Below are 57,671 nucleotides of genomic sequence, written 5' to 3' on the forward strand. Positions count from 1 at the left end.
TATGCGGAATATGATCCTTCAAACTTCAAAAAAACTCAATGCAGAAGGGCTTCGGGTACTGCTTGTGGCCATTCGTGAGTTTGATGATCGCGCACTGAATTATGCCGTAGAGGATGAAAAAAACATGATCCTTACTGGTTTTATTGGCTTCCTTGATCCCGCTAAACCTTCGGCGAAAATAGCTATTGAAGCTTTGCAGAAATTAGGGGTGAACATCAAAGTGCTGACCGGGGATAATGAGATCGTCACTAAAAAAATCTGCCGTGATGTAGGTATCCCTTTCGATAAAATCTTGTTAGGTGCGGAAGTGGAGAAAATGACCGATGCAGAATTACAGGAACAAGTAGGAGAGGTTTCTATCCTGGCTAAATTAAGCCCGGTTCAAAAATCGCGCGTGGTTAAAATGCTGCAAGCAAAAGGTCATACGGTAGGTTTTATGGGAGATGGGATCAATGATGCCGTGGCCCTTAGAGATGCCGATGTAGGGATCAGTGTAGATACTGCTGTTGATATAGCTAAAGAAAGTGCTGATATCATTTTGCTCGAAAAAGACCTGATGGTTTTGAGGAAAGGGGTAATTTATGGCCGCAGAACCTTTGGTAATATTATTAAATATATCAAAATGACTGCCAGCAGTAATTTCGGTAATATGTTCAGCATGTTAGGTGCAAGTGCCTTTCTGCCATTCTTGCCAATGCTTCCTGTACAAATTCTGGTTCAGAACCTATTATATGATGTTTCGCAAATCTCTATTCCATGGGACAAAATGGATGAAGACTTTATCGAAAAGCCTAAAAAATGGGATGCTTCAGGAATCAAAAGATTTATGCTTTATATAGGCCCCATCAGCTCGGTATTTGACTACGCCATGTTCGCAGTGATGTTTTTCGTTTTCAAAGCGAATACCCCTGAACATCAGAGTCTATTTCAAAGTGGCTGGTTTATCGAAGGATTATTGTCTCAAACACTGATTGTACACATGATCCGGACCCGTAAAATCCCGTTTATTCAAAGTTGGGCAACCACCCCGGTAGTCGCCTTGACCTCGCTGATTATGGTTATCGGGATTTTTATACCGTTTTCACCTTTTGCGGGGGCCTTAAAGATGGAGCAATTGCCTCTGAGTTATTTCCCGTGGTTGATTGGAATTCTGGCTTGTTACTGTGTGCTCACACAATTTATTAAAGGATGGTATATCAAAAGATTTAACCAATGGCTATAATCCGGGCTGGCAAACAATGGATACTGGCCATCGTATTAATTATACTGGTGGTGGTATTCGCAGAATGGTTAGAATATCATTTTCATACCCTATCTAATTTCTCAAACAAAGACAAAGCACAATATGAACTTAAAAAATAATCGTCAGTCGTATTTGACTGGCATTGCCATGGTCATTATCGGAATGACTGCATCCTGCAAACAGCAAGTAACCAAAGAACCTGCCGCTGATTTTATCCTGAAAGGTGATGTCATTACCGTGCCTGAAAATTCTGTACTGAAAAGTAAACTGAAATTTATAACAGTAGATACTGAACCTTACCGGATGCAAATGATGACCGCCGGAACGGTTAAAGCCATTCCTACACAGTTTGCAGAAATTGCACCGCCTTTTCAGGGCCGGGTAACTAAAAGTTATATCAGATTGGGGATGAAAACAACCGCTGAAACACCCTTGTTTGAAATCAGTTCTCCGGATTTTATTGCCGCTCAAAAGGTATTTTTTCAAGAGAAATCACAAATGCAACAAGCAGAAAGAACTTTGAAACGCCAAAAAGATCTGATGGCCAATGGTGTAGGGACACAGAAAGACCTGGAAGAGGCGCAGACGGGTTATGATGTAGAAAAAAAAGAATATGAAAATGCAGTTATAGGTATCAGAATATTCAAAGCAAATCCAGAAAAATTATCCTTAGGACAAGCGCTTGTGGTACATGCGCCAATTACCGGAGAGGTGATTGAGAATAAGGTGGTTTTAGGCCAGTTTATCAAAGATGACGCCGCCAGTGTGGCTACCGTAGCCAATCTGAATAAAGTATGGGTTGCCGGGCAGGTTAAGGAAAAAGACATCCGTTATATCCATGAAAAGGACGAATGTGAGATAGAAGTAGCTGCATTACCTGGTAAAAAACTTCATGGAAAAGTTTACCATGTCAATGAAATTGTTGACGAAGAAACGCGGAGTGTACAAGTTCTGATCGAATGTGACAATAGTGACCATACCCTTAAACCGGGAATGTATGTTTCTGTGAATTTTATTGATGCACCCACATCAGCTGTGCTCATTCCATTGAAAGCTATCCTGCAAATGAATGATGCAAATTTTGTTTTCGTAGCCACCGCAGATGGAAAATATGTCAAAAGAAAAGTAGAGACTGGCGGGACAGAAGGGGACCGTGTGGTGATAAAAAGTGGTCTGGCCAAAGGCGAAAAGATCGTATCAGAAGGTGTTTTCTATCTGTTAGAAGCCAAGTAATTACGCTATAAGCCAATTATATGAAAAAAATAATTTTTACTGCAATTGAAAAACGCTGGCTCTTTGCGGCACTCTTTATACTCCTGGCTGCATTCGGGTTTTATTCCTGGAAACAGCTTTCTATCGAAGCTTATCCGGACATTGCCGATGTAACCTCGCAGGTGGTTACCCAGGTGCCGGGTTTGGCTGCCGAAGAAGTAGAACAACAGATTTCTATCCCTATAGAACGCGCATTGAATGGTTTACCAGGCATGCACGTGATGCGTAGCCGCAGTTTATTCGGCTTGTCGCTAATCACAATGGTCTTTGATGATGGCGTTGACGATTATTGGGCAAGACAAAGAATTCAGGAACGGTTAACCGATGTGAAGCTTCCTTTTGGCGCGGTTCCGGGGCTTGATCCGCTGACTTCGCCGACTGGAGAAATCTACCGGTATATAATTGAAAGCAAAAATCACGACTTAAGAGAACTCACTGATTTACAGAACTGGAAGATTATTCCAAGAATTAAACAAGTGCAGGGCGTGGCTGATGTGACCAATTTTGGAGGGATTACTACTCAATATCAAGTAGAAATTGACCCTGCTAAATTAGCACAATATCATGTTGCGCTTGCGGATGTACAAACGGCAATCAGCAACAATAACACCAATGCAGGCGGGAGTATTTTAAACCGTGGAGAACAAGGATATGTAGTGAGAGGAATTGGTCTGGTCAAAGATTTGGCCGCTTTAGGTGAGGTAGTTGTTAAATCTGTAAATGGCGTTCCTGTATTTGTAAAAGATCTGGGTGAACTGAAATATGGCACATTGGAACGTAAAGGAGTATTAGGTTATACCGATCGTAACGTAAACTATTCGGACGGCATTGAAGGAATTGTAGTCATGCTGAAAGGACAAAATCCTTCAGTGGTGCTGGAAGGCATTCATAAAGCAGTGGCAGATCTGAACAAAGGTGTTTTGCCCGAAGGTGTAACTATTCGTGCTTATCTGGACCGGACTAATTTAGTCAATACCACGCTGGATACGGTTTCTCATACGCTTTTAGAGGGAATGGCATTAGTTATTGTCGTATTAATTGTTTTCCTGGGAAGCTGGAGAGGTGCATTAATCGTAGCCATTACAATCCCAATCGCGCTGCTTGTTGCATTTATCCTCATGCATTTTACGAAGATTCCTGCCAATCTGCTTTCTCTGGGTGCAATTGATTTTGGGATTATTGTAGACGGAGCTATTGTGATGCTGGAAACGATTCTGAAAAAAAGAGAAGCTAATCCGGACGAGGAACTGGAAGAAATTTCCATTGGAAAAAGAGCTTTAAGCGTTGCTAAACCTATTCTGTTTTCTACCATAATCATTATCACTGCTTATCTGCCTTTGTTTTCTTTCGAAAGAGTAGAGAAAAAGCTATTTACACCTATGGCTTTCACAGTCGGTTATGCCTTATTAGGAGCATTAGCTGTTGCGTTATTATTGATTCCTGGATTAGCTTATGCTGTTTACAAAAAGCCGGGCAAAATTTATCACAATACTTGGTTAGAGAAATTAACGGCATGGTATGAAGGGCGTCTGAGTAAGATCATGGACAAACCAAAAAAGGTTTTTATGCCGTTAGTTTTGGTATTGATCAGCGCGATTATCTTATCAGTGACAGTTGGAAAAGACTTTTTACCGCCATTAGATGAAGGCTCTATCTGGCTGCAGGTTTCTCTGCCTCCAGGAGTGACTTTAGAAAAATCAAAAGAGATGAGCGATTCGCTGAGAGCAGTGACCATGAAACATCCTGAAATTACTTATGTGAATGTTCAGGCAGGTCGTAATGACGATGGAACTGATTATTTTACACCTTCCCATTTTGAAGTTTCTGTAGGCTTAAAGCCTTATAAAGAGTGGGCCAGCGGTAGAAATAAAGCTGCGCTGATCGAAGATTTGTCTAAGGAATATGCCGCTATGCCAGGTTATACAGTAGCTTTTACCCAGCCGATGATCGATGGGGTAATGGACAAAATTGCCGGTGCACATAGTGAACTGGTTGTTAAAGTTTACGGTAACGACTTTAAAGAGACCAGAAGAATTACTGAAAACGTCGTATCCACTTTAAGAAAAGTGAAAGGTGCAGTCGATATTGCTATAGATCAGGAGCCTCCATTGCCACAATTACAAATCAGGGTAAACCGGGATGCTGTCGCTAAATATGGGCTGAACATGAGTGATGTAGCTGAACTGGTTGAGGTCGCAATTGGGGGTAAAGCTGTTTCGCAGGTTTTTGCAGGAGATAAAGTTTATGATGTGATTTGCCGATATAAAGAGGAAAGCAGAAATACGCCTGAGAAAATCGCGAACCTGATGTTGACTTCTTCTACTGGTGCAAAGATCCCGTTGTCGCAAATTGCTGAGGTGAAAACTGATTTGGGAGAAAGTTCAATTTCCAGAGAAATGAACCGCAGGCAGCTGACTGTCAGGTTAAACTTAAGAGGAACGGACTTAAGCTCTTTCCTGAAGGATGCACAGGCAAAGATTGCCCAGCAGGTGAAATATGACCCTGAAAAGTACAAAATAGAGTGGGGAGGTCAGTTTGAAAATCAAAACCGGGCCTACGCTAAACTAGCCATTGTTGTGCCTTTAGCTTTAGCGATCATGTTCTTATTACTTTATGGAGCATTTGGAAAATTCAGACAAGCTGGCCTGATTCTGGGTATTGTTCCGCTCGCTTTATTTGGTGGGATGTTAGCGTTGAATGTGAGAGGAATGACCTTAAATGTGTCTTCCGCAGTAGGATTTATTGCCTTGTTTGGTGTCGCTATTCAGAATGGTGTGATCTTGATTTCCCATATCAATGAGCTCCGTAAAAAAGGCTATGAGTTACTCAAAGCAGTTACAGATGGTGCAAAACATCGTTTCAGACCCGTCCTGATGACTGCAACCGTAGCGGCATTAGGTCTTTTACCAGCTTCTTTAGCCACAGGTATAGGTTCTGACGTTCAACGACCATTAGCTACAGTCATTGTGTATGGCCTGTTTGCAGCAACAGCAATTACGCTATTTGTTTTACCAGCACTTTATTATTTGCTGGAGAGTAAATGGGGCAAGGATGATTTTCACCCATCGGAAGCGGTTAATCAGTAAATAGATTGGAAACAGTCAATCAATAAATCCATTGGAAACAGCTATTCAATACTAAATAGATGAAACTTACGAAATACATTTTGTCCTTATGCCTGTCAACAGGCATAACTATGAATGGACAAGCACAGGTAGATACCCTGTCTTTAAAATCAAAAATATCTGTGCTTCAGTTCTTGAACCGTGTAGGGAAAGAAAATCTGGGTTATGCTGCAGAAAAGTACAACGTGAATATTGCCGAGGCAGGGATTGAAACCGCAAAGATCTTTCCTGATCCGCAATTTTCAGCAGGTGCATTTGATAATCAGCAAGCTAGATTGAAACTGGGGCAGGGAGTAACACTGGGGTTGGGAACGACAATTGAATTGGGAGGTAAAAGAAAGGCCCGGATTAGCCTTGCTCAAGGTGTTACCGAATTGAATAAGGCATTATTGCTTGATTATTTAAGGAACCTGAGAGCGGATGCGGCACTCGCTTATTATACTGCAATTCAACAGTACGAGTTATTGCAGGTGCAACATTATTCTTATCAAATGATGAAACAACTTGCAGATGCAGACGCAATCCGTTGCAAACTGGGCGCAATTACAGAAACAGATGCAAGACAATCTAAACTAGAAGCCAGTAATTTACAAAATAGTGTTTATCAGATTGAAGCAGACTGGAAAAATTCGCTGATTAAGCTAAGCGCTTATCTCGGTAAAAAGAGTTCAGATATTTTGGTGATGCCAGATGGAGATTTTGAGAACCTGGCACGTGATATAAATTATCAATCCTTAATCAGTAATGCGCAAATCATCAGGGCAGACGCGGTAGCAGCATTAAATAATAAAATTGTCGCTGAAAGAAGTCTGGCACTGGTAAAAGCAAACAGAAAAGTTGATTTAGGCGTTAATGCAGGACTACAATTCAATGGTGTTTCTACCAATATAGATGCTCCAACGCCTTATCACCGCACTTTCAATGCTGGGTTCAGCGTGCCGCTGAAATTCTCAAACCATTACAAAGGGGACTTGAAGGCTGCTCAGTTCACCATTAAACAAGTAGGCGTTCAATATGAACAAGTTCAGCAGCAGATTCAGCTAGAGGTGACACAGGCTTATTTTAATTATACTGCTGCACAGAAACAGGTTCAGCAATATAAAACTGGGCTGCTAACTGAAGGAAAGAAGATTTTAACAGCTAAAATGTATAGTTATAAACGTGGGGAAACCTCACTATTGGAAGTATTGAACGCTCAAAGAACATACAATGAAGTACAGCAAGGGTTCTATGAATCACAATCTAATTATGCAGCTGCACTAATTGAATTGGAGCGTGCTGCGGGGATCTGGGATATCAAATAAGCCAGTCAGAAGAAACTAAGTTGGTTAGGTAGCAATATGCCGCCGGTTTGATCCGTTATTTTGAGGATTGGGCTGGTGGTTTGCTATTTTTTCAGCGCAAACTGAAAACTGGCTGTTTTTAGGTTTTTCACCTTAACTTCGGATCTTCTAGCAACAACTTATGGGAAGCATCAATAATTTAAAACCAGGAAAGCAATATTGCGTAACCAGAGAATTTGACGATTACGATGCTATAAAGCATCCGGTTGGCGAAATATGGACTTTTGAGAAGACAAATTTCCTGCCTTATGAGGATGGTTTAACCCTCCATGTGCTGCAAAATGGTAAAAGTAAGGTTTACAGATTTCAACGGATAGCAGAAGAGCAAGAAGGAATTCTGTCAGAATTTGAAAGTTATGTGTTGGAAATCAATGATTAACTAAGTAGCTTCAGTAGATCAAATCTATCTTTCATGAATTTACCTTTCAAAGAAGCCAGGAAAAAGATACTTGGCGGAGATTTCTCTGGCTTATTTAAGCCAAGTCATCAAACTGGCTATATTCACCCTTCAGAGGTTGCACAGCTCTTTATTTCTATTCCAGCAGAGAAAGCTATTGATGCTTACAATTCCTTTAATGCAGCGCAGCAACTTAACGTCTTACCTTATTTAGATGTACAGCTTCAAAAGAAGATTATTAAGAGTATATCGAAAGATAGTGCGTCTTATATTCTTAATCACCTGAAATCAGATGACCGGACTATCTTTTATTCTGCTTCTAAAGGAATGGAACTTTCTCGTTTCCTGGAATATTTAAATACAGAAAATAGAAATGAAGTCGCAAACTTATTAGGTTATTCTGCAAAAAGCGTTGCCCGGATTATCAATACAGATGTGGCTACTGTAAGTCCGGAAATGACTATTGCAGAAGCAACGGAACATTTACGGCTGCATCATAAAGACACCGAAGCAGCTAATGTTATTTATGTAGTTGATGATCAGGACCGGTTAATTGATGACGTTCCTGTTCGCAGGCTGGTTTTAAATGAGCGTTCTAAAAAGATCATGGATATCGTAGATGGTTTTTGTATCACCTTGAAGATTAATGAAACCAAAGAGGATGCAGTTCAGAAGTTTAAAGAATATGACCGGGTGGTATTACCTGTTATTAATGATGATCATATTTTGCTGGGTGTAGTGACTATAGATGATGTGATGGATGTGGCCGAACAAAAGGCAACTGCAGAGATCCAGAAATTTGGAGGTATTGAAGAACTTGATTTTCCTTATGTAAAAACACCCTTCTTTTCTTTGCTTAAAAAGAGGGCAGGATGGTTGATTGTCCTGTTCTTAGGGGAAATGTTAACTGCTACAGCTATGGGGTATTTTGATGGAGAAATATCAAAAGCAGTAGTATTAGCTTTATTTGTTCCTTTAATTATTTCTAGCGGAGGAAACAGCGGGTCTCAGGCGGCTACTCTGATTATCAGGGCAATGGCTCTAAAAGAGTTGAATTTAAAAGACTGGTGGTATGTAATGCGCCGGGAAATTTTATCAGGATTGGTGCTGGGTGTCATATTGGGGGCAATAGGTTTCATCCGGATCGCCATATGGCAGAATTTGCATTGGTATGACTATGGGATCCACTGGTTTTTGCTGGCTGTGACGATCTTTTTCTCTTTAATTGGGATCGTGATGTGGGGTACATTGAGTGGTTCCATGGTTCCTATGGTGCTGAAAAAATGTAAGATTGATCCGGCAACATCTTCGGCGCCGTTTGTCGCTACATTAGTGGACGTTACAGGACTGGTAATTTATTTTAGTATTGCAGCAATCTTTTTGAAGGGAACTTTGTTATAGTAATGTAATTTACACTACCAAATCCAAAGAAAAATGAAAACAAAGAAACTATTTATGAGTGCGGCTGTAGTCGCAACCCTGTTTTTTGCAGCTTGTTCACCAAAGGATGGAGACATTCAAACAGCTGTTAAAGCTAAAGAAGCTGCTGAAGTTAGTGTCGCCGTTACAAAGGGTGAAGTTACTTTAACTGGTGAGGTTGCTGATGAAGCTGAAAAAGCTAAAGCAGAAACAATCGCTAAAGCTGAAAAAGGTGTAAAATCGGTAGTGAACAATCTGACGATTAAACCGGCAATGTCTTCAGCACCTGTTGTAATTGCAGATGATTCTACGCTGATCAAAAATGTAACAGATGCAACTAAAGATTTTCCTACAGTTCAGACCTCAGTTAAGGATGGTGTGGTTACTTTAAAAGGTGAAATCAGCAAGTCTTCACTTGTAAAATTAATGCAACAGTTGTCTGTGTTAAAACCTAAGAAAATTGATAACCAATTAACTGTAAAATAAGCTGAACCATGGCATTACAAGATAAATATAAAGCATTAACTGATGCTGCGACTGCAGCTGGAATCTCTGATCTGGCGGTACGTGAGCAGGATGGAGTATTGTATATAGATGGAACTGCTCCTGATGGCGCGACTAAAGATCATCTTTGGGATGTTTATAATCAAATTGATCCTGATTTTAAAGGTGGAGATTTAGTTTTAAACGTAAACGTTGCAGTTGATGCGGCAGTAACTCAGGCTAAAGTGATTACAGAAAGCAGTAACCTGAATATCCGTAAAGGTCCAGGTACCGATCAGCCAATAGTTGGTAAGGCAGCACACGGAGAAGTCATTACACTAGTTAATAGAAGTAATGATTTATGGTGGCTGGTACGTACCAACGATGGGGAAGAAGGTTATTGCTATGCAAAATACCTTGAACCTCAGGCTTAATTCTTAAATAACGAGTATTTAAAAAGCCGTCTCATTCGCTTGAGGCGGCTTTTTAGTTGATAAACTTTAATTGATTACTGATTAAAATAATTGTAATTTCTAATTAATCCGTCATAACCGCTATCAAGTCCTTCGATTTCGCTACTGGTCAGCTTGCCTCTTTCTCCGGCATCACGCAACGTCTTCTTAGTATGGAGTAAAAGATTATGAAAGCTTTCATAAAAGTTTTTGTAATTACCTTCTTTATTCGCCTTTTTTGCATTTGCAATATTCAGTGCTGCATTTTTTGTCTGTGCGGTTTCCAAGGCTGTAAAGCCTGCTTGCGCCTTCGCGCTGATCTTGTTATAGCTATTCGCATTAGCTGATAACAAATCAACAAAATTGCGGATATTCTTCATATCTGTTTTCATCGCAATAATGTATTCTTTAAGCGGGCTATCCTTCAATACAACGATTTCTGCAGCATCAGCAATCTCATTTACCTTTTTCATGAGTACGATTTTTCCTGTATAGAGATTTTGAACAGTACCTCTTATGGTATCAATTAAAGCATAACCTTTAGCTCCCTTATCATCTTTGTAATCCTGAGCTGTCAGGTAATCTTTCAATTGCCTATAATCAGTATTCATTTTTTCAAACTTCGAGTTGTATTGCGCAACCTGCGTTTTAAAATAAGCCTGGTTCTCTTTTCCCAATTCGGGAACCGGGTTTTCTATGGTCACACCATTCATATTATTAACGGTAAACTTTACTAAATGAGGATGAATGATTCCAAGAAATCCAAATTTATCATCAGGATTCTTTAAGGCTTTTTCGATTTTTTCCGTGTTTCCCAGAATATCTTTCAAATAAGAATTATGGCTGTTGGCCATATCTACAACAAGGTTAGTATACTCAATAACACGGCTTGCAGTATCTGCAGCTCCCTTATCGGTAATTTCAGATGCAGTACTTGGAGTGGTTTTGTCCTTTTTCTTCTTGTCCTTACAAGAAACCGCTGTAAAGAGCAGCGTTATACAACAGCAGGTGTAAATGATATTTTTTTTCATGGGTAAATGATTGATTAATGGCAAGGTAAAGATATTTTTCTATAACAATAAATCGAAGCGACTATGAGGGTATACGATTCATTTTCAATCTTTCATTGGTATGATAATTATGATAGTTAAATAGAATTTTTGTTATTTTAATAATGAGAATATAAGCCTGACATTTGTAGAGTTAAACAAATGATAATAAATAAAATGGAACGTAAAAAATTCATACAAAGAGCAACTCTTGGCGCAGCAGCGGTACTTACAGGAAGTGCGATTTCTTTAAACGCTAAAACTAAAATAATGGAAAATACATCTTCAAAAAATAAAGGATTCAGCCGGGCTAACCATGTAGGGATCGTCGTAGCCAATCTTGATAAATCTATCGCTTTTTATGAAGCCTTGACAGGTCTTAAAGTGACGAATGTTGACCAGATAGGTGGAGACCGGATGGCACAGGTGCTAGGTTTAAAAAAGACATTGATCCGTTATGCTAACCTTCATCTTGAAAACATCAATATGGATTTATTAGAATATGAGCAGCCTGAACCTGTTAAAGCGCATTATGAGAACAATCAAATCAGTGCAATGCATTTATGTTTTGAGGTTGATAATATTCAGGATGCGGTGAAACGCTTGAAAGATGCTGGAATCAAATTATCCGGAGAGCCTATCATTTTTGAAGCAGCTGACGGATTAAAATCTGGCTTTGGTACGGCCGTAGCTTATTTTGATGATCCGGACGGAACACATCTTGAAATTATTGAACCACAAGGTCCTTTCAAAAGAGAGCGTCAATAAAACAGCCTCTTATAGCATCGGCCCGATGAACTAACCAATCCCCAGACTGATGATATAAGAAGTTAGTTTTTGCAGTTGTAAGTAAAGCTTTCAGAATAATTATACTCGGGGTTGGTATGGGATAAATGTACTTTTTGAACATTTCCCTTGGCATCCATTTTATAAGTATAGGTAATACTCTCTTTTGACTCGGATATGGCTTTAGCAACCATATTTTTTGATTGTTTTCCAAAATACTTTATAATCACCGGAGATGCATTACCTGAGGAAAGGTAATTATAGTAGATGTAAAGATTATCATTGGCAATGATATTAGTGTATTCGACAGTTTTGCTTGCTCCTGGAAACGGAACGCCATTTTCATCATTATAAACGATAGTAGTTAAGTTCCCGTCCGTATAAATCAATTGGGCAGAAGCTGGTGGTTTATTTTTTTCTGAATAATCAATCCTTATTACATATCCTTCTGAATTATAGGTGAATCTGGAAAGAGATGGGTTATAAAAATTACTGGATTCAATAATCCTCCCCTGACTGTTTAATTTATAAATTCTGGTATATGTCTTTCCCTCAATAGTATTTAATACTTCAGTAATCTGGCTACCGCTATAAGTGAATGTGGTGATGTCTTCGGGAACAGTAGAAAATTGAGATTCTATTCTGACTACTCTTCCTTGATCATCGGACTCATATTTACTCTTTGTAGTAGGAAAAGAATTGAAATCGGATTCAAAAATACGTTGCGTCAATAAGCATTTTTCTGCTTCTGGAACGGGAACTGGTTCTGGTTTGCTTTTTTTACATGAACCTAAAGAAATCAGGCAGATTATGGAGAGTATTAGTGTACGTTTAATCATCAATCGTTGATAAGATTAATGTAAAAGTACACTTAAATATTTAACCATAAATGAATTGTTAAGTGTGTTATACTAAACTAACTCCTGGTTTGTGTAAGATTTTTAAATTGTCAATTGTAATAATTTTGAGGCATTCCATTTTTAGAAATGTGACGGAATAATCTTTAAATACACCTTTTTTCATCAGGGTAGAATCAAAATTTCTCTAAAAGTCCATTCGTGAACCAGATTAAAGGAAATAGATAATATACAGTATGTTTTTATCTGAATTTCGTTTGATTTTTTGCGTAAAAGTGTATACAGAACGCGCTTTGTTTTTAGGAAAAAAATTGGAATATTTAAGAGATATAACCAGTATAAACAGGGTGTGAGTCATGAAGAGATATCTAGATTTGTTTCAGAATGCTCCGGTTGCTATGGCAATATTGGATGCAAAAACCTTAAGACTCGATTCGGCAAACCCGGCTATGCTACAACTGCTGAGGAAGGAGAAATCTGTATTAGGTAGAAAACTTCTGGAGTTCCTTCCCGAAATTGCCGAACAACCCTATCCGGAGTTAATCTATGAAGTAATCCGTACAGGAAGACCGCATAGTGAAATCGGTGCTAAATTCTATTCCATACATAATGGAAAGGCAGAAACAGTTTTTGTGGATTACAGTTACACACCTATTTTAGGCAAAGATAGTAAGGTTGTATCAGTGTTGGTGGTCGGGACAGATGTGAGTGAAAGGGAAATGAGCAAGGAATATAGATTAGTGGCTGATCGCAATTTGCGGGCACTGGTAATGTCTGCGCCAGTGGCAATGGCAGTATTCAATGGTTTTGATTTTCAGATTCAATCTATCAATGACAAAATGCTTGATTTATGGAATAACAATCATCAAACGTGTATCCGTGAATTAGAGCATGTTTACCATAACGGTGTATCTTTTATTTCAGAAAGTAATCAGATTTGTTATAGTTATACCCCCTTGAGAGATGATAAAGGTAATACCACCGGAGTGGTTATGGTTGGAAGCAAAAAGGAATAATCATAGTTTCAGTAATTCAAGATAGGGATCACCAGTCAGTTTTAATAACCGGGCAAAGGCAGGCTCAGTTTTATAACCTTGTTTTTTGAGTCTGATAATTTCTTCTCTGAACGATTCGCCGTGTTCAGTCAATAATTTATCTTCAATAAGCATATGTCTGTAACCTGCCTGTTCGCGGGTAGGTAATTCTTGTCCAAAGATTTCAATTTCCCATTCACCAGCAATCAGTTGTGCCAGCACCACTTCTTTATTATTGATCACTTTTTCTTCCATCTTGAAACCTTTAAAACGTGCAAAAGACTCCAGCAGTAAATTCTTAAAATTTGTTTTGTCGTGATAACAACAAATAATATCAAGATCACTACTGCTGATATCTATAGCAATGGGGACAGTTCCTACCAGAATAGGATCATAAGGCTGAAGAATTTCCAGGATTAAATTTTCCTTAAGCGCCGCAAAGGCATTCTTTTGACGCAAGTTGCCAGCTGCAAGGTAAGAGATAGAATCAAATTTCATAAGCTGGCTCAAAACTATTGTTAATTCTGAAGATCTTAAAAAGTTGCGGCCATAATCGTTCGCTTAAAAGGATAAAATACAGGCGACTCTTTAAATTCCTTTCTTAATCTTTCTTTATAAGTGGCAATAAAGCTCTGTTTAATATCTTCTGGCAGTTTTTCTACATAAGGAATCATTGCTGTTCCTGAAACCCAGTCAAACAAGGCATCTGCATCTTTTAATATATGAGGATATATCTTTTCATAAACAGTGATCTCTGTACCTCCATGCTTGAAAAATAATTTTCCATATTCTTGAATATCCAGTACTGGGGAAACACGGGTGAAGCCATTTAATGCTCCGGCAAATGGGGAAGTTGTCGCAATATCAATTAAGCTGGTATGCGTGAAATGCTTATGGTTTGACGGAATTTGTATCACGAGTTGCCCGCCAGGTTTAACGCATGAAATGATTTTCGGGTAAAGGTTTTTATGATCACCTAACCATTGGATAGCCGCATTTGAAAAGATCAGATCATATTTTTCATCTCTGGCTAGTTGCTCTTCTATAGAACTTTTTTTAAAGTTTACTTGTTCATTTTGAAATTCTGCGGCATCATTAAGCATTTCCTGCGAAGAGTCTATTCCAATGACTGATGATCCGGGTAAAGCGTCGGCGAGTTTCCGGGTCAGTTCGCCGGTTCCGCATCCCAGGTCTATTACTTTTAAAGCTGGTTTAACTTTTACCAATTGTATCAGATCGTAAAAAGGACCAAAGCGCTCTTGTTTGAATTTGTTATAAACATCGGGATTCCATGCCATAATGAATTGATTAAAAACTTTACAATGATAACGTAACTCATTACTGTTTTCGTGTTGATCTGAGATTATTAAATGGTTATTCATATTGAAAAAAGCCAATTTTGGCTACAGAATTTTAACAGGTCCTAAAATTTGACATTATCTGTAGGAAGATAAAAAGCGGTGAATTGATCTTTTAATTACCTTGGGAAACCTTCAGGGAATTGAATCAAACACAAACGAAATATAAGATATCATGAAATTTTTTATAAATGAACCCGATCAGATTGTAAATGAAGCTATCAATGGATTATTAACAAATCCTAAGTTAGCCAGGTTAGATTCCTTTCCTGAGATACGTGTAGTCATTCGTAAAGACTGGGATAAGTCAAAAGTAGCGGTTATTTCTGGCGGCGGCTCTGGTCATGAGCCAGCACATGCAGGGTTTGTTGGAAAAGGAATGCTGACGGCTGCTGTTTGTGGAGATATTTTTGCTTCACCTACTGTAGATGCGGTATTGTCAGCTATTTTAGCAGCTACAGGGCCTAAAGGTTGTTTATTGGTTATCAAAAATTATACGGGCGATCGTCTTAATTTTGGTTTAGCTGCAGAACAAGCACGTGCTTTAGGCTATGAGGTAAAAACGGTGACTGTTGATGATGATATCGCACTCGGACAAGACGTGAAAAAACGTGGTTTGGCAGGGACTCTATTTGTACATAAGATTGCCGGACAGTTGGCTGAGGAAGGAAAGTCATTAGAGGAGATTGTTAAAATCTCTCAACAGGTGATTGACCGTACGGCTTCTATTGGCCTTTCACTTACGGAATGCCAGCATTTGGGACAGGAAACGACCTCCCGTTTAAATGATCAGGAAGTAGAATTAGGTTTAGGAATTCATGGCGAGCCAGGGATTGAGGTGGTGCCTTACGCACCTGCAGATCAATTAATGGCGCTGGCTATTGAAAAATTGGAAGCTAGCCTGCCTGATCCAAATGGAAGATATGCGATGATATTTAATAACATGGGCAGTGTAAGCCCTATTGAGATGAGTTTGCTGGTCAATTCTTTTAGCCAGACAACTTTAGCAGCTAAAGTTGATTATATAGTAGGGCCTGCTGCTTTGATGTCCTCGATTAATATGAGTGGTTTTTCAGTCTCAGTACTGCAACTGAATGAAGAAATTGAAAAGGCTTTATTAGCAGATTCAGAACCTTCGGCGTGGCGTATCCAGCCTTTTCAGCAACCGGCAGAGATCAGTAGCCCTGAACTTCCGGAAACTATTCCTTATGCTGCTTCTGCAAATGTGAAAGTTAAACAACTGATAGAAGAGACTGGTGCTTTGCTAGTGGGTATAGAGAAAGAAATCAACGGTTTGGATGCTAAAGTTGGGGATGGGGATGCTGGATCTACTTTCGCTTTAGCTGGCAAACGCCTATTGCTGGTTGTAGACAAACTTCCGCTGAATGATACAGGGAAATTATTGCTGACGATCGGCAGGATATTATCCAGAGAAGCTGGTGGATCGAGTGGGGTTCTGTTGTCAATTTTATTTACAGCAGCGGGAAATACGTATTCAAAAGATCCTGATTTGGGAAAAGCACTCTTAGAAGGATTGCAAAAAGTAAAGGATTATGGCGGGGCAAAGGTAGGAGACAGGACTATGATTGATGCTTTAGAGCCTGCATTTGAGGCTCTGGCTAAAAATGAATCTGTTTCAAATGCCGCTGAGCAAGCGCGTAAAGGGACTGAATATACTAAGACAATCACCAATACTAAATTCGGTAGGTCTTCGTATCTTTCTGAGGCGGTGCTGAAAAATATTCCAGACCCTGGTGCAGAAGTAGTTGCCAGGGTTTTTGAAAAAATCGCTTCGCTGAAATAGGGTAGCCGTATAGTTTACTAAAGAAATAGCCGTATAGTTTTCTAAAGAATCTGATCCTGAAGTTAGGATCAGATTCTGAATACCTTAACTTTGCGATTATCTTTTATAACCGCTCAACAATGTATCAGGCACTAAGGGAACATATAGAAAAGATCATACCACTTAGTGAGGATGAGTTTGCTTTTGTATGTGCGCATTTTAGCATTAAAAAGTTCAAAAAACATCAATTCCTGGTTCAGGAGGTAGAAGAAGTAAAGTATTGTTACTTTGTCGTTTCCGGACTTCTAAAGTTGGTACATACTGATGATACAGGGAAGCAGCGTGTTGTTTCTTTTGCGATGGAAGATTGGTGGGAAAGTGATTACTACGCGTATTTCACTCAGACCAAAGCGACGATGTCTTTAGAGTGCCTTGAAGATACGGAAACCTTATGTCTTTTGCTCGAAGACTATAAAAAGCTATGTGATGGTTCCCCGAAGATGCAGCGTTTCTTCCTTGAAAAGGCTAATTTTGGTTTTATTGGCTCTCAGCGGCGCATTATATCCTGGTTAACATCTAATGCGAAAGAGCGTTATGAACAGTTACTTAAACAATATCCATCGCTTATTCAGCGCGTACCCAAAAGCCTTCTGGCTGGTTATCTGGGAGTCTCGCGCGAAACCTTAAGCAGGCTATCCCCTTAATGTGACATTTCTTAATTCATTTAATATCTCTCAATTCCTTAGTGTGACATTTCTCACTTTTTAATCGTGAGCTTTGTCAAGCGTCAATTCCAGCTCTTATGAACAACTTTGCAGTAGAAATTTTAAACTGTAATCATGAAGAAAAGCAGCAAGCTTTTAGCATTTCTATTCATAACCAGTGTGCCGTTATGGGCACAGGCTCAAAAGACTAATCAAATGGAAAAAAGAAGTATTAATCCCTGGAAATGGCAGGATGAACGTAGCTATGTACAAGCTGTTGAAGTAAAAAACGTAGAGAGTACACTTTATGTTTCAGGACAAACCGCTATCAGCGCGGATGGAATATCGAGTAACGAAGACATGAAGTCTCAATTAATTCTGGCCTTACAGAATTTGGAAAAAGTTATTGGCGAAGCGGAGTATGAATGTAAGGGGATAGCCCGGTTAAATATCTATACGACTTCCACGGCAGAACTTTGGCCACACTTTGCTATTTTTCAAGATTGGATAGCGAAACATCATATTAAACCTGCGCTTACTTTACTAGAAGTGAAAAGCCTTTTTGAAACCTTAAAGGTTGAACTGGAAGCTACGGTTGTAAAATAAGCACTCACGGTTATAAAAAAAAGCCTGTTATTTGAAGTGACCCCAAAGAGTCAGATACTTATTGGGATCACTTCATTATCTTTAAAATGATACGGATTTTTTAGCAAATGACAATGGTGTATAGGTCTGACTAGTTGTTATTATAGGAATAATTGATCATCCATTGAACGCCAAATTTATCAGTGAACATTCCAAAGAAATCACCCCAGAAAGCCTTTGCCAGTGGCATGGTAATTACACCGCCTGCCGAAAGACCATTGAATAATTTTGTAGCTTCTTCTTCACTTTCCGCTTTAATAGCAACATAAGCGTGGTCTCCTTTGTTGATCGGACCATAGGATTTTGGTCTGTCGCTACCCATTAAAATGCTTTCGCCAATTGGTAAGGAAATATGCATGATTTTATTAATATCGCTTTGATCAGGCTGATATTCTTCTGGCATAGCATCAAATCTGGACACCACTTCAAATTCGCCACCAAATACTGATTTGTAGAAATTAAAAGCTTCTTCGGTATTACCGTCAAAGTTTAAATAAGGATTAACTGCTGCCATGGTTTATGATTTTAGATTATAAATTTTGTTTGTTTTGACTTGTTGTATAACAAATGTAAAAGCATTTTTATGTTTTCATAGGGTATGAATTAGCCAATCTTAGTGGTTGTTTGCGACTAAGAAATCAGGTAACTTGTAAATGGATTAGTAATAACTACTGAAATGGAAATGACTGGTTTTTTGGAAAAGTATCGACCCTTAAATACGGAAATCGCTAATGAAGAGTTAGTTAACCGGTATGCGCATGTGCTTCCTTCGAGTATGATTGACTTGTGGAGGACTAAAGGATTGGGTAAATACAATGATGGATTGATAGAAGTGGTTAATCCTGATGACTTTCAGGATGACCTGGAAAGGATTCTGGGAAGGAAAGCGCCAAATTATGTTCCTATAGCGATCACTGGTTTTGGGGAGTTGTTTTATTTTAGAAAATTGACAGCTGTGGATGAGGATGTATGTGTATTCGATCCGCATTATAATCAAATTGAAACCTGTGTATGGAGTCTGACTGATTTTTTTAACGGATATTTATGTGATGATAATATTATTAAAGAAGTACTGAGAGCAGAGCTGTTTAAAGCTTCGCTAAAAAAGACAGGGCCTCTGGATAAAAATGAGATTTTCTTTTTTGTTCCTGCACTGGCGTTGGGCGGTACCGAAAGTATTGAATTTGTACAAAAAGGGAATTGCCAGGTTCATTTAAGGGTACTGTTTCAGTTGTAATGGTTCAAAGAACTGTTCCGTTGTTTGATTTTTGCTATGATCTGTTTGATTTGAGCAAACAGCAGCATCCCATGCTGTGGTACTTTTATGGAATAATTCCTTAAAAAACAAAAACAGTATGGATTTAACAAATTACAGAACCCTTGGTAAATCGGGGTTAAGAGTAAGTCCGCTTACTCTTGGATCAATGACTTTTGGCGAAGAATGGGGCTGGGGATCAACTCCGGCAACTTCTGAAGCTATGATGTCGAGATATATAGCAGCTGGAGGTAATAGCATTGATACCGCTAATGTGTACACCAAAGGGCACTCGGAAAAAATTATTGGTGATTACCTACACCATGCGGATATTCGCAGGGACCAGTTAGTACTTGCCACTAAGTTTTACTGCAACCTGTATCCAGGTGATCCTAATGCTGGTGGTGCAAGCAGAAAAACAATTATAAGTTCTCTTGAGAATTCACTAAGAAGGTTGCAAACCGACTATGTGGATTTATATTGGATGCATGCTTTTGATCCATTTACCCCAATTGAAGAAACGATGTCTGCTTTAAATGATTTGGTTACTGCAGGAAAGGTACGCTATATCGCTGTTTCAGATACACCTGCTTGGAAAGTTGCACAGTCCCAGATGATTGCTCAGTTTCGGGGATGGTCTGCTTTTGCAGGATTGCAAATTGAATATTCTCTGCTGGAAAGAACCGTGGAGGGTGAATTGATTCCAATGGCTCAGGACCTTGGGTTAGGAGTGATGCCCTGGTCACCTTTGAGGGGTGGGATTTTAAGCGGAAAATACACCAGGGCGAATCAGGGAGAGACCCAAAGCGGAAGAAATAGTTTAGAAGGAGGTACAAGCTTCGATGAAAATACTTACCGGCTTATCGAGCGTTTAACGGAGCTTGCTAAGGAAAAAGAAACTACTCCGGCCAGTGTTGCTTTAGCTTGGGTGGTAGGCAGACCTGGAGTAACTTCTACTATAATTGGTGCACGTACCATAGCGCAACTAGATCAGAATCTACAGTCTTTAGTTGTCAGCTTATCAAATGATGACATCACATCACTGGATCAGCTTTCAAAGCCAGTGCTAAATTTTCCAATGGATATTATTAATAACAGGGCGGCACATTTAGCCCAGGCTGGTACCACTGTAAATGGAGTATCATCTTTACAACTTCCTTTATCACCACAAAGTATTCAGGAAGTATATTAAATTTTATGAATTCTTAACTGCGGCTATCAAAAGAAAAATAGGACGACGTGTTTCGTCTTTCATCTCTGGATATTCTTCCAGGACTTCTTTTGATGGCTGCGGTTCTGAGATTTTTTTAATTTGAAAACCAGCATCAATTAATGCATTGATATGTGTTTCCAGTGTCCTATGGTATTTTATCACATCATTGTCCAGGAATCTGGCAATCCGCTGTCCTTCGTCCTGATAGCCGTCAACAGGCCAGTGCAGACGTTTTCCTGCATCATCATGATACCAGTCTTGCGCAGCTAATGCTGTGAAAATGGGGTGTTCGATAGAAAATACAAACGAGCCTTCCGGTTTTAGTGCATGATAAACTTTTTTACAGATTGCGGCGAAGTTCTTTATATAATGAAAAGCTAGAGAACTGATCACGACATCAAATTGTTCAGGTGCAAAATCAATATCCTCTATAGCAAGCTGAAGATATTCAATTGCGGGGTCATGAGTGCTTTCGCGAGCCCGTTTCAACATATTTTCAGAAAGATCTACACCTATAACTGATTGTGCCTGCTGCTGGCTTGCATACCGGCAGTGCCAGCCAAAACCGCAGCCCAGGTCTAAAACATTTGTATCTTTTAATTTGGGAAGTAATCCCCGGAAAACCTGCCATTCCCCAGCTGCATTTAACCCGCCTGTTGAACGGGGCATCTGACTATAATTGGCAAAAAAGTCAGGGTCATCGTATTTGTTCTGCTTCATCAGGGAACAAATTTAAGATTTTATTTTAGGCTAAAGCAAAATACCCCGTTTTAGCGGGGCTCTTACATAAGCAAATGGGTAGAAAATGATATTTCTTTAGCTAATTTATCCGTTATCTGCAGGAGATTTCAGTCCATCTTTTCGAAGGGATAACTGCAGCACAATTGAACTTGGATAAAGCTCAGCCCAAGCTGGATGTTCTGTAAATATCATGGACTCCAAGCCTACAAGTTTTGCCAGGAAAACGATATGTTCTGCACTGTACATGGTATCATAAGAAGTAAATTCTATCGTATCGGTACGTTGTGAGGATTGAATTAATAGTTGTACCGGAACTTCTGCACGGTAAGTGTAACGATCCCATCTTATTTTTCCGCTTGGCCATGCATATTTAATCAGTTCACCTTTCGAATTTTCTATCTCTGTGTAGTGGATTTTTGGGTTTGAAAGGTACTCAGTCATTAAAAAGATGTCATGCATTTCGATAAATATTTTACCGTTTTCACTTAATTTGTCTTTGCAGTGATTGAGCAGAAGAAATACATCTTCCATATTCAGGTTACTAAGACCATTATACAAACAGGTAATACAATCGAATTTTGTTTCTTTAACGCTTAACAATGCATCTGGAAGGTCTGCAACAATATACTTTTCAGGGTTTTCAAATCCTTCGGCCAATGCTAGTCGTTTCATCTCAATACTTGAATCTATAGCCCAAACATCAATACCATGTTTTCTTTGTGCTTCTATACTATGCAGTGCTTGTCCGGCGAATAGTTCCAGTAATGACTTGCATGGATGGGCTGGATCGTAAGTCTCCAGAATGACCTCCAACTGGCTTTTGAAATCTCTGTCATTGGTTACATCTGCATAATAACTTGCAAACTCCTTATATAGTTTATTCTTCATACTGATATAGTTTATTGTTTCTATTTAATTACTCTGCAAACCTTCGAATGCATAAGCAATTTAACTTGGATTAACAGATTATTTTAGGGTCAGATGACCCTAAATGCCTTTAAGAATCCGGCATGTGCAGTAATCAGTTAAATTGCTTCCCATTTCCTGCCTAAACGGTAACCCCATTTCTTCTCATAGTAAATGTCCTGTTTCCACATCAGCTCATTAAACCGCTCTGGTTCCTGTTTACTTAAAGTAGTATGATCCAGGTGATCTACCAGGGAAGAAGTAACCAGAACATGGACTAAATTTAATGCTGAAAGTAAATGTGTATAATCATGGGAGGCATGTCTGAAGATAAAGTTCTCATCTAAATGACCGATTATATTCAGCATACTGCGTTTGAAAAAAAGGCACCAGCCCGAAACTTCTACACGTTCTCTGTAGCCCTGCAGTAAACCAATATTTGGCTCCATACCTATTTTTGTATGATGAATAGTACACATTGGAGAAGCACTGGAAACATTCCAATAAGTATTAAAAGGTTTCAATATTTCCGTTGCCCATTGCGGATGGAAAAGTAAATCATTATTACATAAACAGATATATGGAGCTGATGTCATTGAAATACCAATATTCATATATCGGTTATAACCAAATGGCTCATCTGGATAAACTGTTTGTCCGTATTCGTATTGAAAAGGTTTTAAATCTTTTTGGGACTCAACAACGATGATGTTAAATTTAATCAATTCAGGATCTTCAGATGCCATTAAAGAAGTTAAGCAGTTTGCAGTCACTTGCTTTAATTCATCTGTTTGTGCAAAGCTTAGAATAACAATATCTATTTCCGTCATTTTTGATTCCATATTTTATAAATTAAGTTAACTCAACCACCGGCGAAGCTATTTTCTAAAATATGAGAATCCTTAGGAATAATTTAGGGTCAATAGTCCCAATTTATACTCATTTTAATGGACAATTTCCAGTTGAACCGGCCCTTTTAGTCCTGAGGATTGCAATGCTACGGTAACATCGTAACAGTCATAATAAGTTGAGGTTATTCTTTTACTTTCAGGCAGTTGATGATCACCAATCAGCCTGTTTATCCAATTATTGACTACTTTGATTTCCAACTCATTTTTGCCTGACCTTAATGCTTTAGTGATATCGATTTTGTAAGGGGCGCTCCATACCCCGCCAACGGCTATTCCGTTAACCTTGACTTTTGCTATAGCGATCACATCTCCCAGATCCAATAATACGCGCTCTTCATTTCTAACTTTTGATAATTCAAAACTATGGTGATAGTAAGCGGGACCGGAATAATATTTTATAAGCTCATCTTTATTTTGAACCCAGTCTTCTAATTGTTTAAAGATTACTGGTTTGGAAGGCCCATGCAAGTTAACATCGAAGTTAACTGACCATTGACCAACGAGCGGTACTTTTCTGACTATTTCAGGATAATTCAGGCGTTTATTTTTTTGAATACTGTCTTTCTTTCTGAAGACTATAAAAGCGCTCTCGTAAGCTGCTAACGTTAAAGGAACAGTTGTGGATCTGTCAGTTTGAGTATAATCCGGAAGATCACGTATGTGACCTGTCGTTGCCTCCCATAATTCAGGACTTTTTCCGGAAATCCGAAATTCAGGACTTAGCTGTACAACTTTGTTTTTTTGATTGGAAATAAAATAGACTGAGCCATCTTTTAGTACTCTGTGAATGAAAAGGACAGAATCGGTTAGAGCTGTTTTAAAATCGGGGACGATATTTATTAATTTAAAAGCATCTTCAAGACTCATTCCGTCAATTACCATTCCTTTCCCAAAACGGTTGACTTTTATAGTAGATGCATTGATGTTTCCCCAAAGTTCAGCAGTTAACTGCTGAATCTCCAGATCTGCTTTTCCGAAGTTTTGTAAACTTGGTGATCTGGATGGTCTGGGACCTAAAATCACCGCACCATTGGCTACCATTTCTTTGAGCTTTGCCAGCAATTCAGGACGCATGCTTTCCAATTTCGGCAAAACCAGGATCTTGTAATGCATTCCGTCAGGTAAAACCAGATTGCCGTCCTTTACTGTTAATCTATTTTTAATTACCTCTGCATTGATATAATCAAACGCGTAGCCACGCGGAAGAGCAGGTTCTTGTATTCCTGTCATTTTTGGAGCGTCTTCGCTGATGAAATAAGCAACATCTGCTACATATTTTCCCTGCTGCAAGAGTAGATTACATCTTTTGATATATTTTAAAAAATCATCCATATCATAAAACCACGTATTTTTGCGGTTAAATTCAGTTCCGAAATAAGCGTTCATTCCTGGTATTTTATCTTCATCAGGCTGCTGGATATAAACGTGCAGCAGTGTGTTGTTAATTCCTTCGGTAAAAGAACGGTCTGCACGTTGTTTCAATGTAGCGGGATAATTCAAGAAATAACGATCCGTTGTTGTAAAAGATTCGGCAGAAACTTTTGTTTTTCCGTAAATATGTGCGCAGGACGAAGCAGCTTTGTTTTCTATGATACCCTTGCTGCCCTCATTCCAAAATTCACCGCTAACTTCATCGGATTGTCCTCCATACTGTAGAAATTCTCCGGGAAAACCATAATGACCGTAATTTTCCAGCCAGGTAGTCAATCCATTTTGATGGCAGATATCTCTAAGCCCGCCCACATAATCGTAAGCAACTTTATCGGCTATAAAACGCCTGATATCCCATAGAAAACGATCCGAATGGTCAGCGCTTCCCACAACATTTCCTTGCAATACCGGAAGATAGGGAAGTGGATCATAGCCATAAGTCAGTTTAAATTCTGTGATGAACTGATCAGTCCAATTCTGGCTGCCGGTTTCATAACTATCTCCAACAGCTACTTTCCACGCTTTGCGATCTCGTGCTGGAATACGACGTATAATTTCTCCCAAAAAGGCATTGAAGTGTGCCGTGATATGTGACCTGCTCATTTTATCGGTTTCAAGCCCTGTTCCTTCAGGAGCTGCATGTGCGTTCTGAACTTTGGTAGGTGTCATTCCAATACGTTCAATGATCCATTTTCCTGCTGGTACCTGCCAGTTCAAGGTACCATCGGCCAGCATGTATTTCGAAATATCCTGAACTTTATCCGGATCAATTATATAGGCTTTGTCTTCGATCACAGGTTGAGGCTGCCACTGATAGGCAGGCCAATATACATAGCCATCAGGCCACATCTTTGCGAGTGTTTTTTCCAGGTAGCTTTCCACTAAAGGAACAGACGAGAGCTTAATTTCTGCAATTCCGCAGTTTTTAGTATAATCAGTAAATATTAACCGGAAATCTTTAGCTGTAGTGGCGGGAATTGATATTGTTGCCGGGCCATAAGGAATAAAGCCGTTCTTAAGGTTTGGATTCGTACGGTCTATAATAAAATGTTTTATAGTTTGATAGGCCTGGTTAATTTTAACTTGAAGATCCCCTTCTAGACGAGTAGGAGTACGAGCTGTATAAATGACAAGACTACGTGCGGTATATGGTTTCTCTGTAGAAATATTCAGCAGAAAAGGTTTTGTAGCAGGAAGATGGAAGATTGTTTCTTCGTTTTGGTCTGTTAAGTTATCCATGTTTTTTAGTGTGGGGATAGCACTAAGCTGAGGTTTCAGGTTCCGGATATCTGTACCATAATCTTTAGGCGCAGGATAAGCGATCACTTTGACGTCCTGAAAAGCAGAATCAGGTTGTATTAGTTTTTGATGGATTTGAACCGGACCATTAATCACAGTTTCTGAAGCAGTAAGATAGCGCATAGAATGTGCTGGTTTAACCCATGGACCTCCCGATTGACTCCATCCCGGGCAATTAAAAATCCCGATTTCGATGCCTAACTTAGTAGCTGTTTTTAAGGCGGTATGCAAAATATCCCACCAGGCCGCTGTGAATAGTTTTACTGGACCTGCATTCTTTTCGCCCCAGGTCACATTCGCAATAAATGCACGATTGATTCCCACCTTTTTCATGGCTTCAAGATCCTTTATCACACCTTCTTTGGAGATGTTTCCAGAAACCCAGTACCAGTAAACACTAATTTGAATACTGTCTGGAATCTGATGAAATCCCATTTCCAATGCAGCCATCTGGCCACTGGTTTTAGGTTGTGAATATGTATTAAATGCACTAATAGTAACCAATAGGAAACAAAGGAAAATTGTTTGGATAGTAAAAACCAGTTTAGTAAGCATAGGGGGCATTACGCTTCTTTATTTGTTCAGTTCATTTTTATAAATAGTTCCGCCCTTCATAACAAAAGGAATCTGCTCTAGTAGGGTGATGTCCTGGAGTGGATTATCTTTGACTGCTATCAAATCGGCGTATTTACCCTTCTTTAGAGAGCCGACCTTATTTTTCCACCCCAACAGATCTGCTGCATTGATGGTGGCGGCCTGTATAGCCTGCATCGGTGTGAGCCCGAATTTAACCATGTACTTAAACTGTTTGCCATTCCAGCCATGCGGATAAACACCCGCATCTGTACCAAATGCTATTTTTACACCTGCTTTAACTGCGCGCTGGAAACTTAATCGTTGTTCTTTACCTACCAGCTTTTCCTTGTTGATGATGATTTCAGGTGTACCATGTTTTGCATAGTCACTAAGAATGTAGTCGTCATTATAAATATCTGCGACCAGATAAGTGCCGTTTTTTTTCATCAATTGTATGGCTTCATCATCAAGAAAGCTACCATGTTCTATGGAGGCGACACCAGCTTTAACAGCCATTTTTATAGCTACTGTGCCATGTGCATGGGCACAGGCCTTTAGTCCCCATAAATGGGCTTCTTCGACAATTGCATTCATTTCTTCCTGGGAGAATTGGGGGGCTCCTACACTTGTTTCTTCTGTTAGTACGCCAGCACTTGCACCAAATTTGATCACTTCGGCACCGTATTTTATATTGTACCGGACTTGTGCACGTACCCCTTCTACGCCATTGGCAACACCAGTCATTTGTTTAGGGCCTATCCAGTCTAAGAAGGGCGAGAATCCGTTGAGGTCGCCATGGCTGCCAGTGCTGCCAATAAATAGGGTAGCAACCAGTAATCTGGGGCCAGGTATATCACCACGGTTAATTGCATTTCTTAAGGATACATCAATGAATGCCGAAGCTCCTACGTCTCTGCAGGTCGTAAATCCGGCTTCTAAGGTTTTTTTTGCATAGATCGGGGCAACCATAGCCAGATCTACCGGGGTGCGGCGGAAAATATCTTCATAATAATTATCTCCGGGCTGGAAGGTCAGATGGGTATGGCAATCGATCAATCCGGGCAAGACTGTCGCATTACTGAGGTCTATGATTGTCGCCCCAATTGGTATGGTCAGATCAGGACCAATGCTTTTTATAGTATCATGATCGATTAAGATGAGTTGATTGGTTAAGGTTATTCCTTTTTCTACATCAAGCAGGTGGCCGGCCTTAATCACTTTTACTGAATCGTTTTGCTGCTGCGCAAAGCTATTAAATGATAAAATTAACAAAGTTAAAGTGATGATTTTTATACGGAATTGAATCATATATGAGCGTATTTGGTTTATTAGCAGCAATATATGAAATTCCTGGACTTGTGATCACACTTTGAATATGATAAAAAAAATATTAACTTTTAAATTGGCGAAGGTGGTGGTCGGTATGTTTATAGACTAAAAATCCGGTTTGTTCTTTGGTGAGCTCGCCGAAAAAGGAGTGTACAATTACTGGCTGTGATACTTGTTCATATCCTTTCAATAAGGCAATCCATTTCTTTTTTTCTTCCAGCACATTTCCAGCTTTTTCTTTTACTTTAAGCTCAGTCAGTGTAGGTACATTTTGTTTGATAGGATTTTGATCCTGAATAAATTCTTTTAATGCCATTTTTCCAAATAAACGGCCCAGGAATGCTCTTTTAAAAGTGACCTTGCCTAACATCATTTCTTCATATAAGGTACAATGTTTCAGCATCTGGCAGATGTTCATTTTACCCCATTGTGCTTTACTATTTTCGTTCAGGGTATTGATTCTGCTAATTAGTCCTTCTCTGGTTGAATGATCAAATATGGTTTCCATTTTTCCTTTTTTTATAAAGTTAGTGCAATTTACCAGGGTAAATACGGTACGCACATGCCTATTAAAGGGGGTAAACAGGACACAATTTAATTGTAAATAATATGCTGACTGGGCTCGTTATGTGTGAAAATCTTTAACCTGATTGAGCGTTATTAATTGATATTAGTTTTTAACCAGCTTATTGCGGCTTTAACTTTTTCATCACTACTGACCATGTTAAAATTATCGGGACTGTTATTCGGGATATCTGGCTTTAACGCTTCTTTGTATACTTTTCCATTCCTATCTACTCCATAACCAGTGGAAAGATTTAAAGATGCAAATTTATTTAGGGTGAAACCGCTGTTTGCAGTGACGTAACCAGCAGTTTCAGTGCCTAATAAAATTGTCTTTTTTCTCCCTTTGAAGGCGATAATAAAGAATTCACCTGAGCTTCCGGTTGCCGGCCCGGTTAATATTACTACAGGTATTTTTTCAGCCATAATACTGCTTTTTGGGATTATGCTGGATAGCATAGTGGTATCCGTGAAAAACTGATGGTCTTTTATTGACCACTCTTCTTTTGTCTGATCTTGAAAAGATCCCAGATGTCCTTTTGGTAATAGCTGCTCTACGCCTAAAAGCATTGGAAACATAGCACCGCCTCCATTTAATCTTAAGTCCAGGATAATGCCTTTGATACCTTTGGTTAGTAATAAACATAAACTATCATTCAGGCTTTGAGCTTTTTTACTGAATTCAGCAACAGAAGCGCCTGAAATAGGTGGAATTCTCAAGTATCCGATATTACTCTCTAAAAGTTCTATTTTAGGTTTTACTCCTTTTTTTAGCTCTTTTCTGATGCTGTCCGAAATAATTAATGGGCTGCGTTTCCATCGGAAAGTGCTATCGCGATAGAAGAATTCACCATGAAAATCATTGATAGATTGATATAAAGTTCTGATAGCAGATCCCATTTCATAGGGATTGTTCAACTGAATTGTTTTGCTGTATACTTCTTTCTTTAATTTGGCCCAGTTTACCTGATTTGCATGAATTGAATTCTTTTTCATGAGGATAATGGTCGTGTCAATCAAGGACTTGACTTCCTGATTTTTAAAGGACTGTGCAGCCGTATTGTTTATGTTTAACAGCAGTATTATAGTGAGAGGAAGCGCAAATTTTTGAATCATGGTTGTAATTTTCTGCAGCTAATTTAAGATAAAAACGTCATGTGCTGCAGATCAAAAACCGAAAGGAACAAAACAACGAACAATGATAGCTTCATCAACGTTAAATACTGACGAAAAACATTAAATTAGGCCAGAGTAAAAAAAAGTTAATGAATCAAGAAATCAGAATACTAAATACCGCTGGGTTAGTTGTTATTAAAGAAGGAAAAATTCTTTTGGCTTTTAGCGGCAATAAAAAAGCCTGGTATCTTCCAGGAGGAAAGATTGATAGCGGAGAAACTTCACATCAGGCCATTCAACGGGAAATAGATGAAGAATTGAATATTAAAATGAACCCGGACCTGTTAACATTTTATTGCCACATTACCGCACCGGCTTTTGGAGAGGAGAATAATCTGATTATGGAACAGGATTGTTTTATTTATGACTTAACGGAAAAAATAGCAGCCAGCAATGAAATTGATGAGGTCGGTTATTTTAATCTGGAAACCTACTTGAAAGAACCAGCACAGGTTCCAGGCGTACTAACACTTTTTACAAAGCTGCAGGAGGATGGTTTATTGAAAAGTGTTTTAACCAGCTAGCTCAAAAAAAGCCGTATTATACTTATAACACGGCTTTTTTTATTACATTAATTACAAAGTCTCCAATGTAGTTTTAATAGTTTTCTCTAAAGCATTTACAATTGAATCTTTATATGCGATAAAGTTATGCTGACGTGTTTCATCTGAATCACTTTCCTTAACTGCTTTTCTACTTTCTTTTACTTCTTGTAATTCATTCTTATATAAATCACCGAATGTATCAGGTTCTTTGTTTTTTAATATTCTGACAGTGTGTGAATATTTTTCATGGCTGTCAACAAGATTAGCTAAACTTTTCTCATCGTAAGTAGTTAAACCAACGATTCTTGTCAATAGCTTCTCAAGCTTTCCTCTTTCTTTTGCGTAACCCATAATTGGGGCAAATATACCAGAATTATACTATTTATAATAGTTACTTTATTATTTTACAGCTAACGGTGTCGATATTCTGAAAAATTCATCCAATGTTCAGTTGTGTACATAGACTGTTCAATAACGAACGATATAATTACAGAAAGACCTTTAAATAAGCTTTCAACGTATTTTATTTGATATTTTTGGACTGGCACACTATTAGACTTCATTCGGAAAATTATCGCTATGTTTTTCATCAACTTTAAAATTGCCTTACGTAATATTCAAAAAAACAAGTTATTCTCACTAATGAACATTGGTGGATTAGCTATTGGTATGGCCTGTTGCTTATTGCTGCTACTTTATGTAAGCTATGAATGGGAGTATGATAAGCAGTTTGATTCAATTGACCGTGTCTATATTACCCGGGTAAATATTAATATCAATGAAGGACTTGTTACTACTATTGCTTCACCTAACAAGCTTGCTGACGCTGCATTACAGAGTTTACCTGGAATAGAGCTGGTAAGCCGGATGAATCTTGGAGGTGACTACAATAAGCTTTTTAGTCATGATCGGGAGAATTATAAATTGGATGCACGTTCTGTAGATCCCTCTTTCCTAAAGATTTTTGAGCAAAAGTTTATTTATGGTAATCCAGCTACTGCTTTCCATACGCCAGAATCCGTAGTCATTACTGCCTCAACTGCCCGCAAATTATTTGGTAAAAAGAATCCAGTTGGGCAAACCATAAAATATGACAACAGGCGATTGCTGACTGTATCTGCAGTAATTGAGGATTTGCCAGAAAATCAAAGCTTTCAGTATGACGCTTTGTTAAGCTGGGCCTTTTTTGAACAGGAGCACCCTGACAATAAGAATAATGGCTGGGGAGCTATTACCTGTGCCACACTGGTTAAATTAAAAGATAAAAATCAATTTGAGGCGGCAGATGCAGGAATGAGAAAATTGATCAAGTCAAATGATCCGAAAACGCAATTGGAAGCTTTTCTATTTCCATTCGCTAAGTATCATCTTTATAATGAATTTACAAATGGTAAAGCTTCCGGAGGCAAAATAGATCAGGTAAAATTATTTTCTTTTCTGGCTTTTTGTGTACTGCTGATTGCAAGTATCAATTATATGAACTTGTCAACGGCCCGATCAGAGAAACGGGCCAGAGAAGTAGGTGTCCGAAAAGCATTGGGTTCTACCAGAAGCAGCTTAATGGGACAGTTTTTTATTGAGTCTATGCTATTTTCCTTAATTGCTGCAATTATTGCTTTCGGAGTACTTGAATTGTGCCTGCCTTATTTTAACAATCTGCTGGGCATAGCGATGAAGATTGGCTACGATGGCTATCCTTTCTGGCTTACACCAGGTATCTTGGTTTTAGTGACTGGTTTGCTTGCCGGAAGTTATCCTGCTTTTTATCTGTCTTCATTTACGCCAATAAAAGTTTTAAAAGGCTTAAAAGGTATTGGCCGTTCTTCCTTGCCAATCCGTAAGTTTTTGGTAGTGCTTCAATTCAGCCTTTCTATTTGCATGATTATCTGCGCTATAATCATTTACTCTCAAATTCAGTTTATGCGGAATAAACCTCTTGGTTTTTCTCAAAATAACCTGGTTGAGCTTAACTTAGAGGGCGAGTGGAGAAAACCGGAAAAACTACAACTATTTAAAGCAGAACTGAAGAAATCGGGTGCTGTCATAGCTGCAACAGAATTTGCACAATCTTTCACGAGTGATGGGTCTATTACAGGTAATTTTAACTGGCCTGGTAAGGCTGCAAATGATCAGTCCATAATTAGCAACAGAAGTATAGGTTATGATTTTAGCCATACCATAGGGGCAAAGATAATCGACGGAAGAGATTTCTCCCCCGAATTTGTAGCTGACACATCGACTTCTGTTTTAGTCAATGAGGCTTTAGTAGAAAAAATGGGTATCAAGTCTCCAGTAGGGAAAATAGTTCATTGGGGAGATAATCCACCTTTGACTATTGTTGGAGTTGTTAAAAATTATTCCAATGAAACGATAGGAGGAAAAGCTGTTCCTACCTTCTTTTATTACAATGTGAAGAAAAGTAATATTTTAATCCTGAGCATTAATCCAACTATGAATTTAAGTGCCGCTGTAGGTACTATTAAACAGATCAGTCAACAGCTTAATCCTGCCTATCCATCAGCAATAACATTTATTGCTCAGGATTTGAAAAATAAGCTGAAAAGTGAACAGCTTTTGAGTGTATTGTCAAACCTATTTGGTGGATTTGCCATTTTTATTTCCTGCCTGGGTTTATTGGGGCTGGCATTATATATGGCTGAGCAACGCAAAAAAGAGATCAGCATCAGAAAGGTTTTGGGTGCTGATCTGAAAAGTATTCTGATCTTATTGAATAAAGATTTTATCAAATTAGTCATCATCTCAAATGTTATTGCTTTTCCAGTCGCCTTTATTTTAGCGAGTAATTGGCTGAAAAGCTACGATTACAAGATTTCAATAGCTGCAGCACCCTTTATTGCTGCAGCAGTACTATCGTTAGGCATCGCTTTGTTAACGGTAAGTTTGCAAAGTTTTAAAGTTGCAAAGGCGAATGCTGTTGATGCATTGAAATATGAGTAATTATATTCCTTTTTCTTTTTTTAGCTTGAAAATTTCATCGGCTGCTTTTTCATAACCACCCGCCTGAATAAAGGAATCGCTGATCTTATTGATGTTGTTAAGGTAGTCTGGATTTGTCAGGACTTCTTTAACAGCATCTTTTAAAATTCCGGCGTTGAGGTTATGGATGTCAAGGACGATAGTTGCGCCTAATTCCTGAGCTCTGTTGGCTAGATAGAACTGGTCTGCACCTAAAGGAATAGCGACAAAAGGGATTTTGTTGTATAACAGATCGCCTATACTGTTCATTCCTGAATGGGTGATAGCTACTGTGGTATATTTCAATATTTCAAGCTGTGGTACATAGTCCCTGATAATAAAGTTGGCAGGAATCTCATAGGCGGAAAGGTCTACCTGGTAAGCGGCCATCACGACCACACCATCAAAATCTTTAAAGCTTTTAAAGAACAGCTGATTAAGCTCTGCAGAATAATTACTGAAAATAGTTCCCATGGAGATGTAAATAACCTTTTTTCCTTCCAGCTCTTCAAATGGAAACTCTACGGTATATTTTTTATTATAGATAGGAGGGCCTATGAAAATATAGCTGTCATCGTAGTTTTTAAGATTAGGAATAAAGTATTCCGAGGTATAAATGATGTTCAGATCACCTTTATTAAATAAAAGCTTAAACATATCTTCAGCTATTTCTATCTGATATTTTTCGATTAAACTTTGGCGTACCTGCTTAAATTGATTAATTACTTCTGGGCTCATTCCCATAGGCCCTTTACTTTTAGGTAATGGTGCTTCAGTTAAATTATGTTTGGGGAGCAGTTCTTGTAAGGTAGCGAAGACTGCAAAAGAAGAGACTGCAGGGACTTTTAAAATCTGTGCTATTGCATTGGCATAAGGGTAAGCTGCGGAGTAAACGATATAATCAAATTTTATGTCTTGAATCTGCTCCAGAAGGTCCGTAATGAATTTTTCAGGTTGTAAAAAGGCTGCAACGAGACCTCCGGATGATTTTTTCTGAAATAGATTTAAATCTTCTTTATAACATTTAAACTCAGCACCAATTTCTTCAATTGCTGTCCTGAATTCCTCTGCGCTGAAAAATGTTATTGTTTCTCCCTGACGAACCAGTTCTGCGGCTAATCCTAAGGTAGGATTCATATGTCCGTGAGAAGGTATACTTAAAAATAATACTTTTGACATGGCTTGTTCTTTAATTTAAAACAAAATTACTTTTTTGTAACCGGGTAAAATATCTATATTCATTCAATAAATAGTCCATAACAGTATTATGATCTTTGATTCTATCACGACCACGGGAATTGGTTTAATAGCAGCGTTGTCAGAATTAACAGGAAGCGAAGTAAAGGATGGAAAACTTGTTTTCCCTGAGACCTTCGGTAAAGGATATATGAAGTTTTTCGACCTTGGCCCGCACATTAAGATGATGATCAATCAAGCTGAGTTGAATGAGGCTATGATCCTTAGAAAAAAGGTTGCAGATGTGCGGAGAAATGAAGTCATTTTTAGTTTCCGCAATGTATTTCCTGGTGGTGATCCCAGGTCATTTCCTGCTGTTCAGGTGTCTTCGTCTGATATTGATGTTGAAATTTCTATTCCGGCAGGAACAAAGATCAATACGATGATGATCATTGTAAATACCGATTTATTAAAAGAGCTGATCAATAAGGGAACGGAACATCTGCTGCTGCAAAATATTATATCAGGAAATCAACCTTATTTATATGATGAAATCATCTCACCAGAAATACAAGCTATTGCGGCAGGGATTATTGCATTGAATGAAAATAGTCCGCTTGGTGATTTTTATCTGAAACTCAAAGCTGGCGAAATGATCTATTTGTTTTTTGTAGAGTTGTTAAAACGTCAGAATAAAGCTAGTTATCCATTGAATGTTTCAGATGTAAAAGTGATGTACTTAATCAGAGATAAAATTATTTCCGATTTAAGTATTCCACCAGATCTTACAGAATTAACAAAGCTTTCGAATATGAGTGAGAGTAAGTTAAACCGCTTGTTCCGGCAGATTTTCGGGAATAGTATTTACAATTATTACCAGACTTTAAGAATGAATGAGGCGGCTTACCTGATTAAGGAAGAAAAATTTTCTGTGTCTGAGGCAGGTTACCGTCTGGGATTTACGAACCTCAGTCATTTCACGAGAATTTTTGAGCGGCATCTGGGGCTCAAGCCTAAAAAGTATGCTAAGCATAATGCTATTTTATAAAATGAAACAGTATTTTTCTTCAATTTTAGTAAGCAATTTATCGCAGCAAATTTTTTTCCGTTCCTGGTAACTTAATTGCTTGATTAAAGTGTATTCCTCTGGTAGAAATAACTTGTCTTCATCAATAATGAGCATCAGCTCATTACCTGAAAACTGATTGGCAACTGCCTGGACTGTTTCTTCGCTGGTAATCAGAAAATATGCTGTGGCGAAGTCTTCCTGTAAAAAATATTCTATAAGATTAGCGAGAAATGGGATAGTATCCTTGCCTAAATATATGACTGCAAAGGCACGAATCCCTTTGGTTTTATTTTGAAGTACTTCAATATGCTCATCGGTAAAAATTGATTTATAATATAAGAATTCGTCAAAAAACGGGCTGCTGGATCTTAAATCCTGCTCTACAGTCTCAATAGAAATCTGGTACTTGTTTCTGAAATAGTTGTTGAGCCATGCACACATGGCCGGACCATAATCAGGGTCTCCGAAATATCCGCTGGTTTGAAAGCCAGCATAATACTCAGGGTGAAAGCCTGTGAAATTTGCTTCGATAATATAATATTCATTGGCATGTGTTATACCAATGTCCCAGCCGATCAAAGTACCTTGTGAAATAGTTGCTGGTAAGCTAGCCAGAATTTTTTGTACCAATATTTCTGCAGCGGAACTTTTAGAAGAATCCATACCAGCCATGATAAAAGTCAGGCCATATATTAAATCGCTACCAAAGGTATGAACCCTGAATTCTTCGTTAAGATCCAGTTTTTCTTGCAGTATCCACTGTTCTGGCTGATGTTCTCTTTCCTGGTTTTCTTTTTCCTGATAAAACTTGATGATGTCTTCCAGTTCAGCTGTTCTGTCAAAGCTACCAGCCTGGCCTGTGCGATGTCCTAATGTAGATTTGACAAAAAAGCCATGTGCGCATAGTTCCCTGATTTTCTTAGACCCGTCATTTTCGGCTAATAATTCTGAAAGACCAATTGTTTTGGCAACACAACCAGGGAAATAGTGATTTAAAATTTGGTACTGTCTGTATTTATTATCCAGTCTCCATCTGAAAACATGGTGTTCATTTATATTCAGTTTGTTTAGGATCGCCCTGATAAACAATACGCCCATATTACCGGAGATGTCGGCGAGTAAAACGGGATCGCGCCATAGTTCAAAAGTCTCGTTTACTGATTTCTTTTTAATAACCTGGGCATTGGAATTTTCAATGTCAGATATTATGCTTTCTAAAACATTAGTATTTAGCTCCATAAAATTCTTCTAATTTCATGAAGCTACAAACAATATAGAAGCTAAATAGGGGTCAAAGGTTACAAAATCCAGCCTAAAATTCCAGGTTAAGGGTGTCGAAAATTTCTCCTCTGGTCAGCTTATCATTGATTTTGGCGATCACTTCAACTTTAGCTTTCAAGCACAAAGCCTGATCTGACAAGCGAAAAATATCTTCAAAAAATAGCAATTTTACGCCCTGCCGCTCAATTCTTAATTTGACCTGAAAGGTGTCTCCTGAGGTGAGTGATCTTTTAAAGTCCATTTCTATTCTGGATACCATTAACAGGATGCCTTTTGCAGTTAATTCCTTAAAGGAAATCATTTTTGATTGCAGGTATTCATGGCGGGCATGTTCCAGATAACCTTGATAAACTGCATTATTTACGATGCCTTGTATATCGCATTCATAATCTCTTACCTTAAGCTGAATTTCAAATATGTAGTCTTGCATAGTCGGGTGCAAATATAAAGTAATTGGATTATTAAAACGTTTGGGTAAACTGCATTTACTTTCGGTTTTCTGAGGAGTCTGCATGCTATTAATTCTTTTGATCAATTTGCCTTGATTAGTGATATTAGCTTCAAAATGAGCGCAAATGCAGATTGTAGTTAAGCACCGCAACTGATGATAGCATGTTCTGACAGCGTTTTTAAATATCTATAAATAGTATAGGTAAACTATCTTGTGATCTGTAAATAAATGTTTTATGTTTAAAGTATTACTTGCGGTATATAGTAATGGATGATGATTTATCAGCAGAAAGAAGGGTGGTTTTCTGGATCATCTGCTGGCTCGTTTTGCGGAGTGGTTCACTTACTTCACCTTACTTTCTTACGGTTAGCAATCCAGGCCGCAAGTACATAGTTCTTTAATGCCTTGTCAGATATTTAGCATAAGAGTCTATTTAAACGGTATGTTTTTTGGACACCTGCGTTAAAAAATATACTCATCATCAACTATAGGTGATGTTTGTATTTGTCTGACTATTAGTTTTTTATTTTAAGTAAACTTTCGTTTTGTTTCGTTTCGGAACCCGAAGTGAATGCAGCGAAACAACAATTGATGCCCCAAATTAATGAGGCCAAAAACTAATTGAGTTGACACAAGCTGCAAAGTTTATCTATAGCTTCTGTAATAATTTCCGACAGGAGGGTTACTAATCAATCATAGGAGACTTTAAATTTATCTTTGAGCGTATATATTTAAGTGCATGTGTAATCTGGTTTTCAACTGTAAACTTTGAAATTCCAAGAAGCTCAGCAATCTCTGTATTGGACAGTTGTTTAATCCGGCTGAGCAAGAAGATTTCGGCGCATCTTTTGGGCAATTTTTCAAGATATGCTTTAAGCTCTGTTTCAAAATCTTCCTGAAGTAATTTCTCCGTAATTTCAGAATTGGCAGTGCGGGATGAATTTTCTGTGTAAGCTTCTATATAATCAATAGGAGATATCTTTGCTGCTTTTAGTTTTTTAAATACATGATAACGCGCAGTCATATGAATATAACTCTGAAAGTTTTCAATTTTCAGAAACTCCCGTCTGTCCCATAAAACCACGTAAATATCATGAACAATTTCTTCGGCGAGGGATTTGTCTTTTAGATAAAAACAGGCCGTTTGGTATAGCTTGCCCCAATGCCGGTTATACAAGATAACAAATGCACTGGAATCGCCAGCTGTTACTTCAGCCCACAATTCTTGATCCGATAAGCTACTCTTGTTCATATTTGGTTGCTAAACTTACCAATAGTTTTTGTAATGACAATGGTAGCTAAAATGTTTTATTTACACTCAGACTGGAAATATTTTCGAAAGTATGTGTGTGCTCTTCTACTTTTTACCTCTATGTAGAAAATAACCAAATACGTATGGATGCTGAAGAGTACATGTTACTGTATGAAAAATACATTTCCGGGTTGTGCAGTGAAGAAGAAATGAAATTGTTATACGAATATCAGGATAATTTTGAAATGCTGGAGCAGGATGGATTTAATACTGATCAGCTTCCTTTAAGAACTCAAATTTACGATCGGATCGCCAAAACAATCCATCAGTCAAAACCTAAAAAACTATACCAGTATACGCTATTTAAGGCTGCGGCTGTCCTGCTGGTTACCAGTATTTTGACATTTTTTTTATTGCATGATAACCAATCATCTAAAGAAGCACAAAAGGTAGCTGTTCTTCATCAGCAGAAAAATAAAATCAAGCCTGGAAGTGCAAGGGCTACATTAACTTTATCGGATGGGTCCGTGGTAGATTTAGCTCAGGCAAAAAATGGACTGATTTCAGCAAATAACCAGACAACTATTCATAAAGCAGGAACAGGCGTTATCGCTTATTCTTCAAAAGCAAAGATTACAGCACAAAGTCTTTTGAATACGATCAGTGTACCTCAGGGTGGGACTTATCGTGTATCTCTTCCTGATGGTACATTAGTTTGGCTGAACTCTGCCTCTTCATTAACCTATCCTGTACAATTTACAGGCAAAAACAGGTCGGTAGAGTTTGAATCAGCAGCACAACTTACAAAAAGTGGTATTTTAAAATAAATTCTAATGATGAAAAGAAAGTTATATCTGATTGTTTTTTTGCTGACGGCGCAGGTTGTCCATGCGCAAAAGAATCCTGACTATAAACAGGCAGCCAATTTGATCTATAAAAATATCAATGCCAGTTTTTATGAGCCCTCAACGGGTTTGTATACCGAGACCAATTCGGCAGCTAATCATCCGAATAAACATTCCTGGTTGTGGCCTTTATGTGCATTGATACAAGGGACTAATGAAATGGAAATCCTTGATCCGAAAAAGGATTATATGTCTGGTGTAACCAAGGCAATTGATCAATACTATTCTGCAGCTCCTCCGTCGCCTGCTTATCAGGATTATGTAACCTCAGAACGGCTGAGTTCCAGGTTTTTTGATGATAATCAGTGGATAGCGATCGCTTACCTGGATGCTTATCAAAGAAATAAGAAACTTGTTTACCTGGAAAAAGCAAAGATGATTTATCAGCATATGGTCAAAGCTGGTCTGGATACTGTTTCCGGAGGCGGTTTATATTGGAAGGAAGGAGAACTGGATACTAAAAATACATGTTCTAATGGCCCGGGAATTCTGGTTGCCCTGCAATTGTATAAGGTTACCGGTGAACAGCAATATCGTGAGCTTGCATTAAGTCTGTATAGTTGGACGAATAAGCACTTGCAGGCTCCCGATGGTATTTATTATGACGCGATAAAGGTTCCTTCTTTAAAAGTAGATCAAACATTATATACTTATAATACTGGATCTATGCTGCAAAGTAATGTGCTTTTATACCAGGTAACAAATGATAAAAAGTATTTGGATGAAGCTTATCGGATTGCTATAGCGGGTAAAAAACATTTCTTTAAGAATGGCAGGCTTCCCGGTAACTATTGGTTCAATGCAGTAATGCTTAGAGGTTATGCCGAATTATATAAAGTAGATCATAATCAGGAATGGATTGGATTTTTTAAGGATGATGCCGACAGGATCTGGAGAGAGGAAAGAGATGAGAATAACTTTCTGGGCAAAAAACCGGTGAAAGAATTAATAGATCAGGCAGGGATGCTGGAGATTTATGCAAGGCTTAATGAATTGCTGAAATAAATTTAAAACTCTATACAGGAAGGCCCTTGCAGACATCATATGTTTGCAAGGGCTTTTTTTATGACAAATCCAATAAGGTCTATTTTATTAATCTGTTCGACAAAATGGCTTAATAAATAGCAAAGATTTGGTAATAATGGACATAGCCATTGCGATAACTTTATAGGAATGGCATTATATATTCTTATTCAAGCTCTATTTCCCCTCCGGTCAATTTAACTCATAACGCTCTCGAAATAAGGAGGTAATAGATTAAGGTGTAATGTCTGCTAACCTAAACCAAATATAATCTTATGAGTATGACCAAGTTTTTCATCTTGAAGCCTATGGGGCTGGCTTTGCGCCAAAAAATCATTTACCTTTCCGTGATGCTATGCGTAGGAACTGCATTGCAGCTCCATGCAAAAAGCCTGAAAGAAAATTATCACTATTCAGCGGTTCCTTCGATTGATGTCCGGGGTAAAGTGCTCGATGAAAAGGGAATAGGAATACCCGGAGTAAGTATTAAGGTAAAGAATACTGTAAAAACAACGACAACTGATAATGAGGGTAACTTTAGTTTAAAAGGGATGCCAGATGACGCAATTTTGGTAGTTTCTTATATAGGTTATACCACGCAGGAGGCAAAGGTCAGTGCAGGGAATGTGCTGATTAAACTAGTCCCAAAACTTCAGGATTTGGATGAGGTGGTTGTAGTTGGTTATGGAACGGCTAAAAAATCTGACTTAACCGGTGCAGTAGGTACTGTAAAAGCTGAAGCATTACAAGAGCGCCCGGCTTCTTCCTTAAATCAAAGTTTGTCTGGCAGGGTATCAGGAGTTAACGTTTCTTCAAATTCGGGCCGGCCAGGTGGCAGGGCAAACATCCGTATCCGCGGAGTAAGTTCATTAAGTGTTTCAAATAATCCTTTATATGTAATCGATGGAGTTATATTAAATGCGGTGGATTTAAGGAATGGAAGTACACCTATTGACTACCTGAATCCAAATGATATTGCTTCGATTGAAGTCTTAAAAGATGCTTCGTCCACAGCAATTTATGGGGCACGCGGAGCGAACGGTGTAATTATGGTAACCACCAAACGTGGAACTTCTGGTGGTGGAAGTGTAACCTATGATGCAGATTTCAGCATTGGTGTACTCCCAAGAAAGCTTGAGGTATTGAACTCAAAGGAGTTTTTGGCTGTAGAGGATCTGGCGTATGCAAATGCTGAAAAATATGATCCTATAGGATGGGCAACCGGTACAAAATATACTAATCCCAAGACCAAGCGTACTAATCCAAAGCTATTTGACGCAGGGGGGAATCCTTTGTATGATACGGACTGGCAGGATGAATCATTTCAAAAAGCCTTAACACAAAATCACCAGCTTGGCATTACAGATGGTAATGCAAAAAGCAGTTTTGGTGCTTTTGTAAACTATCGCAATCAGGAAGGGTTAGCAAGAGGTTCCTGGCAAAAAAGATATGCCGGCCGTTTTGTATTTGACAGCCAGGTAAAGAGCTGGTTAAAAGTTGGTGGCACAATGGGATATACTGATCAGAATGAAAAGCAGGTTGATCAGCTTGATGGTGGTGGGATCACCATGATGCGGCAGGTTTTGGAAGCACTTCCAATTATTCCTGTAAAATATGCAGATGGATCATGGGCGAGCAACAGGGATTATCCGGGAATGGAAGGCGGTGATAGTCCGCTAAGGGTAGCTGCCGACAGGTTATCTTTTTTACGTACGCAAACATTTCTGGGTAACATGTATGCCACGATTCATCTGGCTGCGGGACTGGACTTCAAAACAACTGTTGGAACAAATATCATTACCCAAAGAGAGGATTACTTTGCAGCTAAAGGGATGCAATACATTTCTGATAACGGGGACGCCAGTGTAAATAATAACAAGTACAATTCATGGCAGTTTGAGAATTACCTGACTTACACGAAGGAATTCTCGAAAATACATTCAATCAGTGCTATGGGAGGGGTTTCCTGGCAACATATTGATCGTTTTGAAAGTCAGGCGAGCACGCAGGGTTTCAGCGATTCCTACTTTTTATATAACAATCTTGGGGCAGGGTCCAGCCCTCAGGCTCCGTCTTCTATCGGACTGGCCTATGGATTGAACTCTTACTTTGCGCGTATAAACTATGGTTTGATGAACAAGTATTTAATAACCCTGACAGGTCGCGCAGATGGTTCTTCAAAATTTGGGAAAGAGAATCAATATGCCTTTTTTCCTTCTGCCGCGCTTGCATGGAAGGTGATGGAAGAAGACTTTATGAAAAGCATACCCGTTATCTCCAACTTGAAAGTACGTGCGAGTTATGGAGCTACCGGCAATTCCGAAATTCCAGCTTACCGGGCACTTGCTGGCATGGGTAATTATAATGTGATTTTTGACGGAGTACGTAATATTGGTATCGGTACCAACCGGATGGCAAATTCTACTTTACAATGGGAAAAAACCAAACAAATTGATTTCGGTCTGGAAGTAGGTTTATTCTCTAACAGGCTGAATTTCGAAATTGACCTTTACCGTAGAAGAGTAAACGGCATGCTACTGGACGCACCATTACCTTATAGCAGCGGATACGGAAGTATTTTCTCCAATGTAGGGAGCATGGAGAATAAGGGAATTGAATTCAGCATCAATTCGACAAATATTAAAACTGATAATTTTTCCTGGAATACTACCTTTAATATATCTGTAAATAAGAATAAGGTGATTGCCTTAGCCAGTGGAGATATACTTTCAGGGAATGGGATTATCAGAGAAGGAGAGCCTGTAGGATCTTTTTTTGGAAGGGTAAATCTTGGTACCTGGGGTAGCAATGAAGCCGCAGAGGCGAAGAAATACAATATGCTGCCTGGAGATATCAAATATAAGGATCTCAATAATGACGGTAAGATCAATGATTTGGACAGAACGATTATTGGAAAAGGAATCCCTGATGGTTATGGTACGCTGCTCAACACTTTCCAATATAAGGCCTGGTCACTAACAGTAGATCTGCAGTATATGTATGGCAATGATGTACTGGACAGAAGTATTCACTCTGCCGAGGACAGACAGGGTATTGCCAATAGTTACAAAACAGTTTTGAATGCATGGACTGAAACGAATCAAAATACACCTATTGCACAGATTCGTCCAATTAACGCTTATTATACCACCAATAATGATAGTCATAAGGTAACCGATGGATCATTTATCCGCGGGCGCAATTTATTACTGGCTTATACTTTTCCATCAAAGACTGTTTCTGCCTTAAAACTAAATCGTTTGAGGGTATACGGGTCTGTTCAGAATTTTTTCTTAATGACCAAATACAAGGGATATGACCCTGAGGTTTCGAATTCCGGTGCTCCTTTCGATCAGGGGCTCGCCTTATATGATTATCCTAAACCAAGGGTCTTTATGCTTGGAATTAACGTCGGATTATAAGACCAACATTTATCACCATTAAAAAATATAAACAGATGAAAACGATATTAAAAAAATATGGGCTGCTGGCGTTAATTACTGGTATAGTAGGATTCACAGGTTGCAAAAAATTCCTGGATGAATCAGATCCAAGCAATTTTACAGTAGAAAATTATTTTACTAAACCAGAGCATGCGAGAAGTTCTGTAAATGCTATCTATGCTAGTTTGCGGGAACCTATGTCAAGTGGATTTGGCGGCGGGGCATGGACAATGACAGAATTTGCTACCGGACAAGCAGCTACTGATTTGGGACAGGCCGTAGATAGTTATTTTATAAAAGACCTGCAAAATACTGCCGATAATAGCTATGGGTTGAATTACTGGCAAAATTATTATAAGGGAATAGGGAATGCGAACCTTTCTATTGCGAAGATACCGGGAATTACAATGGATGCTGCAGAGATGAAAAGGTTGTTAGGGGAGGCTCACTTTTTACGGGCCTGGTATTATTTCAATCTAGTTCAGTTATTTGGTAATATCCCGCTGGTTACCGAACCTGTTGATTTGAAATCGGAGCAATTAAGGCCGAAACAAGCTGATCCTGCAGCTGTCTACAAGCTGATTACAGACGACCTGATCACAGCAGAAGCTTCAGGATTACCCTGGGTTGATGTAACTGGAAAGGTGAGTTTGGGAGCGGTAAAATCGTTGCTTGCAAAAGTATACCTTACTATGGCAGGATATCCACTACAGAAAGGAAATGAATATTTTAACCTGGCCGCAAAAAAAGCTGAAGAAGTTATTGATTCCAAACAGTTTAAACTGTTCAGTAGTTATGGTGACCTGCATAATCCTTCAAAGAAAAATGTGGAGGAGAACATCTTTATGATTCAGTATAAAACACAAATCATCCCTGCAAACTGGCAGGAACTGATTATTCCTTATAACAAAAACATTTCTGCTTATTCTTCGGAAACTGGTGGGATTTATGCGACAGCAGATTTTGTGAAGTCTTACGATCCGGCAGATTTGCGTGCAAAAGAAGGTCAGTTCTTTTTTACCAAGTTTACAAATCAGGACAACAGAAATCAGGAAGTAGCATTGGGTGGATATTTTCTATATAAGCTTTTTGATGTCGTGGCACAGACAACCACGGCAAACAGTGATCTTAACTGGTCTTTGATTCGTTATGCGGATGTATTGTTAGTATATGCTGAGGCCTCGAATGAAGTTAGCGGGCCTGGTGCAAAGGCTTATGAAGCGCTTAATCTGGTCAGAAAAAGGGCGCAGTTACCGGAACTTTCAGGCTTATCCGCTAGTCAGTTTCAGGAAGCGGCCTGGCGTGAACGCTGGTATGAACTCTGTTTTGAAAATGTAACCTGGTTCGATATGGTTCGCTTACATAAAGCCTTTAATCTGACTACCAGAGGCTTTGATAATTATGTTGGCCATAAATTTACCTATGGACCGGTTTTGACTGACAGAGAATTATTATTTCCAATCCCCAGCAGGGAGTTGAGGAATAACACGAATCTGATGCCAACAAAAGGATATTAACACTATTTAGTTGTAAGACTTGTATAAACCATTGCAAGAATCATGTCTGCTGGGTTTATACAAGTCTTTATAGTGCTGTTTTGATTATACTTTGAGGTCGCCTTCAATGGAGTCGTCCAATGTCTTGCCCACAGCTGCTCCAATTACCATTTTAATTCCGGCAATTACGTTTCCATGTTTATTATCCCAATAGTATCCTGTTTCTGGTGCTACTTTGATAATAGCAATACGTGGATCATCTTCACCTTCAGTAAACCATGTTTTCATGATTGGGTTCCATAATTCCTTAATCCTGTTTTTATCTGCCGAAAGTATCGCAGCTCCTTCAAGAAACAGGAAGTCGGAATGTGCAGAACCTTGAAAGTATAATTTTACTTTAGAATCGGCATCTATATCCTGATAAGTATGGCTGTCATTCGCAACCAGGAACCAGATTGTACCTTGTTCATCTACTTCCTGAACACTCATAGGGCGCGTGCCATTAGATTCTCCGGCCGAAGGTTGTGTACAAAGGAAACAGGTTTTAGCAATTCCAGTCAATTCTCTTATTTTCTCAATAGCAGAGGTGCTATCCAGATTTTCGTGATTCTGCTCAGTTTGGTTTTGATTAATGCTATCCATAAATTTATATTTTATCAGAACAGTACAATTAATACAGTTATTTGTTTTGATTTTAGAATATTACACCCTTTCTTTCCGTAATTTAACAGGAACAAATAACTCAATTTATTGACTAAATAATATTAAGATGAAAAATTTTGACTGGACTAGTTATACCAAAAGAATAGCTGTTAAGGCACCATTGGCTATAATTTATGCGGCATGGACTCAGGCTGAAGAGTTAGAAAAATGGTTTTTGGAAGAGGTTAAATTTCTCGATAAAGAGGGCAGGTTAATCAGTGAAAAAGCAAATGCTCAAGAAAACTTTACTTACAATTGGAAGTGGTATAGCTATGAAGATACTATGCGGGGCCGGATACTTCATGCGAATGGAAAAGATTTTTTTCAATTTACGTTTGAAGGAGAATGTATTGTAGACGTAAAGCTGACTGTTACTGGTGATTATACTATAATTGAATTGATTCATAAAAATATTCCCACAGATGATAATTCTAAGCAATATATCCGGTTGGGATGCGCTTCAGGATGGGCTTTTTATCTGTTAAATTTAAAATCCGTTTATGAAGGGGGATTGGATTTGAGAAATAAGGATGAACATTTACAATTAATGATCAATAATTAAGGAAAATAGTTGTTTGCTTGCTATGTTCATTTGCTGTTCAACAATAGAAATCAATAGTTATATATTCAGCTATTGCAAGCAATCTCAATTCTGGAATTGAAGTCTGTTGCAATAGCTGTTTTCTCTGCTCCAAATTTATGGAAGAGTTAAATTTTACTGGTTCTTTACTGATCCATTACACACATCTCCTTCAGGAATGCCGTCCAGCCATACTTTTAAAATTTTGATCCGGTCTCTGGTTAATGATTCCAGGTAAGAAGCTCTGCACATTGCTTCTGCGGATCCATATTTTCCCATCTCCGGGTATCTGGCTGCCAGATCAGCATTTCTTAATTTTATCCATAACAGTTGGGCTGCCTTGATATTCTTAATGAATTGCGTTTTGGTAGCATATTCTTTTAATATCCTCTGATAGATATTATTTAGTTCGTTGTCTGCTTTTTTATAGCTGCTTGCAGCCGTTGAATTCATCGTTGTCTGGGTCTGCCCGTAAGAATTGTTAGTCATCAAAGCCAGGCATAATACAATAGATGATGCTATGAGCATAGATTTGAAATTTTTTAAGCCAGATTGTTTTTTCATAAATTGTTTTGTAAGGTGAAAAGCTAATTAAATATAGTTTAATCACTGAACGGTCTGCGCGGTAAAATGGTATAGCTAAAATAAATCGCTTATTTTTTGATGCTATGTTTTTTCTCCCTCTGCTGACCCTTGAAGTGATTCCCATCTTACAACCTCAGACCATATATCATACCACCTTTCATCATCTACTCTGAAAATGTCTTCGTGTGCTACAAAAAAACCTTCTTGCCAAATGCCGTGAAGGTCTTCGATAACAATTTGGAATCTCACGTGCTCATTGTCTGCAGGGAGACTCTTTTGATCTAGTTTAATTTCCATCCTTATTGAGTTAATTTATTAATATTTGTTCCCGGGTATTAATATTTGGAATAAGTTCAAATACACGATAGTCGAGCGAAAAATTAAGTCAGAGATAGTGTAAACAATTAAAACTTATTAAAAATCGTCTGTAAAAACTATTTATAACTATTGATTTGTCTGTTTTTAATCAATCGTGTAAATACTTGCTTAAAATTATTTTTAAGCTATCTTAGAGCTTTAAGATTATTATGATGTACAGGTGTGTGATTATTGATGATGAGCCTCACGCAATAGAGGGGTTAAAGAACTATATTTTAAAGATCCCTGAACTGGAATTAATAGCTACCTATACTGATCCTGTATATGCATTACAAGAGATCGCTAAAGGAGATGGGATTGATTTGCTGATCATTGACATTGAGATGCCGGAAATATCAGGACTAGAGCTCGCTGGTTTAATCAGGGCAAAAACAGATAAATTGCTGATCACTACTGCTCACACTAAGTATGCTTATGAAGCTTTTGATATACATGCAGATGGCTATTTACTGAAGCCTTATTCTTTCGCCAAATTTTTGGCCACAATTCATAAATTATTTCCTCCAATAGTCCGGGATTCGGATTTTGCCGGCGTTCATCATGATCAGGACTTCTTTTTTATAAAAAGTAAAGACGACAATTTGAAACTGGTAAAGATCCGTTATGATGATATTGTGATGATTGAAAGTAAACTTAACTATGTGATGGTTTATACAGTCGACAGAAGTATTCTGACCTATATATCCTTAATAGAGATTTCAAACAGGATGACCAGAGAAAGAGGTTTTGAACAGTTTCACCGCAGTTTCATTCTGAACAATAAACACATTGAATATATTGAAGGTAATACGATCACGTTGAATAACGGAAAAAAAATTACGGTAGGTGAGCATTATAAAAAGGATTTTAATGCATTCGTAAACCGTAGTCTGTTAAAAGCGAAACGTAAATCATAATTACCACTTAGAATATATTTATCCTGTAAATCTACCTTTCTATAACGTATTAACCCCTGTTCATCCAAAATATTTTCAATTCATGTTTTATCGAATTAGTTTAAATGAAAACTAGTGGAATCAAATTAATGAAGTTAAAAGAAAGTGTTTTTGGGTGGCTTATACGCCCTTGCCAATTGTTTTATGGGACTGCATATCTAGTTGATAAGCTATTGATTTCAGGAAACCTACTGCCTTTACTATGATGAAAATTGTTCAGACCTTATTCCTTGTTTTCTGTTTTTATGTAACTTCTGCACAGGTATCTATCAGTGGGAAAGTGACAGACGATAAAAGAATACCCTTACAATTAGTTGTGGTCAGCCTGCAGCAGGGATCATCTGTTATTGGCAATTCAATTACAGATAGTCTTGGATATTATCAGTTTAAAAACATTGGTAAAGGAAGTTATAAGTTTCTGTTTAAGTATGTGGCCTATAAAGACACGGTAATACCGGTCAATGTCAAGGCTGATACCACAATCAATTTGCAATATCAAAACATACAAAGTTTAAAAGAAATAACAGTACGCGCAAAGAAACCAATTTTTGAAAGGCAAATAGACCGGCTTCGCTTTAATGTTGCTGAAACAGATCTTGTTTTTGGAAATAATATCTGGGACGTGATTGAAAAAACGCCTCTGGTAAATGTCTCATCTGACGGTACCATCCAAATTAGTGGTACTTCCGGTGCAATTGTCTATATAAATAATAAGCGAAAAGTACTGACAGGGAATGCACTGAAAAACTACCTGAGCAGTATCCCATCAGATAATCTGCTGGCGATTGAAGTTATTACCACTCCATCCAGTAAATACGATGCAGAAGGCGGTGCCGGGATCATCAATATTCTGACCAAAAAGAATAAGGAAGAAGGGCTGATTGGAAATGCAGTATTAAGCACAAGGCAGACTGCTGTCAATTCTGAAGCGGGAAGTGTTTATCTTAATAACCGCAAGGGGAAGTGGAATATATATACTGATTTATATATGAGTAACAGAAGCAGGAAGCCTGAATTGAAAAAGGATATTTACTATCCAGCGGGGAATTCAGCTAATTTAATACGCAGAAGTATTAATTCGCTAAATGATTTTCAGGACTTGTCTCCTGGTGGAAATTTAGGGATCGATCATCAGATTAACGATAAGAATGTTGTTGGACTTTTATTCGATTATGCAGGAAGCTGGCATACAGAGATGCGCAATGCTTTCAGCCGTGATTATTCTAGTCATGCGGACTCCCTTAGTCTCACCAATAACAGGGATAAATTAAATTCACAGATCTATTCTCTTAATTTAAATTATCAGGGTAAACTTGATTCTTCAGGAAAGCAGCTCAGTATTGATTTTGATGCATTGGAATATAGATCCAAAAACAATTCGGTGAGTAAAACCGATGCATTGGATCTGTTAACGAATCAATCCTTATTTGTTCAGGACTGGTTTAGGAGCTCATCTCCGCAGCATATCAGCAATCAATCACTTAAAGTTGATTTTGAATGGCCTTTCAACAAAAACACTTCCCTTGATCTTGGCGCAAAAACATCCTTCTCGAAAATTAATAATGATCTTCTTTTTGAGGACAGGGTAACTGAAAACGTTTGGGTAAAAGATCCTAAAATAAGTAACCTGTTCAAATACAATGAAAACATAAATGCATTATATGCTATTTTAAACCGGACGATAAATACGAAATGGTCTTATCAACTGGGATTAAGGGTCGAAAATACAGTTGCAAAAGGCTGGCTTGAAAGTATAAAAGTTGTAGATAGAAATTATACCAACCTTTTTCCGACTGCTTTCTTAAAATATACCACTGGAAAAGAAAAGACCTTTGTGCTGGCTGTTTCCAGCAGAATAACCAGGCCAAGTTTTTGGGATGTTAATCCATTCAGAACTTATACGACCGACCAGACCTATTTTGAGGGAAATCCATTTTTATTACCATCAAAGTATTACAGACAGGAGCTAAGCCATACTTTCAGCAATAAAACAGGAACCTATTCGATTCAGTTCGCCGCCAGTCAGCTGCTGGATGAATTTTATGCACTTCCTTATAATCCTTCGGAAAATGTTATTGCCAATAAAAAGGTGAACTATGGTAATAAATATGCTTTTTCAAATACAATAACCTATTATAACCAGCTATTGCCCTGGTGGAAATTAACCGCATCGACGCTGACAGGGTATGTAAGGTCAAAAGGATCTTATGCAGACCATATAGGTATCGACAACAGTTCTTTTCTCTTTAGCATTTCAACCAATCAAACATTTAATATCTCCAGGAAAAAAGGCCTTAGCTGTACTGTAATTGCTAATAATACCCTTCCTGTTACTATTGTAAATACGGAAATCGGAAACAGACTGGAAACAGAAGTGAGACTGAGGAAATCGATAGGCTCGTGGAATATCACTTTATCGGGGCAGGATTTTTTTAAGAGCAACCAGGATCGCTATAAAATTATGGTAAATGAACTCAGGATCATGGATCAAAACTATTATGATACCCGGAGTGTGGCACTTTCAGTGAGTTTTAGTTTTGGAAAATCAACTGTAAAGGATAAAAGGGACAGGGATCCCGGATATGAAGATCTCAAGCAAAGAACGATGTAAAATTGGTTAGTTAAATAAGATGTATTCTCTTGTTTCATTCAAATAAATATATAAGTGAAAGGGCAAATGCCATGTCCTGACTGATGGCTGATTTTCAACCTTAAACCATAATTCCATGAAAAAAAATGCAAAAATCGCATCAAGCTCAGAAGAAAAAAGTATCCTTAGCGATGCTGTTAATTCTTCAGAAAACGAACAACTGGATCTTTACAAAGCCATTTTTGGTGGAGTAAGCTCTGGCTGCTCAGTTGTTGCTGTTGGCAACCTGCGTTCGAAAGTGTCTGCTTATGATAAGCATGAGACATTCTTACAAGCAATTAGCTAATTGATTTCATAGATAGCCAATTTTAGCTAATTGGCTATCTATTTTTTATGGAGGCTTAAGACTGAACCACAATTACATTGAAATAACCTGAACTTTATTTAACCATGGAAAAAGTAACCTCTTATGTGCTTAAGATTGCTAGTCGCTGCAATCTTAATTGTTCGTATTGCTATATGTACAATTTGGGGGATCAAACCTATCTGAAACAGCCAAAATTCATGTCTTTAGCTACAGTAGCGGCATTGTCTGAACGTTTGAAGTCCTATTGTGAAACCGCAGGTATAGATTATGTTCAGCTAGTATTTCATGGAGGAGAGCCGCTTTTACTGAGTAAAGAATATTTCAAACTCTGTATAAATCTCTTTAGAGAAACTTCGCCGGAAATTGAATTTGGTTTTACCATTCAAACCAATGGGGTGACAATGGATAAAGAGTGGTACGACTTATTTAAAGCTCATGATGTTAAGATTGGGATTAGTATAGACGGGCCTAAAAAGTATCATGATGCCTTCCGTGTATTTCATAACGGAAAAGGTTCTTATAATCAAGTTGCGGAGGCAGTTAAATTGGGTAAGGGAAATGGCCTGGCAGGTATTCTTATGGTGATGAATACAAACATTCCAATTCAGGAATTCTACCAGGAGCTTAAAGAACTTAAAGTAGGCAATTTGAATTTACTGTTTCCAGACGGCCATTATGACAAACTACCTGAAGGGTTTGATGCAGAGAGATTTGGTGAGGATGATTACACACCCTATGCTGATTGGTTGATAGAACTTTTTATCCTGTGGAAAGGGGATAAAGACAGACCTGTAATCAGGTTCTTTGAAACGCTGATCGAGATGGTTGCAGGAGAAGAAAATGTGGGGAACCAGGCTTTCGGCAAAAAGAAAAACGGAGTAGTGGTTATAGAAACTGATGGCGGGATAGAGGTGGTAGATTCATTACGCGCATGTTACGAAGGGATTACGAGAAATAGCCTTAATATTCATGAAAATGAAATAGCAGATCTTTTTGAAGACGATATTTTTGAAGTCTATTACAATGCACATGATATGGTGTGTGAACAATGTCTGAACTGCCCGGTTTATGATTTCTGCGGTGGTGGTTTTCTAGGCAGCAGATATGCGAATGATAATGGTTTTGATAACCCAACCATTTACTGCAAAGATATTATCAGGCTTTTAAGTTTTATACAAAATGATATTCTTGATAGTCTTCCTGTTGAGGTTACGGCTAGAATGGAAGCTGAAAAATTAGTTTATTCAGAACTCATTCAGGAACTCAAAAATCCTCCTTTAATCGAAATAGAAAGTAACGTTAAGCAAAAATTAATTTCTTTTAAGCAGCCAGCTGTATTATGTACTTAAAAAAAGGACTTCACATTTTTAGTGACCTGGACACTATAGCAGAACAATTATCCATTAATAATGGGACGATGCCAGCAACCATTGAAACAGGATTGAACTATCATGAAGAATCCTATATTCCAAAACGGGAGTGGCGTAAACTGGAGCTTGCCGAACAGCGGATATTAATAGCGGGTCATCGGAATACTGATTTCAGGCGAAGCATTTATATTGGAGAAATCCCTGAGAATTTAAAGGAATCATTTCTTTCACTCGGTTTGCAAGAATGCACGCAACTTGATCAGATATACCCTAAGATCAAGGAAGACGAGGAAAAAGTGAAGTTCATTAATACGGAGCTGGATACATTTTTACACCCTTTTTCCTCTGCCAAAAATTATAAATTTCATCGGATCACAAGAGCAATGCCCAACCGGGAAACCATAACCTGTCTTTATATTGATGAGCAGTTTATCTATATAGGGTTGCATATTGATCAGAGCAAGCATTTTACCCCTCATACAGCCCATAAATCAGGCAATCGTATTTCCATTAATTTAAGCAAAGAGACCCGGCATCTGGCTTTCACTAATCTTTCTTTAATACAGGTATTTAATATGGTAAAAGAAAGAACAGGCTTGGCTGGTAAAGAAGTTAATCCGGATAATATAGCTCATTTGTTTTTTAAACATTATCCAGATTATCCTGTGATCAGAATTGCTCAGAAGCCTTACCAGTATTATATAGCACCAACAGATAACTTCTTTCACGATGCAACCACACTTGGTAATAAGGAAATAGATATTACCATTGTTTATACGGGTGTTTTTGACGGGGCTGGAGTAAATAATTAATATATGAAGATAAAAAAGGGTATCATGCTCCACAATCAATCCTTTGAAGATTATGATTTGATCAAAATCAATTCGGGAGTAAGTCATTATACAAAACAAGATACGGGAAAGGTTACTTACGAAGGCCTTTCATTTTTACCTTCTTACGAAGAAGACGCTTTTACTCCAAAAAAAAACTGGAGGGTATTGAATGCTCAGGAAATTAAAGCACTGAAATCAACTGATAAACGCAGTGATTCAAATGCGATATATATTGGGGATATTCCTGAGAAACTGAAAAACTCATTTCAGAAATTGAATTTAGAGCAATGTAAAAACAGAAATGATGTTTTTGCAAAATTTAAGGCGAATCCGGAAGTAACCTTAGAAATCAATCAGGCTACAGAAGAATTCTTAAAGTCTAAAGCCGATGGAAAGCCATTTCGCTTTCATTATTTGGGTACAAACCTGCCAAACCTGGAAGTTGTAGCCTGTGATACGACAGTATTGCCAGCTGACCATACTGAAGAAGATAAAAAGTATATGGGTATTCATAATGATGGTACCAAGTTCGTCTCACCCTATGCATTACATAAATCAGGAAACCGTCTTACGATCAATCTTGGGAAAGAAACGCGTTCTTTTTTGTTTATAAACCTGACTATGACTCAAGCTTTAAACATGTTAAAACAGAAAATTGATACTAAAAAACATCCGGTTGATATCATCAATATCTCTAAATATTTTTTTGAATACTTTCCTGACTATCCAGTAATTAAAATAGATCAGAAACCATATCAATACTATATCGCTCCGACTGATAACTGCTTTCATGATGGTTCTACACTTGGAATGAAAGGGTTAGATATTATTATCGTCTATTTCGGAGCATTCAGATTTTAAATTAAATAAGTATTACCTGGAATTTTATTATTTGAAAGAATGAAGCTAAAAAAAGGAATTTTAATACATAACCAAATGGAACAGGGTTATGAAGCAATCCATATTAATTCTGGAACCGTATTACATACAGCCCTGGTAACCGCGCCAATTAACTTTCACGGCATGGTTTATACTCCTCAATATGAAGATAATGCCCGTGTCGCTAAAAGAGACTGGAGAGCCTTAAATCGCGAAGAAATAAGAAGTATACAGGCGAAAGATAAACGGAAAAATTATGATACGATTTATCTGGGTGATATTCCTGAGACATTAAAAGCATGCTTTAAGCGATTAGACCTGGCTAATTCCAAAAACCGGGAAGAGGTATTTGAGAAATTTTCAGGTGATGCAGTTTTGACGAAAGAACTAAGTTCAAACCTTAATTCCTTTTTGTCGTCGCTTGCAGACAACAAACCATTTAATTTTCACTGTATTGGGACCAACTTGCCAAATATAGAAATGGTTGCCTGTAATACGACTAAATTACCCAGGGGTTTTAAACCTGAGGATATTAAATATATGGGGATGCACAATGATGGAACCCAATCTATGACCATACATACCGCTCATAAATTCGGGAACCGGATTTCTATTAATTTAGGCAATGATACCCGGTCTCTTTTATTTGTAAACCTATCCATGATACAGGCTTTAAATATGATCGGCAAGAAAATAGATATCAAAAAGAACAACGTTAATATTGCAAACATACCCAGGTTCTTTTTCGAGCATTTTCCTGATTATCCGGTATTCAGGGTGCAACAGAAGCCCTATCAGTACTATATTGCTCCAACTGACAATTGTTTTCACGATGGCTCTACTTTAGGCAATAAGGAGCTGGATATTACGATGGTTTATTTTGGGGCTTTCAAATGCTGAAATTTTATAAGTATCCCTTTCAGAAACAATTAGACTTAATGGACTGTGGTCCCGCTTGTTTAAAAATGATTTCTGAATATTATCATATCACAACCAGTATATCAGAATTAAGGGAGTTATGCAATACCTCTCGCCTTGGAAGTAATATCGGGGATATTATGTATGGTGCGGAGCAGGTGGGCTTTAAGGCTTTGGTATTTAAAACTACGATAGACTATCTTAAGGAAAAACAACCTTTCCCATGTATTATTCATTGGAGGAAAAACCATTATGTTGTTTTATACCAGATTAAAAATGGGAAGTACACTATTGGTGACCCTGCCTACGGTTTTGCAGTTTTGTCCGAAAAAGAATTTATTGAGGGCTGGGCTAGCAATGGCGAAAAGGGGATTGCCTTATTTGTCGAACCTGATTTAGCAAGTGATTATATAACAAAAACCGCGGGCGTTGAAGGAAAGAATATATTCTGGCAATTTGTAGATTTTCTCAGGCCGCATGCAAAGCAAATAGGCTTTCTTCTTTTGGTGATTATGATTGCCAGTGCTATATCCATGCTTATTCCAAGAACTATTGAGTACATGACAGATAAGGGGGTGGAGAAGAAAAACATAAATATTATATGGAAAGTCCTGCTGTTTCAATTTGTATTATTCGGGAGTTTAACCTTTACAAATTATATCAGAAGTTTAATCCAGGCAAAACTGAGCACTAAATTAAGTATTGGTATTATCTCAGATTTCCTGGTAAAGCTATTGATGCTGCCGATTTCTTTTTTTGATACCAAGAACCATGCAGATATTTATCAGCGAATAGATGACCATTCCAGAATTGAAACTTTTCTGTCTACAAAATTGGTGTCTTTTATCTTTTCTATATCGCTTTTAGTGGTCTACATTTTACAGATGTTTTTCTTTGATAAATACATTGTGATAAGCTTTCTGTTGTTCACAGCTTTATCATTTGTATGGTTTTTCTTGTTTATGGAGCGGCGAAGGAAGCTTGATTACCGCAGATTCGGGCTCGCTATTGAAGAAAGACATTACCTGAATGATTTGATCTCAGGTATGACTGAGATCAAGCTTAATAACGCACAATCGGGAAGAGTAGATAGCTGGCAGGAATTACAACATAAATTATATGATTTTAAGTTAAGTAACCTGAAACTTTCTCAGCTACAACAAAATGGGATAAATACAGTCAATCAGTTGAAAAGTATTTTTATAACTTTTTTATGTTCTTACTGGGTAATTAACGGCACTATAACTTTTGGGGTGATGCTGAGTATAGGTTATATCGTTGGTCAGCTGACATTACCAATTCAGGATATCATGAATTTTTTCCACGACTATCAGGACGCAAAAACCTCCTTTGAAAGATTAAATGAGATACAATTAAAAACAAATGAAAATGATCAGGGGAAAATTAGTTTTCCTGGTGAGTTGAATAGGGGATTCAATGTAAATAATCTGTCTTTCAAATATGCTGGGATTCATAATCCTTATGTGCTGCGGGGAATAGATCTATTTATCCCCAAGGGAAAAATCACTGCTATAGTGGGTACAAGCGGCAGTGGTAAAACAACACTAATGAAGCTATTGTTATCATTTTATCAGCCTCAGGACGGTGCTATATTAATTGATGATATCAATTTGCAAACTATCAACACAGATGAGTTCAGGAGCCAGTGTGGCGTAGTGATGCAAGACGGATATATATATAGTTCATCCATTGCTCAAAATATAGCCATGAGCGAAAAAAATGTAGATATTGAGCGGGTTTATCAGGCACTTAAGATTGCTTGTCTGGACGAATTTGTTGAGTCGCTTCCACAAAAACATAACACAGCACTGGGCAGCACCGGAGTAGATTTGAGTGGTGGGCAGAAGCAACGTTTATTTATTGCAAGGGCAGTCTATAAAAATCCTCAGATCATCTTTTTTGATGAGGCTACGAATGCACTGGATTCAAATAATGAGCGGGCGATCATGGATAATCTGGAGCATTTTTTTATTGGTAAAACCGTATTGGTAATTGCACACCGGTTAAGTACTGTTAAAAATGCAGCACAGATTGTGGTGCTGGAAAAGGGAGAAATTGTAGAGCTTGGCTCCCATGCAGATTTAACCAGAACCAGAGGTAAGTATTATGAGCTGGTGAAAAATCAGCTGGAGCTCGGTTAAAGCATTTGCTTTATGCTTTTTTATCGGCTGTAGTGAATTTTTTTACTATTTTAGTTAGCGATAATGCTAATATTCTAACCAAGCTAATGTATGGGCCGGAGACGCTTCTTCCTTATTTTTTGTATTCTGGCAATTTTTGTGTTTGCGATTGTAAAATGTACACCAGTAAAAAGTAAAAGTAACGACAGCAGGGGACCAGCCTACGCCGGGAGCGCTACCTGTGTAAGTTGTCATAAAGATCTCACAGAATCTGCGGTACACAATTCCCATTTTAATGCTTCAAAAATACTAACTACACCTGGTTCTGCAGATAGCCTGCATATACCTGATGGAGAGTTTGTTTTTAATGAAAAGACTAAAGTACAGGTGAAAAACCGTGCTGATGGCCCGTATCAGTCAGCGAT

53 protein-coding genes (2 of these 53 running past the window's edge) are annotated in these 57,671 nt (G+C 38.2%); 33 read left to right on the forward strand and 20 right to left on the reverse strand.

Annotated elements, in window-relative coordinates; all coding sequences use genetic code 11:
- The 9 genes from mgtA to ABIB30_RS22005 form a co-directional block, all read left to right on the forward strand.
- Positions 1-1,222, forward strand: partial view of a magnesium-translocating P-type ATPase gene (gene mgtA, locus ABIB30_RS21965; protein ID WP_354305198.1) — the 3' end only. Its footprint begins 1,490 nt before the window's first position; the window shows 1,222 of its 2,712 coding nt (coding positions 1,491-2,712); the start codon falls outside the window, past its left edge; it ends in the stop codon at positions 1,220-1,222.
- Positions 1,213-1,362 (forward strand): hypothetical protein, encoded by a 150-nt coding sequence (locus tag ABIB30_RS21970; RefSeq protein ID WP_354305199.1) that lies wholly within the window; start codon positions 1,213-1,215, stop codon positions 1,360-1,362. The genes mgtA and ABIB30_RS21970 overlap by 10 nt, the downstream gene beginning before the upstream one ends.
- The gene (locus ABIB30_RS21975; RefSeq protein ID WP_354305200.1) at positions 1,346-2,476 is read left to right on the forward strand and encodes an efflux RND transporter periplasmic adaptor subunit; all 1,131 of its coding nucleotides are present in this window, start codon (positions 1,346-1,348) and stop codon (positions 2,474-2,476) included. Before ABIB30_RS21970 ends, ABIB30_RS21975 begins: the two co-directional genes overlap by 17 nt.
- Before the next feature lie 20 nt (positions 2,477-2,496).
- Complete coding sequence (locus ABIB30_RS21980; protein WP_354305201.1) at positions 2,497-5,601, forward strand: efflux RND transporter permease subunit; 3,105 nt, start codon at positions 2,497-2,499, stop codon at positions 5,599-5,601.
- A gap of 59 nt (positions 5,602-5,660) precedes the next feature.
- Positions 5,661-6,944 (forward strand): TolC family protein, encoded by a 1,284-nt coding sequence (locus ABIB30_RS21985; protein WP_354305202.1) that lies wholly within the window; start codon positions 5,661-5,663, stop codon positions 6,942-6,944.
- Between the two features lie 160 nt (positions 6,945-7,104).
- Positions 7,105-7,362: a DUF3601 domain-containing protein gene (locus ABIB30_RS21990; protein WP_354305203.1), complete on the forward strand. Its 258-nt coding sequence runs from the start codon at positions 7,105-7,107 to the stop codon at positions 7,360-7,362.
- A 33-nt stretch (positions 7,363-7,395) separates the two neighbouring features.
- Positions 7,396-8,781 (forward strand): magnesium transporter, encoded by a 1,386-nt coding sequence (gene mgtE / locus ABIB30_RS21995; RefSeq protein WP_354305204.1) that lies wholly within the window; start codon positions 7,396-7,398, stop codon positions 8,779-8,781.
- Positions 8,782-8,814: 33 nt separating this feature from the next.
- Entirely contained in the window at positions 8,815-9,285 is a 471-nt protein-coding gene (locus ABIB30_RS22000) for a BON domain-containing protein (RefSeq protein WP_354305205.1), read from the forward strand.
- Between the two features lie 8 nt (positions 9,286-9,293).
- The gene (locus tag ABIB30_RS22005) at positions 9,294-9,716 is read left to right on the forward strand and encodes an SH3 domain-containing protein (protein WP_354305206.1); all 423 of its coding nucleotides are present in this window, start codon (positions 9,294-9,296) and stop codon (positions 9,714-9,716) included.
- A 74-nt stretch (positions 9,717-9,790) separates the two neighbouring features.
- Here the strand turns inward: ABIB30_RS22005 and ABIB30_RS22010 are convergent, their stop codons facing one another.
- The gene (locus tag ABIB30_RS22010) at positions 9,791-10,765 is read right to left on the reverse strand and encodes a hypothetical protein (protein WP_354305207.1); all 975 of its coding nucleotides are present in this window, start codon (positions 10,763-10,765) and stop codon (positions 9,791-9,793) included.
- 180 nt (positions 10,766-10,945) lie between these two features.
- On the opposite strand from ABIB30_RS22010, the gene ABIB30_RS22015 reads away from it, so the two are divergent.
- Positions 10,946-11,551, forward strand: coding sequence for a VOC family protein (locus tag ABIB30_RS22015; RefSeq protein WP_354305208.1), 606 nt, complete (start codon positions 10,946-10,948; stop codon positions 11,549-11,551).
- A gap of 62 nt (positions 11,552-11,613) precedes the next feature.
- Here the strand turns inward: ABIB30_RS22015 and ABIB30_RS22020 are convergent, their stop codons facing one another.
- Positions 11,614-12,408: a hypothetical protein gene (locus ABIB30_RS22020; protein ID WP_354305209.1), complete on the reverse strand. Its 795-nt coding sequence runs from the start codon at positions 12,406-12,408 to the stop codon at positions 11,614-11,616.
- Between the two features lie 374 nt (positions 12,409-12,782).
- Here ABIB30_RS22020 and ABIB30_RS22025 point away from each other — a divergent pair, with 374 nt between their 5' ends.
- Positions 12,783-13,442: a PAS domain-containing protein gene (locus tag ABIB30_RS22025; protein WP_354305211.1), complete on the forward strand. Its 660-nt coding sequence runs from the start codon at positions 12,783-12,785 to the stop codon at positions 13,440-13,442.
- On the opposite strand, the gene ABIB30_RS22030 is transcribed toward ABIB30_RS22025, so the two are convergent.
- A complete protein-coding gene (locus tag ABIB30_RS22030; protein ID WP_354305213.1) occupies positions 13,443-13,958 on the reverse strand; it encodes a DUF4269 domain-containing protein in 516 nt (171 codons plus the stop codon).
- A 35-nt stretch (positions 13,959-13,993) separates the two neighbouring features.
- On the reverse strand, positions 13,994-14,758 hold the full coding sequence (locus ABIB30_RS22035) for a methyltransferase domain-containing protein (protein ID WP_354305214.1): 765 nt from the start codon (positions 14,756-14,758) through the stop codon (positions 13,994-13,996).
- A gap of 235 nt (positions 14,759-14,993) precedes the next feature.
- On the opposite strand from ABIB30_RS22035, the gene ABIB30_RS22040 reads away from it, so the two are divergent.
- The 3 genes from ABIB30_RS22040 to ABIB30_RS22050 all read left to right on the forward strand — a co-directional run bounded on the left by ABIB30_RS22040 (position 14,994) and on the right by ABIB30_RS22050 (position 17,911).
- Positions 14,994-16,622, forward strand: coding sequence for a dihydroxyacetone kinase subunit DhaK (locus tag ABIB30_RS22040; protein WP_354305215.1), 1,629 nt, complete (start codon positions 14,994-14,996; stop codon positions 16,620-16,622).
- Positions 16,623-16,741: 119 nt separating this feature from the next.
- On the forward strand, positions 16,742-17,305 hold the full coding sequence (locus ABIB30_RS22045) for a Crp/Fnr family transcriptional regulator (RefSeq protein ID WP_354305216.1): 564 nt from the start codon (positions 16,742-16,744) through the stop codon (positions 17,303-17,305).
- A 135-nt stretch (positions 17,306-17,440) separates the two neighbouring features.
- Positions 17,441-17,911 carry a RidA family protein gene (locus ABIB30_RS22050; RefSeq protein ID WP_354305217.1) on the forward strand — a complete coding sequence of 157 codons (471 nt, stop codon included), beginning with the start codon at positions 17,441-17,443 and terminating at the stop codon, positions 17,909-17,911.
- A gap of 130 nt (positions 17,912-18,041) precedes the next feature.
- On the opposite strand, the gene ABIB30_RS22055 is transcribed toward ABIB30_RS22050, so the two are convergent.
- Positions 18,042-18,464, reverse strand: coding sequence for a VOC family protein (locus ABIB30_RS22055; protein WP_354305218.1), 423 nt, complete (start codon positions 18,462-18,464; stop codon positions 18,042-18,044).
- A gap of 180 nt (positions 18,465-18,644) precedes the next feature.
- Here ABIB30_RS22055 and ABIB30_RS22060 point away from each other — a divergent pair, with 180 nt between their 5' ends.
- The gene (locus ABIB30_RS22060) at positions 18,645-19,187 is read left to right on the forward strand and encodes a T6SS immunity protein Tdi1 domain-containing protein (RefSeq protein WP_354305219.1); all 543 of its coding nucleotides are present in this window, start codon (positions 18,645-18,647) and stop codon (positions 19,185-19,187) included.
- 118 nt (positions 19,188-19,305) lie between these two features.
- Positions 19,306-20,397: an aldo/keto reductase gene (locus tag ABIB30_RS22065; protein ID WP_354305220.1), complete on the forward strand. Its 1,092-nt coding sequence runs from the start codon at positions 19,306-19,308 to the stop codon at positions 20,395-20,397.
- A 3-nt stretch (positions 20,398-20,400) separates the two neighbouring features.
- Here ABIB30_RS22065 and ABIB30_RS22070 read toward each other — a convergent pair whose 3' ends face one another.
- The 7 genes from ABIB30_RS22070 to ABIB30_RS22100 all read right to left on the reverse strand — a co-directional run bounded on the left by ABIB30_RS22070 (position 20,401) and on the right by ABIB30_RS22100 (position 29,171).
- Entirely contained in the window at positions 20,401-21,138 is a 738-nt protein-coding gene (locus ABIB30_RS22070; protein WP_354305221.1) for a class I SAM-dependent methyltransferase, read from the reverse strand.
- A gap of 105 nt (positions 21,139-21,243) precedes the next feature.
- Complete coding sequence (locus tag ABIB30_RS22075) at positions 21,244-22,047, reverse strand: class I SAM-dependent methyltransferase (RefSeq protein ID WP_354305222.1); 804 nt, start codon at positions 22,045-22,047, stop codon at positions 21,244-21,246.
- 137 nt (positions 22,048-22,184) lie between these two features.
- A complete protein-coding gene (locus tag ABIB30_RS22080) occupies positions 22,185-22,907 on the reverse strand; it encodes a glycosyltransferase family 2 protein (protein WP_354305223.1) in 723 nt (240 codons plus the stop codon).
- 102 nt (positions 22,908-23,009) lie between these two features.
- On the reverse strand, positions 23,010-26,156 hold the full coding sequence (locus tag ABIB30_RS22085) for a glycosyl hydrolase (RefSeq protein ID WP_354305224.1): 3,147 nt from the start codon (positions 26,154-26,156) through the stop codon (positions 23,010-23,012).
- Positions 26,157-26,279: 123 nt separating this feature from the next.
- A complete protein-coding gene (locus tag ABIB30_RS22090) occupies positions 26,280-27,590 on the reverse strand; it encodes a Xaa-Pro dipeptidase (protein ID WP_354305225.1) in 1,311 nt (436 codons plus the stop codon).
- Positions 27,591-27,672: 82 nt separating this feature from the next.
- Complete coding sequence (locus tag ABIB30_RS22095; protein ID WP_354305226.1) at positions 27,673-28,119, reverse strand: DUF1569 domain-containing protein; 447 nt, start codon at positions 28,117-28,119, stop codon at positions 27,673-27,675.
- A 152-nt stretch (positions 28,120-28,271) separates the two neighbouring features.
- Positions 28,272-29,171 carry a S41 family peptidase gene (locus ABIB30_RS22100; RefSeq protein WP_354305227.1) on the reverse strand — a complete coding sequence of 300 codons (900 nt, stop codon included), beginning with the start codon at positions 29,169-29,171 and terminating at the stop codon, positions 28,272-28,274.
- A gap of 269 nt (positions 29,172-29,440) precedes the next feature.
- Here ABIB30_RS22100 and ABIB30_RS22105 point away from each other — a divergent pair, with 269 nt between their 5' ends.
- Entirely contained in the window at positions 29,441-29,875 is a 435-nt protein-coding gene (locus tag ABIB30_RS22105; protein ID WP_354305228.1) for an NUDIX hydrolase, read from the forward strand.
- Positions 29,876-29,926: 51 nt separating this feature from the next.
- Here ABIB30_RS22105 and ABIB30_RS22110 read toward each other — a convergent pair whose 3' ends face one another.
- Positions 29,927-30,247 carry a hypothetical protein gene (locus tag ABIB30_RS22110; RefSeq protein WP_183866804.1) on the reverse strand — a complete coding sequence of 107 codons (321 nt, stop codon included), beginning with the start codon at positions 30,245-30,247 and terminating at the stop codon, positions 29,927-29,929.
- A gap of 228 nt (positions 30,248-30,475) precedes the next feature.
- On the opposite strand from ABIB30_RS22110, the gene ABIB30_RS22115 reads away from it, so the two are divergent.
- A complete protein-coding gene (locus ABIB30_RS22115) occupies positions 30,476-32,854 on the forward strand; it encodes an ABC transporter permease (RefSeq protein WP_354305229.1) in 2,379 nt (792 codons plus the stop codon).
- On the opposite strand, the gene ABIB30_RS22120 is transcribed toward ABIB30_RS22115, so the two are convergent.
- Entirely contained in the window at positions 32,855-34,051 is a 1,197-nt protein-coding gene (locus ABIB30_RS22120) for a macrolide family glycosyltransferase (RefSeq protein WP_354305230.1), read from the reverse strand.
- Positions 34,052-34,139: 88 nt separating this feature from the next.
- On the opposite strand from ABIB30_RS22120, the gene ABIB30_RS22125 reads away from it, so the two are divergent.
- Positions 34,140-35,096 (forward strand): helix-turn-helix transcriptional regulator, encoded by a 957-nt coding sequence (locus ABIB30_RS22125; protein WP_354305231.1) that lies wholly within the window; start codon positions 34,140-34,142, stop codon positions 35,094-35,096.
- On the opposite strand, the gene ABIB30_RS22130 is transcribed toward ABIB30_RS22125, so the two are convergent.
- The 3 genes from ABIB30_RS22130 to ABIB30_RS22140 all read right to left on the reverse strand — a co-directional run bounded on the left by ABIB30_RS22130 (position 35,091) and on the right by ABIB30_RS22140 (position 38,101).
- A complete protein-coding gene (locus tag ABIB30_RS22130; RefSeq protein ID WP_354305232.1) occupies positions 35,091-36,356 on the reverse strand; it encodes a hypothetical protein in 1,266 nt (421 codons plus the stop codon). The genes ABIB30_RS22125 and ABIB30_RS22130 overlap by 6 nt on opposite strands.
- 73 nt (positions 36,357-36,429) lie before the next feature.
- A complete protein-coding gene (locus ABIB30_RS22135) occupies positions 36,430-36,933 on the reverse strand; it encodes an acyl-CoA thioesterase (RefSeq protein WP_354305233.1) in 504 nt (167 codons plus the stop codon).
- 601 nt (positions 36,934-37,534) lie between these two features.
- Positions 37,535-38,101, reverse strand: coding sequence for an RNA polymerase sigma factor (locus tag ABIB30_RS22140; RefSeq protein WP_354305234.1), 567 nt, complete (start codon positions 38,099-38,101; stop codon positions 37,535-37,537).
- Positions 38,102-38,244: 143 nt separating this feature from the next.
- Between ABIB30_RS22140 and ABIB30_RS22145 the strand changes: the two genes are divergently transcribed.
- The 4 genes from ABIB30_RS22145 to ABIB30_RS22160 all read left to right on the forward strand — a co-directional run bounded on the left by ABIB30_RS22145 (position 38,245) and on the right by ABIB30_RS22160 (position 44,989).
- Positions 38,245-38,928, forward strand: coding sequence for a DUF1700 domain-containing protein (locus tag ABIB30_RS22145; protein ID WP_354305235.1), 684 nt, complete (start codon positions 38,245-38,247; stop codon positions 38,926-38,928).
- 6 nt (positions 38,929-38,934) lie between these two features.
- Positions 38,935-40,011 (forward strand): glycoside hydrolase family 76 protein, encoded by a 1,077-nt coding sequence (locus ABIB30_RS22150; RefSeq protein WP_354305236.1) that lies wholly within the window; start codon positions 38,935-38,937, stop codon positions 40,009-40,011.
- Positions 40,012-40,304: 293 nt separating this feature from the next.
- Entirely contained in the window at positions 40,305-43,451 is a 3,147-nt protein-coding gene (locus ABIB30_RS22155; protein WP_354305237.1) for a SusC/RagA family TonB-linked outer membrane protein, read from the forward strand.
- A gap of 35 nt (positions 43,452-43,486) precedes the next feature.
- A complete protein-coding gene (locus ABIB30_RS22160) occupies positions 43,487-44,989 on the forward strand; it encodes a RagB/SusD family nutrient uptake outer membrane protein (RefSeq protein ID WP_354305238.1) in 1,503 nt (500 codons plus the stop codon).
- 84 nt (positions 44,990-45,073) lie between these two features.
- Here ABIB30_RS22160 and ABIB30_RS22165 read toward each other — a convergent pair whose 3' ends face one another.
- Entirely contained in the window at positions 45,074-45,610 is a 537-nt protein-coding gene (locus tag ABIB30_RS22165) for a pyridoxamine 5'-phosphate oxidase family protein (RefSeq protein WP_354305239.1), read from the reverse strand.
- A gap of 127 nt (positions 45,611-45,737) precedes the next feature.
- Between ABIB30_RS22165 and ABIB30_RS22170 the strand changes: the two genes are divergently transcribed.
- Positions 45,738-46,232: an SRPBCC family protein gene (locus tag ABIB30_RS22170; protein WP_354305240.1), complete on the forward strand. Its 495-nt coding sequence runs from the start codon at positions 45,738-45,740 to the stop codon at positions 46,230-46,232.
- 153 nt (positions 46,233-46,385) lie between these two features.
- Here the strand turns inward: ABIB30_RS22170 and ABIB30_RS22175 are convergent, their stop codons facing one another.
- Together ABIB30_RS22175 and ABIB30_RS22180 are read right to left on the reverse strand one after the other, a co-directional pair.
- Entirely contained in the window at positions 46,386-46,814 is a 429-nt protein-coding gene (locus ABIB30_RS22175; protein WP_354305241.1) for a lysozyme inhibitor LprI family protein, read from the reverse strand.
- 102 nt (positions 46,815-46,916) lie between these two features.
- Positions 46,917-47,132, reverse strand: a complete 216-nt coding sequence (locus ABIB30_RS22180) for a hypothetical protein (protein ID WP_354305242.1) — start codon at positions 47,130-47,132, stop codon at positions 46,917-46,919.
- A 230-nt stretch (positions 47,133-47,362) separates the two neighbouring features.
- Between ABIB30_RS22180 and ABIB30_RS22185 the strand changes: the two genes are divergently transcribed.
- The 9 genes from ABIB30_RS22185 to ABIB30_RS22225 form a co-directional block, all read left to right on the forward strand.
- Positions 47,363-48,109, forward strand: coding sequence for a LytR/AlgR family response regulator transcription factor (locus ABIB30_RS22185; protein ID WP_354305243.1), 747 nt, complete (start codon positions 47,363-47,365; stop codon positions 48,107-48,109).
- Positions 48,110-48,350: 241 nt separating this feature from the next.
- Positions 48,351-50,759, forward strand: coding sequence for a TonB-dependent receptor (locus ABIB30_RS22190; RefSeq protein ID WP_354305244.1), 2,409 nt, complete (start codon positions 48,351-48,353; stop codon positions 50,757-50,759).
- Positions 50,760-50,874: 115 nt separating this feature from the next.
- The gene (locus tag ABIB30_RS22195; protein ID WP_068397543.1) at positions 50,875-51,084 is read left to right on the forward strand and encodes a hypothetical protein; all 210 of its coding nucleotides are present in this window, start codon (positions 50,875-50,877) and stop codon (positions 51,082-51,084) included.
- A 104-nt stretch (positions 51,085-51,188) separates the two neighbouring features.
- Positions 51,189-52,454 (forward strand): radical SAM protein, encoded by a 1,266-nt coding sequence (locus ABIB30_RS22200; protein WP_354305245.1) that lies wholly within the window; start codon positions 51,189-51,191, stop codon positions 52,452-52,454.
- Entirely contained in the window at positions 52,445-53,287 is an 843-nt protein-coding gene (locus ABIB30_RS22205) for a hypothetical protein (RefSeq protein ID WP_354305246.1), read from the forward strand. Before ABIB30_RS22200 ends, ABIB30_RS22205 begins: the two co-directional genes overlap by 10 nt.
- A gap of 3 nt (positions 53,288-53,290) precedes the next feature.
- Entirely contained in the window at positions 53,291-54,169 is an 879-nt protein-coding gene (locus ABIB30_RS22210; protein WP_354305248.1) for a hypothetical protein, read from the forward strand.
- 75 nt (positions 54,170-54,244) lie between these two features.
- A complete protein-coding gene (locus ABIB30_RS22215; protein WP_354305249.1) occupies positions 54,245-55,087 on the forward strand; it encodes a hypothetical protein in 843 nt (280 codons plus the stop codon).
- Entirely contained in the window at positions 55,081-57,267 is a 2,187-nt protein-coding gene (locus tag ABIB30_RS22220) for a peptidase domain-containing ABC transporter (protein ID WP_354305250.1), read from the forward strand. The genes ABIB30_RS22215 and ABIB30_RS22220 overlap by 7 nt, the downstream gene beginning before the upstream one ends.
- Before the next feature lie 90 nt (positions 57,268-57,357).
- Positions 57,358-57,671, forward strand: partial view of a multiheme c-type cytochrome gene (locus ABIB30_RS22225; RefSeq protein ID WP_354305251.1) — the start only. The gene runs 880 nt beyond the window's last position; the window shows 314 of its 1,194 coding nt (coding positions 1-314); it begins with the start codon at positions 57,358-57,360; its stop codon lies beyond the right edge, outside the window.

The organism is Pedobacter sp. UYP1 (genome assembly GCF_040547305.1).
GTDB lineage: Bacteria > Bacteroidota > Bacteroidia > Sphingobacteriales > Sphingobacteriaceae > Pedobacter.

Bases quoted from the DNA above. Each gene is read 5' to 3' on its own strand.
- ABIB30_RS21970 (WP_354305199.1), top strand. From the start codon at position 1,213: ATGGCTATAATCCGGGCTGGCAAACAATGGATACTGGCCATCGTATTA.
- ABIB30_RS21975 (WP_354305200.1), top strand. From the start codon at position 1,346: ATGAACTTAAAAAATAATCGTCAGTCGTATTTGACTGGCATTGCCATG.
- ABIB30_RS21980 (WP_354305201.1), top strand. From the start codon at position 2,497: ATGAAAAAAATAATTTTTACTGCAATTGAAAAACGCTGGCTCTTTGCG.
- ABIB30_RS21985 (WP_354305202.1), top strand. From the start codon at position 5,661: ATGAAACTTACGAAATACATTTTGTCCTTATGCCTGTCAACAGGCATA.
- ABIB30_RS21990 (WP_354305203.1), top strand. From the start codon at position 7,105: ATGGGAAGCATCAATAATTTAAAACCAGGAAAGCAATATTGCGTAACC.
- mgtE (WP_354305204.1), top strand. From the start codon at position 7,396: ATGAATTTACCTTTCAAAGAAGCCAGGAAAAAGATACTTGGCGGAGAT.
- ABIB30_RS22000 (WP_354305205.1), top strand. From the start codon at position 8,815: ATGAAAACAAAGAAACTATTTATGAGTGCGGCTGTAGTCGCAACCCTG.
- ABIB30_RS22005 (WP_354305206.1), top strand. From the start codon at position 9,294: ATGGCATTACAAGATAAATATAAAGCATTAACTGATGCTGCGACTGCA.
- ABIB30_RS22010 (WP_354305207.1), bottom strand. From the start codon at position 10,765: ATGAAAAAAAATATCATTTACACCTGCTGTTGTATAACGCTGCTCTTT.
- ABIB30_RS22015 (WP_354305208.1), top strand. From the start codon at position 10,946: ATGATAATAAATAAAATGGAACGTAAAAAATTCATACAAAGAGCAACT.
- ABIB30_RS22020 (WP_354305209.1), bottom strand. From the start codon at position 12,408: ATGATTAAACGTACACTAATACTCTCCATAATCTGCCTGATTTCTTTA.
- ABIB30_RS22025 (WP_354305211.1), top strand. From the start codon at position 12,783: ATGAAGAGATATCTAGATTTGTTTCAGAATGCTCCGGTTGCTATGGCA.
- ABIB30_RS22030 (WP_354305213.1), bottom strand. From the start codon at position 13,958: ATGAAATTTGATTCTATCTCTTACCTTGCAGCTGGCAACTTGCGTCAA.
- ABIB30_RS22035 (WP_354305214.1), bottom strand. From the start codon at position 14,758: ATGGCATGGAATCCCGATGTTTATAACAAATTCAAACAAGAGCGCTTT.
- ABIB30_RS22040 (WP_354305215.1), top strand. From the start codon at position 14,994: ATGAAATTTTTTATAAATGAACCCGATCAGATTGTAAATGAAGCTATC.
- ABIB30_RS22045 (WP_354305216.1), top strand. From the start codon at position 16,742: ATGTATCAGGCACTAAGGGAACATATAGAAAAGATCATACCACTTAGT.
- ABIB30_RS22050 (WP_354305217.1), top strand. From the start codon at position 17,441: ATGAAGAAAAGCAGCAAGCTTTTAGCATTTCTATTCATAACCAGTGTG.
- ABIB30_RS22055 (WP_354305218.1), bottom strand. From the start codon at position 18,464: ATGGCAGCAGTTAATCCTTATTTAAACTTTGACGGTAATACCGAAGAA.
- ABIB30_RS22065 (WP_354305220.1), top strand. From the start codon at position 19,306: ATGGATTTAACAAATTACAGAACCCTTGGTAAATCGGGGTTAAGAGTA.
- ABIB30_RS22070 (WP_354305221.1), bottom strand. From the start codon at position 21,138: ATGAAGCAGAACAAATACGATGACCCTGACTTTTTTGCCAATTATAGT.
- ABIB30_RS22075 (WP_354305222.1), bottom strand. From the start codon at position 22,047: ATGAAGAATAAACTATATAAGGAGTTTGCAAGTTATTATGCAGATGTA.
- ABIB30_RS22080 (WP_354305223.1), bottom strand. From the start codon at position 22,907: ATGGAATCAAAAATGACGGAAATAGATATTGTTATTCTAAGCTTTGCA.
- ABIB30_RS22085 (WP_354305224.1), bottom strand. From the start codon at position 26,156: ATGGCTGCATTGGAAATGGGATTTCATCAGATTCCAGACAGTATTCAA.
- ABIB30_RS22090 (WP_354305225.1), bottom strand. From the start codon at position 27,590: ATGATTCAATTCCGTATAAAAATCATCACTTTAACTTTGTTAATTTTA.
- ABIB30_RS22095 (WP_354305226.1), bottom strand. From the start codon at position 28,119: ATGGAAACCATATTTGATCATTCAACCAGAGAAGGACTAATTAGCAGA.
- ABIB30_RS22100 (WP_354305227.1), bottom strand. From the start codon at position 29,171: ATGAAAAAGAATTCAATTCATGCAAATCAGGTAAACTGGGCCAAATTA.
- ABIB30_RS22105 (WP_354305228.1), top strand. From the start codon at position 29,441: ATGAATCAAGAAATCAGAATACTAAATACCGCTGGGTTAGTTGTTATT.
- ABIB30_RS22110 (WP_183866804.1), bottom strand. From the start codon at position 30,247: ATGGGTTACGCAAAAGAAAGAGGAAAGCTTGAGAAGCTATTGACAAGA.
- ABIB30_RS22115 (WP_354305229.1), top strand. From the start codon at position 30,476: ATGTTTTTCATCAACTTTAAAATTGCCTTACGTAATATTCAAAAAAAC.
- ABIB30_RS22120 (WP_354305230.1), bottom strand. From the start codon at position 34,051: ATGTCAAAAGTATTATTTTTAAGTATACCTTCTCACGGACATATGAAT.
- ABIB30_RS22125 (WP_354305231.1), top strand. From the start codon at position 34,140: ATGATCTTTGATTCTATCACGACCACGGGAATTGGTTTAATAGCAGCG.
- ABIB30_RS22130 (WP_354305232.1), bottom strand. From the start codon at position 36,356: ATGGAGCTAAATACTAATGTTTTAGAAAGCATAATATCTGACATTGAA.
- ABIB30_RS22140 (WP_354305234.1), bottom strand. From the start codon at position 38,101: ATGAACAAGAGTAGCTTATCGGATCAAGAATTGTGGGCTGAAGTAACA.
- ABIB30_RS22145 (WP_354305235.1), top strand. From the start codon at position 38,245: ATGGATGCTGAAGAGTACATGTTACTGTATGAAAAATACATTTCCGGG.
- ABIB30_RS22150 (WP_354305236.1), top strand. From the start codon at position 38,935: ATGATGAAAAGAAAGTTATATCTGATTGTTTTTTTGCTGACGGCGCAG.
- ABIB30_RS22155 (WP_354305237.1), top strand. From the start codon at position 40,305: ATGAGTATGACCAAGTTTTTCATCTTGAAGCCTATGGGGCTGGCTTTG.
- ABIB30_RS22160 (WP_354305238.1), top strand. From the start codon at position 43,487: ATGAAAACGATATTAAAAAAATATGGGCTGCTGGCGTTAATTACTGGT.
- ABIB30_RS22165 (WP_354305239.1), bottom strand. From the start codon at position 45,610: ATGGATAGCATTAATCAAAACCAAACTGAGCAGAATCACGAAAATCTG.
- ABIB30_RS22170 (WP_354305240.1), top strand. From the start codon at position 45,738: ATGAAAAATTTTGACTGGACTAGTTATACCAAAAGAATAGCTGTTAAG.
- ABIB30_RS22175 (WP_354305241.1), bottom strand. From the start codon at position 46,814: ATGAAAAAACAATCTGGCTTAAAAAATTTCAAATCTATGCTCATAGCA.
- ABIB30_RS22180 (WP_354305242.1), bottom strand. From the start codon at position 47,132: ATGGAAATTAAACTAGATCAAAAGAGTCTCCCTGCAGACAATGAGCAC.
- ABIB30_RS22185 (WP_354305243.1), top strand. From the start codon at position 47,363: ATGATGTACAGGTGTGTGATTATTGATGATGAGCCTCACGCAATAGAG.
- ABIB30_RS22190 (WP_354305244.1), top strand. From the start codon at position 48,351: ATGATGAAAATTGTTCAGACCTTATTCCTTGTTTTCTGTTTTTATGTA.
- ABIB30_RS22195 (WP_068397543.1), top strand. From the start codon at position 50,875: ATGAAAAAAAATGCAAAAATCGCATCAAGCTCAGAAGAAAAAAGTATC.
- ABIB30_RS22200 (WP_354305245.1), top strand. From the start codon at position 51,189: ATGGAAAAAGTAACCTCTTATGTGCTTAAGATTGCTAGTCGCTGCAAT.
- ABIB30_RS22205 (WP_354305246.1), top strand. From the start codon at position 52,445: ATGTACTTAAAAAAAGGACTTCACATTTTTAGTGACCTGGACACTATA.
- ABIB30_RS22210 (WP_354305248.1), top strand. From the start codon at position 53,291: ATGAAGATAAAAAAGGGTATCATGCTCCACAATCAATCCTTTGAAGAT.
- ABIB30_RS22215 (WP_354305249.1), top strand. From the start codon at position 54,245: ATGGAACAGGGTTATGAAGCAATCCATATTAATTCTGGAACCGTATTA.
- ABIB30_RS22220 (WP_354305250.1), top strand. From the start codon at position 55,081: ATGCTGAAATTTTATAAGTATCCCTTTCAGAAACAATTAGACTTAATG.